Raw genomic sequence first — 57,671 nt, forward strand, 5'->3', positions numbered from 1 at the left:
CCCAGGGCATCGTAGGAAAAACACCGGCGACGGCCGTCGGGCAGGATCTCTTCGGTCAGTTGGCCCAGACGACTCCAGGTGAAGCGATGTTCGCCACCGTCCGGGTCATACGTCGCCAGCAGTTGCCCATGGGCGTCGTAGGCATATTCCGTGCGCCGGCCGTCCGGGTCGATGAGGACGATCACCTCGCCGCGGGCATTGCGCCGGTAGCTCCACACGGCCTTGCCGCGCGCACGGCTGTGCAGGAAACCGTTGCGGTATTCGTAGGACGTTGGCGCCTCGTCCGGGGGAAGCAGCGCCAGCAGCCGTCCGACGTCGTCGTAGCGGTATTCGGTCACGGCGCCCAGCGGGTCCTGCTCGGCGATCAGCCGGCCCTGTTCGTCGTAGGCCTTGAGGTGCTCACCGCCGTCGGGCTCGACCTTGCGCACCAGCCGCGCCCGGTCGTCGTGGACATACACCTCCTGGCTGCCATCCAGGTGCCGGACCGTGACGCTGCCGTCTTCGCCCCAGGTGTAGCGACTGTCCATCTGCGCAAACGAGGCCCAATGCCGTACGCAGCGGGACGCCGGCCCGAGGCCTTGCCACTCCCAGTAGAAGCTCGCCCCACCGGCCAGTTGCCGCTGGAGGATGACGTGCTGGTCGTCGTAGTCGTAGCGCTCGCTTTCACCGGCGGCATTGGTCGCTTCGATCAGTCGGAAACGTCCGTCGTAGCGGTAGGAAACCAGCGTCTGTTCGGTCCGCCAGGCTTCGTCGAGGGTGATGGCCGGGTGGAAGCTCTGGTAGTCGACGGCGATCAGGTGGCGCTGCTCGTAACGCAGGCGCAGGGAACGGCCGGCGCCGTTGTCCAGGCGGCAGATGTCGCCATGAATGTTGCGCTGGAGGGTCAGGCGGTTGTCGTAGCGGTCGCTGAGGCCGCACAGGTGGCCGTCGCGAAAGTGCAGGAATGCTGCGTTTTCGCCGGGCTGGGCGACGATCAGTTCGTCCGCCTCGGTGCCCAGGTAGATCGCCGCCCGGGCCAGGCTGTTGTGGATCGCCGGACGCTGGGCGCTGGGCAGTGGAAAGGTCGTGCGGCGGTTTTCCTGGTCGACCCACGTGACCTGCTCGCCGCCGAGTTCCAAGCGATGGGCCAGGGCATGGCTCCAGCCGCGCCCGAGGCCGACGTCCAGGTCAGCGGCGCTGGTGCGGTACAAACGGGTGAAGACAAACGGCAAGCGGCCATCGAGGGTGCCGTCGTCGAGGGTCAGCAGCTCTTCGCCAGTGACCATCGACACCGGGCAGCCGCTGGTCTGGGTCTGGGACGCGGTGTCGGCGGGGTCGCCGTTGGGGTTTTTCGACTGGGCGGGGGCGTCGTCGTGATGTTCGTATTTACTCAGTCGCGTAGATGCCTGGGATTTTTCCCGCACGATCGGAGCCGGGTTGCTGACCGACAGCGGCGCGGAATCCCCAGTGGCGATCTGTAACGGTCTGACAGGCGCCGGCCCCACCGACGGTCCTTGACCGGCGATTACTACTGGCTTCAGTACATCGGCATGTTTGTTGAGGCTGTCGCCGCCAAGTTGGCCCAAACGCTGACTCGATGCCTGCAACCACTCGCGGGCGCGTTCCGAGCGGACATGGCGCAACACTTTGCCGCTCATACGAAGCCCAACGCCCAGCCCACCGGTCACACGCGCCAAGAGGAAGTTGATCAAAATCGAGGCGCGCATTTCCCCCAGGAGTTCGGCCAGGTACTGCGGCGGCAGCATCCGCAGCCAACCGATGAACGCCGCGGTGTAGACGAAGAGCAAGGGCTCGTCGCTGAGGATCATCAGGCCTTTGGCAATTGCCTCCGATGAGGCTTTCAGCAGTTGCTCAAGCTCAGTCTCGGTGAGGTATTCCAGCAGTTTTTCACTGTTGGCCTGTAGATCCGCCAACAGATCGAAGACCTGTTTTACGTCGTCCCATAGCCCAAACAGGGCGTTTTCAAAGCCACGTAGCTGGGCGTCCTGCAATGCGTTGAAGCGCTTTACAAAACCGCTCTCGGAAGACGCCTTCCACAACGGTTGAAACTCATTCCATTCCGCTTTCAGCCAACCTTCGAGCTCGACGATCTCGCGCTGGTAGGACGCGTACAGCGCCTTGACATGATCGGTCGTGATATTTGGAAAGAAACTGATGCGGTAACGCTGGCCGCGGTCGCATTCGGGTATTTCCAAAATGCCGCTGGGGCCAATGACATGAGGGATCGGATCGCCAAACGTTTCCTTCCCCAGCTCACCCTTGATGATCGGCTCCAACACCACTGGCGTGTCGCCGATCGGCACGAAACGCGAGGCCTGGAACATGTGCACCAGCGTCAGCGGGCCTTGTGCCGGACACCTCGCCACCACGGCGCTGATCTGCTTGCCATCGTCCTTCGCAGGTGCGAGCGACACCTCCTGGCCAACTTTAAACACCTGCTTAATGTCCAGCGTCCGACCGGTCCAGAATCTTTCCGCCCAACTGTCGTAGTCGCCCAGGCAGTGGCGAAAGTCCTGCAGTACTTCCTCGATGTCGGGCGAGTTCATGGCGGCCAAGACCAGCGAACCTATGGCGCCGGTTAATGACGGGATCTTGTCAGGGAACTTCATGCAGGCAGCTCGCGGCGCAGGAGTGGGCGCGAGACTCTGCCTGCGATGGCGAGAGAAATAAGTCAGGAAAAGAGGGAATGGATGTAGGGCGATTCGCTAAATTTAGACGCTTGGTGTGGAAAACCCGCCGATGACTATAAACACCGCGCCATCAGCCATTGCTCTTTCCCCCAAGCCTCAAAACGCTCCAGCACGTCCCAACCCAGCTTGGCGTAATAATCACGTTGGCTGTGGGTGTGCAGGAACAAGGTGATGATTCCAGCCTCTCGCGCATGACTACAGATGCCTTCGATCAACTGCGCCGCAAGCCCTCTGCGTCGAGCCTCTGGGGTGATGAATACACACGCCAGCCACGGGCCCAGCTCTGGCTGGTCAGGCAGGTCGTGGCTGGCCAGTGAAGCGCCGCCGAGCAACTGGTCGTGTTCCATGGCGATCAGGCACTTCCAGCGGCCATCGTGCTGCCCCGCAGCGAATTCCTGCTGCCAACTGGCGAGGGATTGCTGGGCGAATTCATAACTGAACTCCCGATGGAGCCACTCGGCCATCTGGTCGCTTTTATCCATGTGGTTAGTGAGCCAATCCATTTGCAGCATTTGAAACACTCCTTGTATTTAGTCAGCCGGCTGCTGACCCGCTTTGCTCGAAAGAAGACACCCGCGAGCAGGGTCCGTTAACCCGTTTATGATCCGAGAGTGTTACAGCGTCCGAATCAACGCTTCGGCGTGCAGACGAAACACAACATAAGCTTCATCAAAGCTCGGGCGGACATTGCCAAAAATCAGCGGCATGAGCTTCGCGTCATACTGGCTACGAATCTGCGCATCCAAACTCGCCTGATGGAGAGCGCACTGCATGACATTTCCCGGATCGTCAGCAAATGGAGGAAACTGCCGACCAAATTCGAGCGCATCAAACTCCACCAGACATTTGAAACCGAGAGCGGCTCGTTCGCCGACAGCGGGATCGCCACGGCTTATGCAGTAAACATCATAGATATGCCGCACCAATGTATCGTCCCATGGCTGGAGCATGGCTCCGGCTTGGTGTTGGGCATAGCGGCGAAGAAACGAAATAACTTTCTCCGCAAGCGTTTCCTCTACCGCTACGCAGGCAATATCGCCCAATCCCCCAGACCTTGCGGCGAGTCGATTGACCAGGTACTCCAGCGGCTGCTGAGTCACTTCAAACTGTGGGATTCGCGCAGTCAGCTCAAGACTTAGATAAGGGCGCAAACTGGTGTCGTGAGGGTATTGAGGGGCATATTGCCAACGACTGGCGAAGTATCGGTTTTCATTCCGAGCAACACGCGCATCCACGATCTCCTCAAAACCGAACTCGGCGAGGACATGACAAACCTGAACCTTCAGGTTGCTGAGATGCCGCTTCTGAGCCGAGGCGCTCAACGCATCAGGCTCATCCAACACGATCTTTAAGTCGACGTCCTCCGACATACGCTCGATCAGTTGGTAAGCCTTCGACAGGCTTGTGCCGCCGCAAAACACCAGGCGAACACCTGGAAACCGCATCCCCATCAAAGCTTGCAAAGCATCCGTCACGTGGACGTCTTTTTCCAGGATGCTAGCCGTAAGTAGTCCGACATCGACCTCAGCCAACACCGCATCGATCAACTCGACCTGTTCAGGCGTGATGATTTTCATAAACAACGTACCGACCACCGAAGCCGAGCTTGCGATTAATACGCCGTGAACCCGTGTCGAAAACGATGCCGGCGGGTAGCTGCAAGCTGTCGCTGGCGTTGTATTCACGCACTGCGCGTCCCGCCGTGATCTTCACGCCAAGCTTTTGCAGAACCAAAGGTGCCAGGACTTCAAGGGGGCGAACCGGTATCGGCTTGCCCGTAAGCACACTGGCCTTGGCTTTTGCGAAGACTCCCACGCCGAGCTTGACCAGTACGCCGTTGGCCACCAGATGGCGCAGCGCTCGGGATACCTGCGCGGGGCTGCCGAAGTCGGAAAACTCGGAGCGTAGAAACACATCGTCCTTTCGCAAGGCGATTGATCTTTTAAGCCGCTCTTCGATAACCATGGCTTACCTCCCGGCAGCACCTAACAAAAAATAATTCTCAACAGATTGTTTTATAAGGAGATTTAAATACAAATAGTGCTCAGAGCTCGCTCAGTATAAATCAGAGTCAAAACATCGGCCAATGCAGCCTTGAAACAGGATCGCATGCACAGCGCACAATTCATTTCAGGCACAAAACCTGTGGGAGCGAGCTTGCTCGCGAATGCGGTGGGTCAGCCGCCATTGATGTTGACTGAAACACCGCATTCGCGAGCAAGCCCGCTCCCACATTGGCTATTTCTTGCACAGGTCATTGGTTTTAGATGCCTACCCGCACTCATTCTCAAGAAATACCCGCCTGCAACCCCTCAACCTATCGTAATCTCGCACCTGTATAAGCCCAGCCCCGCAACCGGTCGAGATCTCACCCCGATGCCCTCCATCTACCAACTCAAGCCCGCCTTTCAAAACCTGCTGCGCCCCATGGTTCAACGCCTCTACAACAACGGTGTCACCGCCAACCAGGTCACGGTGCTCGCCGGCATCGTTTCGGTATTGGTCGGCGCGGTCATCGCCTGGTTTGCCAACCATCCGTGGATCTTCGTCCTGGTGCCGATCTGGATGTTCCTGCGCATGGCGTTGAATGCCGTGGACGGCATGTTGGCGCGGGAGTTTGGTCAGCAATCGCATCTGGGCGCCTACCTCAATGAGCTATGCGATATCATCGCCGACGCGGCCCTGATCCTGCCTTTTGCCCTGTTTGCCGATTCCAGTCTGTTGCTCGTGTTGTTGGTCACGCTGTTGGCGTTGTTCAGCGAATACGCCGGCGTGCTGGGGGCAATGGTGGGGGCTTCGCGGCGCTATGACGGGCCGATGGGCAAGAGTGATCGCGCCTTTGTGTTGGGCGTGTTGGCGACCGGCATTGCCCTGGGTTGGTTCGGGGCGCTCTGGGTCGATGGTGTGATGGCGGTGGTTGCCGCCCTGCTGGTTTATACCTTGGTCAATCGGGTCCGTCATGGCCTGGGCCAAGTGAAGGAAAACGCTCCCTCAGCATAAAGGAACTTGCAATGCGCGAAGCCCAGGAACTGACGTTCACTACCTTTGACGGCGTAGAGTTGTTCTACCGGCACTGGCCGGCTGTCGACACGGCGGCGGGTGAGCCCCGTCAAGCTGTGTTGTTGTTTCATCGTGGTCATGAACACTCCGGGCGCATTGCGCACCTGGTGGATGAACTGGACCTGCCCGGGTTCGACTTCTTTGCCTGGGACTCGCGCGGCCATGGCCAGTCGCCTGGCGAACGGGGCGACAGCCCGAGCTTTGCCACCAGTGCGCGGGATGTGCAGACCTTCTGCGATCACATCGGCGCGGCGCATCAGATCGACGAAGCGAACATCGCCGTGGTCGCACAAAGTGTCGGCGCGGTGATCGCGTCCACCTGGGTCCACGACTACGCGCCGCGCATTCGCTCGCTAGTGCTGGCCTCGCCGGCGTTCAAGGTCAAGCTCTACGTGCCATTCGCCCGTCCGGGCCTGGCGCTGATGCGCAAATTCCGTGGCAATTTCTTCGTCAACAGCTACGTCAAGGCGAAATTCCTCAGCCATGACCCGGAGCGCGTGGCGTCCTACGACAGCGATCCGTTGATCACCAAGGCCATTTCGGTGAACGTGCTGCTGGGCCTGTACGAAGCCGCCGACCGCGTGGTGGCCGATGCCCAGGCGATCCAGGTGCCGACGCAACTGTTGATCTCCGGCTCGGACTTTGTCGTGCACCGCAAACCCCAGGAGCAGTTCTTCGAGCGCCTGGGCAGCCTGCACAAAGAGAAGCACATCCTGCCGGGGTTCTTCCATGACACCCTCGGCGAGAAGAACCGCGCGCCGGCCGTTGCCAGTGCCCGCCGCTTCATCCTGCAGAACTTTGCCCGACCGCTGGACCGCCCTTCCCTGCTCGACGCTGATCGCCTGGGCGCGACCTGCGCCGAAGCCGAAACCCTGGCCACGCCGCTGCCGCACAACTCGCTGCGCGACCTCTACTGGCGCATGACCCGCGCCAGCATGCGCTTTGGCAGCAAGTTGTCGGCCGGGGTGAAGCTGGGCTTCGACACCGGGTTCGACTCCGGCAGTACCCTGGATTATGTCTACCGCAACCGCCCCACCGGCACCTCGGCGCTGGGCAAGATGATTGACCAGAACTACCTGAACTCCATCGGCTGGCGCGGCATTCGTCAGCGCAAGCTGAACGTCGAGGAGCTGCTGCGCCTGGCGATGGCCGAATTGCGTGCGCAAGACCGCGAGGTACGCATCGTCGACATCGCCGCCGGCCATGGCCGCTACATTCTCGAAGCGCTGCAAGGCGTCAGCCCGTTGCCCGAGTCGATCCTGCTGCGCGACTACAGCGACATCAACGTGCGCGACGGCAGTGCGCTGATCGTTGAAAAAGGCTTGGGCGACATCGCCCGATTCGTCAAAGGTGACGCCTTCGACCGCCAGGATCTGGCGGCGCTGGAGCCGAAACCCACCCTCGCCGTGGTGTCGGGTCTGTACGAGCTGTTTGCCGACAACCAACTGGTTGGTGGCTCCCTCGCGGGCCTGGCCGAAGCCGTGGAGCCTGGCGGTTTCCTGGTCTACACCGGCCAGCCGTGGCACCCGCAACTGGAACTGATCGCCCGCGCCCTCACCAGCCACCGCGCCGGTCAGGCCTGGGTGATGCGTCGGCGTACACAGGCGGAGATGGATCAATTGGTTGAGGCGGCGGGCTTCCGCAAGATCACCCTGCGGGTCGATGAATGGGGCATTTTCAGCGTTTCGCTGGCCCAGCGAGTGCAGTAATGAGCGCCGTCATCGCTCCAGCCCGCGAGCCCGCACTGCTGAAACCGGCGGTGCTGTGGCTGCTGTTGCTGGCGCCGCTGTTCTTCACCACTTACGGCTTCGCCACCTGGGTCACGTCCCAGCGTGACGACGTCGGCACGCTGGTGTTCGCCTGGGAAACCCACATGCCGTTCATGGCCTGGACCATCGTGCCGTACTGGTCGATTGATCTGCTGTACGGCCTGTCCTTGCTGTTGCCCACCAGCCGTGACGAACTCAAGCGCCACGCCTTGCGCCTGCTTACGGCGCAGGTGATTGCGGTCAGTTGCTTTTTGCTCTGGCCGTTGCGCTTCACCTTCCCCCGCCCGGAAATGGACGGGGTGTTTGGTTGGTTGTTCGAAGTGCTGGCGGGTTTCGACAAGCCGTTCAATCAGGCGCCGTCGCTGCACATCGCGTTGCTGGTGGTGCTGTGGGTCTGCTATCAGCGGCATCTGCAGGGCTTCTGGCGCTGGGTGATGCACGGTTGGTTCGCGTTGATCGGCGTGTCGGTGCTGACCACTTATCAACATCACTTCATTGACCTGCCCACGGGCGCGTTGGCCGGCTGGCTGTGTGTCTGGTTGTGGCCGCTGGACCGTCCGAGTCCGCTGCTGAGTGCGCGGCTGGCGACAGATCCTGCCCGCCGACGCTTGGCCTTGCGTTATGGCGTGGGCGCGGCGGCGCTGTTCATCCCGGCGTTTGCCTTGGGCGGCGCGTGGCTCTGGCTGATCTGGCCGGCGGTCGCGGTGCTCATGGTGGCGCTGAATTACCTGCTGTTCGGTGCCGACGGGTTCCAGAAGCGTGCCGACGGCCGCTTGAGTCCGGCGGCGCGCTGGTTGCTGGCACCTTACCTCGCGGCGGCGTGGATCAACTCCCGTTGCTGGACGCGCAAGCATCCGCAGCCGGACCAGGTGGCGGATAACGTCTGGCTGGGGCGCATCCCCACGCCGATGGAACTGAAGGACAGCGCGTTTACCGGGGTGCTCGACCTCTGCGCGGAACTGTCCATGGACAGCACGGGCGTTGCCTATCGTTCGTTGCCGGTGCTCGACCTGACCGCACCGACGACTGAGCAATGCCTGAACGCGGCACAGGCCATCGAAAGCCTGCGCCAGCACGGGCCGGTGCTGGTCTGCTGCGCCCTGGGTTATTCACGCAGCGCCACGGCGGTGGTTGCCTGGTTGTTGCACAGTGGACGGGCAGCGAACGTTGATGCGGCAATCGTGCAAATCCAGCGCGCTCGACCGCGTATCGTCTTGCATGCGGCGCACCGTCGAGCGCTGGAACAGTTATCCACAACGCCGGGAAATGACCATGATCACTGATATGGAACTCCACACCGTGGCAAGCCTGTTGCGCCGAGGGCATTCGCTGGACCAGTTTTCCACCGGGCTGACGCTGCTGGCAGCACTGGTAGGACTAGGCCAATGGCTGGTGGGCGTCATCGATCCGTGGTTGCTGCTGCTGAGTGCCACACTGATCGTCCTCGGCGTGCTGGAAAAATACTGGGCGCTGCGCGTGGCATTCGATGCCGATCTGTTTCAGCGCATGGCTGACAGCACCCAATCCCTGGCCGAACGCACCTACACCTTGGACCAAGCCCTCACCTCGCTGGGCCTGCAACCGGCCGAACGCGCCGGCCGTCTCTGGACCGAACGCCGGCACGGCGCGTTGTTGCTGCTGCGTCGGCAGTCGCGGTTGCTGGCCATACAAGTTGTCTTGGTGCTGGGCTTCATCCTGGCCAGTCCCTGGTTAGCTTCAGGTATGTAGGAAGTTTTTGTGGCGAGGGGATTTATCCCCGCTGGGCTGCGCAGCAGCCCCCAACCAGGCACCTCGGTGTGCCAAGAAGATTGAGTTAACTGCTTTAGGGCTGCTGCGCAGCCCAACGGGGATAAATCCCCTCGCCACAAAGGGTGTGCTCCCTCGCCACAGTTATGCTTATGTTTCTCAGGACAAGGAATCCTCATGTTCGAACCCGTGGTCGCCAACCTCATCACCTCCGCCGCCCGCATGGTCACGGGCGCTCGCAGCCTGTGGCTCGGCTGCGCGCCGACGCCGGTGCAGCGGATCTACTTCGCCAACCACAGCAGCCACGGTGACTTCGTGTTGCTTTGGGCCTCGCTGCCGCCGACGCTGCGCAAGCTCACTCGTCCGGTAGCGGGAGCCGACTATTGGCAAACCAGCCCGATGCGTCGCTACATCATCAACCGGGTGTTCAACGGCGTGCTGGTGGACCGTGAGCGCAAAGATCCTTCCAGCAGCCCATTGCAGCCGATGCTCGATGCGTTGGCAAACGGCGACTCGCTGATCATCTTTCCGGAAGGCACGCGCAATCCGGAGGAAGGCCTGTTGCCCTTCAAGAGCGGGATCTATCACTTGATGAAAAACCATCCCGAGGTCGAGGTGATTCCGGTGTGGATCGCCAACCTCAACCGCGTCATGCCCAAAGGCCGTGTCCTGCCGCTGCCGCTGTTGTGCACCACCAGTTTCGGCGCGCCGCTGTGCATCGAAGAAGGTGAAAGCAAAGAGCAATTTCTTGAACGCAGCCGCGCCGCGCTGCTGGCACTGGCCCCGGAGCACGTCTGACATGGATCGATATACCCTGATGTTGTTTGGCGGGATCGGCGCCATTCTGGTGCTGGCTTCGTTGATCGGTTTCATTCTCAGGCTGCGGACCAAAGGCGCGCCGAACTCCGTCATCGACAACCTCAACGCCCGGATCAATGCCTGGTGGATCATGGTGCTGGTGATCGGCATCGCGTTCTGGCTCGGCAACGCCGCGGTGATCCTGTTGTTCTACGCGGTGTCGTTCTACGCCCTGCGGGAATTCCTGACCCTGACACCGACCCGGCGCAGCGATTACCCAGCCCTGGTGGCCGCGTTCTACCTGGCGCTGCCGCTGCAATACCTGTTGATCTACTACGACTGGTACGGGCTGTTTTCGATCTTCATTCCGGTGTATGTGTTCCTGCTGCTGCCGATCCTGGCGTCCCTGGGCGGCGACAGCACGCACTTCCTGGAGCGCGCTTCCAAGGTTCAGTGGGGCTTGATGATCGCGGTGTTCTGCATCTCCTTCGTGCCCGCCCTGCTGACGCTGGACATCGCTGGCTTTGAAGGGCGCAACCTGTTGCTGATCGCGTACCTGGTGATCGTGGTGCAGCTCTCGGATGTGTTGCAGTACGTCTGCGGCAAGCTGTTCGGCAAACACAAGATCGCGCCGAACCTGTCGCCCTCGAAAACCGTGGAAGGGTTTGTCGGCGGCATTTTCCTGGCCTCGTTGATCGGTGGCGCGCTGTGGTGGATCACGCCATTCAATCCTTGGCAGTCGTTCCTCATCGCCTTGCTGATCAACCTGCTGGGGTTTGCTGGCGGCATCGTCATGTCAGCGATCAAGCGCGACCGCGGCGTCAAGGACTGGGGCCACATGATCGAAGGCCACGGCGGCATGCTCGACCGGTTGGATTCGGTGTGCTTCGCGGCGCCGATCTTCTTCCACCTGGTGCGGTACTGGTGGACCTAAGGAAAGTCTTCGGTGAAACCTAAACCTGTGGGAGCGGGCTTGCTCGCGAAGGCGGTGCATCAAGCGACATCAATATTGACTGTGCTGCCATCTTCGCGAGCAAGCCCGCTCCCACAGGGGTTCAGTGCTTAACCCAGAGAATCAGTCAAGGATCAGGTGCGGCAGGAACCGGCTGGAATCCTTGGTGATCAGGCTGTTGTCTTCCCGCACGCCGATGCCGGCGGCCTGGTCGCCGATGACCCAGGAGCCGATCAGGGTGTAGCTGTCGCCAAAGCGTGGCAGTGGCGCGAATTCCTGGAGGATGAACGGCGCGTCGGTGTAGGGGCCGTCTTCTTTTACGATCAGGCCATCAGCGGTTTGCAGCTCGATGTTGGCGCCTTCCCGGGAAAAGAACGGCTTGCGCACCCAGCCCTTGGGCACCGCTTTGCTGGTGTCGGTATCCAGGTGGGCCGCGAGCAGGTTCGGGTGGCCTTTGTTGAATTCCCACAGCAACGGCAGGATGCCTTTGTTCGAGATGATGGACTTCCAGGCCGGCTCGAAAAACTGCGTATCGCACTGGGCAATCGCTTCACCAAACGGCTCGTGGAAGATGAACTCCCAGGCGTGCAGCTTGAACAGGTGCGGAATCCAGCGCTCTTCCAGGTCAACAAAACGCCCGTCACTGTTGAGGCCGATGTCTTCGACATCGATGTGCCGCGATTCAATGCCGACTTTTTCCGCGATCAGGCGCAAGTAGTCCGTGGTGCCCTTGTCTTCCACCGAGCCTTTCATCGAGGCGAAATAAAACGGCTCTTTGAGCTGCAACTGGGCAAAGGCCTGGTGCAGCTTGGTGTCGATGCTGTTGAACTGGTCGGCATGCTTGGGCAGCAAACCGCGCTCGATGCATTGCTCCAGCCAGCCCCACTGGAACGCCGCCGCCTCGTAGAGGCTGGTCGGCGTGTCGTAGTTGAGCTCCAACAGCTTGGCGGGGCCCGTGCCGTTGTAGGAGAAATCCATGCGCCCATACAGGTGCGGGTGACCTTCCAGCCATGAAGTGCGCACCAGGTCGAAGAACGGCGCGGGAATGCTCAGGCGCTCCAGCAATTCTTCGCTCTGGACCACGCGGGCCACGAGGTCCATGCACATGTCATGGATCTCGGTAGTCGGGTCTTCCAGGTCGTCCTCGATCTGCTTGAGGGTGAACTGGTAGTACGCGCTTTCGTCCCAATAGGGTTCGTCGTCGATGGTGTGGAACAGAAAGCCGAGCTGCTCGGCGGTCTGTTTCCAGTCATGACGTTCTGCGCAATGGATCTTCTTCATGGCGCTGGTTCCTCAACCGCCGGAGCTGCTCGAACCGCCCCAACCGCTGCGGGCACTGGACTTGCTGCCGAAACCGCCACGAGACGTGGAGGACGCGACGGCCATCGCCTTGCTGCTCTTGATGGAGTCGGTGTAGCTGCCGTACCGCGCCTGGTTGGACCTGGTAAAGGTCGAGCCACTGGACACCCGCTGGCTGAGGGTCGAGGACCCGAAGCTGCCGCGATCATCGCGGTAGCGGTAGACCGGCTCGGAGTAATAGCTGCTGCGGTTGCTGCTCAACATGTTGCCGATCAGCATGCCGGTCAGCAGGTTGCCGAAGCCTGAACCACCGACGTTCGCTTCCGAAGCCGGCAACTTGGCCCGGGCGGCATCGACCTCGGACTGCGTGACTTCGCCATCGGCGTTCAGCTCGAAACCACCCAGCTTGGGAAGGAACTTGCCGGCCGAGTCCTGCTGGCACCAATCAGGCACGAAGTCGGCATCGCAATCGGCCTGGCTGTCGTACACCGGCGCGATGCGACGATGCTCGCTCATGGCGCTCATGTAGGCGTCGGCGCAAATGTCCACCGGCAGCTTTTCATCGACACATTGCTGGACGGACTGGAAGTTGTACTTTTTCTGCAACTTGTAGGTTTTTTCCGTTGGCCCACAGCCGGATATCGCCAGGGCGACCGACGCGGCCAGCGAAAGCTGGACGTACTTGCTTCGTTTCATCGGGATCTCCGTGGCGCAATCAGTTCGTGGAAGGCGTCATGCACGCGGCGTTCAACATGCCGACGCTGATGGCCACGGCGGCGATGTAGATACCGGCGGCGATTTCACCGTTCTTGATCCGCGCGGAAGCGCCCTTGAGCACCAGGCTGGTCACCAGGAACGCCAACAACTGGACGGCAGCGGCGATCACTGCCCAGACGACGAAATCCAGCAGGCTGATCGAGTAGGCAATCACGTTGCTGGCCGGGATAGCGAAACCAATGAGCGCACCGCTCAGGGCGATCGCCGCAGCCACGTTGCCCGAACGGATCAACTCGAACTCTTTGTGCGGCGTGACATGGATGTAGATGAACTGGAACAGCGCGAACAGCACGGCCGCACCGAGGATGTACAGGACGAAGCCGAACACGGCGGCCTTGTTCAGGGAAATGGAGAGCGCTTCAAGCATGGATTTCTTCCTTATTCAAAGAGTGTTCAGGTCAGTGGTGTACAGCGAAATACCCAGCGAAGTGCTCAGGCTGACGGTGCCTTCGGCGTCCTCTTCGACGGAGAACAGCAGGAATTCCCGGCGATCCGTCAGGCCAGTGTCGCGGGCGTACAGCATCGAACGGTGCTCGACGCTGTAGGACTCATCCGGGTTGCTCACGCGCTCGCTCATCCCCACCAACTCTGTCTGGCCCGCCTCGGTGCCCCATTCGCGGGTGTACTCGACGCCGTCGTGGGTGTAGGTCGGCAGGCCGATCAAGCTTTCAGGGCCGGCCAGGCGACGCAACTCCGCTTCGCTGTTGATCGTGACGTAGCTGAGGTAGTTGAACAGGATCACCGACTCGACCTGCCCGGCGATGTCGCCGCTGGTGTGCACTTGCAGCCAGTAGTCTTCGTCGTTCATGTAGCAGCGCGACAGCCAGTTCGACTGCCCGAGGTCGACGATGCCCAGGCTCCAGATCTGTTGGGAGCCGGGGATGACCACGGCGCTGTTGCCGTCGAGCAGCAACTTGAGCGTGGAATCGAACATGACCTGCTTGCCGGAAGCCAGGCCCAGCGGCCCGGTGACAGGCGAGTTATTGCTGGCTGTCGTGTTCGCGTTCGCGTTCGGGGCTTCAAGCCCCATCAACTGTTTAAACCACCCCATGGGAAATTTCCTTGAGACGCGTGGAGGCGATGTAGAAGAGTTCTCCGCCCACGACGCGGGTGGCGCCGGGCGGGTTGATCGACGGCTGGCGGGCGCCCTGGGCGCGGTAGCCGATCAGTGTAGCGTTGTGCTGCTCTTTCATCCGGGTATAGAGATCGCCGAACGTCGCTTCAAACGCCTCGGGCAGCTTCATCAGGTACTGGGTGGCGCCTTGGCCGACGCAGAGCAATTCATTGATGACCACGGACGAGCCCGGGTCCTGGGAGGCACGCACCAGCATTTCGATGGCCATGCTGGAGGTGCATTCCAGGCTCGGCGCATAAGCGCTGGCAAGGGCGGCGATTTCGCTGTCATTGAAGTGTGCGACCACGTGCCCGGCAGGCCCCAATTGATTGACCGCCAGCACGGTGGCCAGGGTCAGGTCGTCGGAATGGGTTCGCACCAGCACGCGTTCGGCGCCTGGCACGCCGGCACGCTGCAACAGCGCGACGGAGGACAGGCTGTCGCCCTTGATGAACGAGGTCTTGCCGGGCATGGGGTTTTCTTCGAGATCGCAATCGCAGATGACGATCAGGTTGTCATTGGACGTTTCGTCCTGCAGCAGCAATTCGATGACCCGCTCGCTGGAGGCGCCCTCCCAGCCGATGAGAACCGTGTGGCCGACTTTACCGGTGAAATCGCCTTTGCCCTTCATGCCTTTTCTCCATACATCGATGACACTGCTGGTGGTTTTGCCGATGACCGTCGTCAACAGGGCAATGCCCCCGAGCATGATCCAGGTCGCCACGAAAATTCGCCCGGCGGATGTCTGTGGCAACAGATCGCCATAGCCGACGGTGAGCGTGGTGGTGAGATAGAAGTAGATAAACGTGGCGGCGGCGATGAGGTGTTGCTCGCCCAGCAGCACCAGGCCGATCCAGGCCGTGGACAGGTGCAAGCCCACCGCAATGGCCAGGCCCGCCCAGCCGAACCGATGGAAGAAGGACGACGCGTACGTGCGCAACAAAAGGAAAATCGACATTTCGTCCCTGACTCCGTGGGGCTTCGTTCCTGGCGGGATCATCGCTCTGGCACCTGAGTGCTCGAGCGTAGTGGCCGGACAGCATTAAACCTGCTGTGCGGTTTTGATAAAAGTGCTTTGGTGACAATAAATCGGACGATTTTCTGGAAAGCAGGACTCAGACACAAAAAAACCGATGCCGAGCACAAAACCTGTGGCGAGGGGATTTATCCCCGCTGGGCTGCGCAGCGGCCCTAAAAGCTGACACCTCGGTGTGTCAGCTGGATGGAGCACGCAGCTTTGGGGCTGCGCAGCCCAGCGGGGATAAATCCCCTCGCCACAAGGTCTGTGCCTGGCCTGGCTTGCCTTGGCGGGTCTTCACCAAGGCAAGCCCCATCCGATCACTCAGCCGATTTTTTCTTCAAACGTTCCAGGATCGCATTGGCGCTGCCTTCGTTCGGCGTTATGCCGGCGTCGCGCAGCTTGCGCTCCAGGTCGGAGCCGGTCGAAGCGTCGGCCAGTTCGTCCTGGGCTTGCAGTTCAGCGGCACGTTGCTGTTGCTTGGCCTGCAGGCGGTTGAGCGTACCGACGGCGGTTTCCAGCTTGCCATTGGCGCCGCCGCTGGCGATCGAAGCACTGACCTGGGCCTTCTGTACGCTTTCGCGGGCCTTGGCCATGTCCACTTGCTGACGCAGGCTCTTGATCCGGCTTTCGGCCTTGGTGATGTCTTTGCGCATGTTGTCCGCGTAACCACCGAATTCGGTCGCGTGCTTCTGCTCGGCGTCCAGTTCGTTGGTCAGGGTCGAAATGGCTTCGGCCACTTCCAGCGCCAGGTCTTCGCGGTTGGCCTGGATCGCGGCCAGGGCCTTGGCTTCCAGGTCCTTGATCTTGGCGTTGTATTCGCCGACGCGATCAGTCGCCAGTTTGTGCTTGGCCATGATGGTGACCAGCTCACGCTTGGCGTTGGCCAGCGCGCTGTCGGCATCGCGGATTTCCTGGTCGAGGATGCGCAGGGCCTGTTGGTCGACGATCGATTCGCCGACTTCGTTGGCACCGCCACGCAGTGCGGTGAACAACTTGCTCCAGATGGACTGAGTCATTGGATGGTTCCTATTCGGCGAATTAAATGAAGAAGCGTTCGAAGGCTTCGCTGGCGCGCTGGACGTTGTCGACGAGGGTTTTGACCTCGGTGACGACGTTGGTCAGGCTGGAGCCTGCGCTCAACGCACCGAACATGTTGTAGACGACCTGTCCGTTGGGCATGGTCTCGATGCCGATGGACGACAGCGGGAACATCTCCCGGCTGCGCAGCACGGCGTCATTGAAGGCCGCGACGTCCTTGATCGACTCGACGTCCACCAGGACGGTATCGACGATGATCTGGTCGCCCACCACTGCGATGTAGATCGGCAAGCCACCGAAGTCATTCATTTCCAGCTTGATGCTGGACTCGGAGCCTTGAACGAGAGAGAGAGTGATGTCGTTCGCGACCACTTCGTCCAGGGCCTGAAGGGCGCTGTAGAGGCGATCGATGTTCCAGTTGTTACCTGCGCTCATGTAATCCTCCGACATGAATGAGCCAGCCAGAATCGGTTGGCGTAGCTGTTTCTCCATTTGCTTGAGCAGGCTTCGGTTTTCGGGAAGCACCCAAGTCTCGTGTTTCACATACCCGGCGGCACTCAGGCCCGCGCGCATCTGCTTCATGTAGAAGCTCGACGGTTTTTTCGCGGAGGGTTTGGCGCGCTCTCCCGTGCGGCTCGCTGAATCGGTTACAGACCCGTCTGGCGGATCTGATGGAGAGCTGGTTGACATGCTACTGACCCCACTGTGAAAAACTCACGCGTGATAAACACTACAGGTACTTTCGAAACCTCACAATAGCTCACGCGTGAGATTTTTTTAGCAACTGATCCCCCTGTGGGAGCGAGCTTGATCGCGATAGCGATCTACTAGACAGCTCGATGCCGAATGTGCCGCCGTCATCGCGAGCAAGCTCGACTCCCACAGGTTTTTTGAGCGTTCACAGATCAGGCGTCCACCATCGATCCTCTGTGGGAGCTGAGCTTGCTCGCGATGGCGGTGGGTCAGCTTGCATTGATGTTGGATGCAAGACCGTCATCGCGAGCAAGCTCAGCTCCCACAGGGGATCTCCACAGGCTGTAATATCAGTTGTGGCTGCGACGATGCCTTACGGATAGCTAAAGCTTTTGACCAATGTCAGTTCACCCACCGCCCGCATCGGCACCACGAAGGTTTCCATCTTCTCGTTCGGCGTGCCTTCTTCGGTGATCACGGTGACTTGTGCGGTGGTCAGGGCTTGTTGCGCTTGTTCTCCACCGCCCTCACCTTCCTCGCCGTCGTCCTGATAGCGATAACCGCCGCCGTAGTAGTTCACATACACCAGGTACTGGCCTTTGATCGGCGCGGGCATGGCGAAGATTTCCGGGCCGTAGCCGGTGGTAACGTCGACGTCGAGGGCGCCGCCGTTGGCGACGGCACGGTCGCCGTACCAGATGTGGGCGCCGTCGGGCGTGACCAGGTGCAGGTCCAGGTCGGTGCCGTCGCTGTCCCAGGTCAGCAACACCCGCAGCTTGGCCGGTGTCGCGCCGCCGCTGGTGTTGAGAAATTGCGTGCGGTGGCGCTGCTGGCCATCGGCGCTGCGCACTTCGACGCTGTTGCTGCCATTGGGGAACGAGAACGGCCGGTCGAAGCGACCTTCCTCATCCAGCTTCAGCGGCAGGCTGACGCCGTTGACGATCAGTTGGCCCGGCGCGTTGCTGTCCTTGGGGGCGCCTTTGATCTGGCCGGTGATACGGGCAGTGCTGGCCTGGCCCGGGGGCGTGTTGACCGACGAGGCTGGGTAGTTGACGGTTTGGCTGAAGCTTTCGCCTTCACCGCCCGGCGCACCGCTGCGCCAGCCGCCGATCGGAGTGTCGAGCTTGACAGTGTCGGCGGCCATGGCCGAGGGCAACGCGGTCAGGGCGCAGAGCAACAGCAAGACCTGTGGATAACGGAGTGTCATGGTCTATTCCAGCAAGAGGTGACGGGCAAGCCCTTCGATATAGGTTTCGTCCTGGCCGTTGGGATGAGCTTCGAAGGCCAGGTGCAGATATTCATGCGTCAGGTCGAGACGATCCTGCAGCGACAGCACGCCGCGCACATAGATGCGCTGGCGCTCGCGGTCGACATAAGGCCGGCCGAAAGCGACGCGGCAGACGGCGAAAGCGCTGATTTCGTTGTAGCCCACTTCACTTTCCAGCCGCTCACGCCAGCCTCGGCGCTGTTTCAGCAGCCAGTCCTGGGCGGCAGGCAGCGCTTCGCAGGATGCCACCGGGTTGTCCCAGCGGCTGAGGCTGGCACGCGGGTAGGCATGCAGCAGGATGGCGTCGTAGCGTTGGCCGGCGTTGGCTTGCTCCACCGCTTGTGCCCAGGACAGTTTGTCCGGGCCAGGCTGGTCGGAGTGGTAGGTGACATCGGTGCCGGCCAGGACCAGGTCGCTGGTCCAGGCGGCAATGGCGCGGGTTTCCGGCGCCGCCGGGCGTGGCGCGACACGCTGGCGATGGCTGCTGTCGTCGATGCTCAGGCAATCACCGTTGCGTTGGGCGTTCTGCAGCAAATAGGTGCGGATCGCCACGGCCAGTGCCTTGGCGGCTTCGGCAGGCTCGGCCTTGGCTTCGCGCTGCAAGACCCGGGCGACGTATTCCTCCCGGTCCAGGCGCGCCACCAGCTTGCCGGGCATCAGGAACAGCTCGCCATCGCTGTGGATGTCCAATTGATTGCCGTTGGTGAATTCGACGCGGTAGTCGCCGCGCAGTTGACCTGGCGTGGCAGGCCGGTCACCGGCCATCACCCGTTGCAACGGATAGCGCGCAAACAGGCCGACTTCCACGCAACGCCCGGTTTCCGCCGGCCAGCGCGATGGCAATGCCGCCGCCAAACCTTCGCCGTAGACCTTCAAGACCTGCTGGCTGGTGCCGCGGCCACCGGCCCACACCGGGGTGCCATCGGCCAGCCAACCGGCGAAACCGCCCTGTCGCGATGAAGGCCCCTGATCACCTAGCCAGCTCCAGGTCTTGACCCGCAGGCGACTGCCCAATTCGCCGACCAGTCGCCCGTCGGCCGCGCTGAGTGCCACATCCAGCAGCACCCGTCGGGCCTGCTCCTGGGCTGGCAGCGTGGCCAGGGCCTTGAGCAACTGCGCGACCGGCACTTGCGTCTGCGGTTGCAAGGTCGGCAGATCCAACAACCAGGCCGGCGCCTGACGGCCCTGCCAGTAATCACGCCAGTTCGAAGCCGACAACCCGAGCCGCTGCGGCTCGAAATACAAGCCGCAGGATTTCACCAAGGCCTGGTCGCGACCGATGCTCTGCCCGGCGTTGCAGCAATAGACCTCTTCCTTCGACTCGCCGCGGCACTCATAGACCGGTTCGCGAGCCTCGGTGTCCACCAGCCAGGCGTAGACAAACAGCTTCCACAGACTGCCCAGTGGGGCCTGCAAAGTGTCGGGCAATGGTTGGCGATCCAGCACCTGGGTCTGGCTCACTTGCAGCAATTGACCGTCGAAGGCCAGGCGCAACGGCTCGTCCTGCGCTGTTGCCAGCGCAGGAATCAAGCACAACAACCACCCAACCCACGGCCTGCACATGTCAGTTGACCGTCACCTGACCGAGCGCCGGTTTCTGTTCCCGCGCCTGGTGTTGCGGCGCGTAGACCTGAGTGAAGCGCACCGGCGGCAAGCTGAACTGACCCTTCTGGGAGAAGCGCACCAAGTGCCGCAGGCGCAGCTCGCCACTGAGGGCATCCACCGGCACCGCATACGCCATCTGGCCGGGCTCGAAGCGGGCTTTTTCCAGGGACGTCGGTTCGCTGTCGGCCTTGCCCATCAACTGGATACCCCAGGTGGTGCGCTCCACATCGGCGCCCGGCGGCAGCGGCACTTCGAGCATGCCGTAGCGCAGTGGCGTCGGGGCCTTGCTGTTGATGATCACTTCATCCAGGTAGAGGCTGTCGCTGGACAGCGGTTTGTTGCCCACGGCTTCGAGCTTGAAGGTGAAGGCCTCGTCGCCCGGCACCAGACGCGACAGGCGACGGGTGATGGACACGGCCATCGGCGCTACCGGCGGTTGCTGGCTCTGGAAGCTCAATGCCGCTTGCAGTGGACGCTCCTGGGCACCGGTCAGGGTCAGCATGGTGGGAAGCTGCGCGCCCTGCCACTGCCAATAGGTTTCACCGGTTGCGCCCTGCTTGGCTGCCCAACCTTCGCCCGGTGCCAGGGCCACGGCCGGCGCCGCCTGTTCGATACTGCCTTGCAACCAGGTCAGGGCCAGGGCCCGTTCCAAGGTGGACTGCTGCGGCAACACGCGCTCCAGCAATGCAGTGGCGCGGGCCTGATCAAAGCTCTGTAACGACAGCACCAGGGCCTCGACGAACGGCTGCGAGCTGAGTTCCAGTTGCTGTTGCGCCGCATCGGCCTGACGGCTGAAGGCCGCCGGCAACGGCACCTTCGCCTGTTTCGCCAGGGACGCGGTCAGGACACGGGCGCTGGCCAAGCCAAGGGCCGAATCCGGGGCGCTCATGACCAGGCTGTCTTCGCCACTGTCCAGCACGCTCTCGGTACTGTCTTCACTGGCTTTGGCCAGGTCATCCATCAGGCCGCTGAGCAAGGTGTTCACCGGCAGTTGCATCTGCTTGGCGAACGACAGGATCAGCGCTCGTTGCAGCAGCGGCGTATTACCGGCCTGCTTGGCGTAGACCTCCAGCACCCGCTGCCAGTGCTCCGGCGGCAGGCTCAGGTCCAGGGCCTTGCTGGCGTGCCAGTCGGCGTAATAGGCATAGGCGGTGAGGAAGGCATCCGGCTCACCGTCCTGGCCCCACCAGGTGAAGCTCGCCGACGGTCCGGCCATCTGCACCAGGCGCAAGCGGCTGTTTTGCATGATCAACCGCAAGCGGTCGCGGATCTGCGGGTTCGACGCCAGGGTCGGATAGGCAATGCTCAACGGCAACAGACGGCTAGCGGTCTGCTCGACGCCACCGTACGGATAGCTCAGCAGGTCATCCAGAGCCGAACGGAACAACGCTTGCGGGCTGTCGTCCAGACGCAGGCGAATATCGCTGGCGTCAGCCGGCAGGGTCAGCGGGGTATCGCCGCTCGCCACATCCAGGCGTTGGCTCTGGGTGACTTGCCAACCGTTGCCGCTGGCGTTCAAGTGCATCGCCAGAGCGTCCTGGGTTTCGCCATTCAATTGCAACTGCACGGTCAAGTCGCCACTGCTCAGTTCCAGGACCGGCAGCGCCACGTAGTTGATGCCGTTTTTCAGCTCCGCCACCACGCGCTGTTCAGCACCGGCGTAACGGATCAGCAGCTCGGCCTTCAGTGGTTTTTCAGACTGGCTGAAGGCGAACAGGCCCAGTTGCGGCTTGTCGCCCACGCGGAAACGGGTCGGGCCGCTCCACTTCAGGTACAGCGGTTTTTCCGAGGCGATGAACTGCTTCTTCTGGCCCACTTGGCCGTCGTCGGCAATCGCCTTGGCCGTGATGCGCCAGCGGGTCAGCGAGTCCGGCATCTTGAAGGTGAAACGGGCCTTGCCGTTGGCGTCGGTGACCAGCTCCGGTTGCCACGCAGCGGTGTCGACGTCTTCACGACGCGGCCGCTCCAACACCTTGACCCCGCGTTCGCTGCGGTTGGCCTTGCCCGGCGCGCCAGGGCTGCCTGGCAGCGCCACGTCGTAGCTGATGAATGACAGGCTGGCACTGGTGCGCACGTTGTTGCGACGCGGGTGATAGAAGAACTGATCGATGGTCGGCGCCACTTCCGGTTGCAGGGCATAGACCATTTCGTCCACCACGCTGACCGTCAGGTGCGCCGGGACCGCCTTGCCGGCGAACTGGGTACTCAGGTCCACGGTCACCGTGTCGCCAGGGCGATAAGTGGCTTTATCCGTGACGACAGCAACGTCGATCTGCGGCGTGACCACTTTGATGCCAGCGTTCTGGAAGCTGTACTGGCCGCCCTTGGTGTACAGCACCGAGAAGGTCAGGTTGGGCGCAAAGCTATCCTTCACGGCAATGCGCGCGCGGTATTGGGTGTCGCTGAGTTTTTCCATCTTCAGCCAGTCGCCGCCCTTGGACAGCAGCGCCGTGGCCTCGACTTTGTCCCGCTCAAGCGACAGCAGCGCATCGCTGACCGGTTCCGGGAAGGTGATCAGCGCCAGCGCTTCGTCACCGGTCTTGTATTCAGGCTTGTCGAAGACGATCTCGACAGTGCCCGGCACGGCCTTGATGCCTTCACCGGTTACCGCGTGGGTGGCGGCGCCAATGACCCGGCCATGGTCGTCCTTGAGCGTCAGGTTGTAGGTGCCAGGGCGCTCGAAGGTCAGGCTGAAGCCCTTGTCCTTGGCCGCCAGCTTGCCTTCGCCGATGCTCTGGTCTTCCAGGCGCACCCAGGCATAGCTGCCCGGCGTCACAGCCTTGGCTTGCTCGTTGCCGCCTTCGTTGGCGTAGCTGAACGACACCTTCTGGCCGGCGGCGCTGAACCGCTGGGGAGCGCTCAGGCGGAAATTCGCCGCGCCACGGTCGATGAGGATTTCCTTGGTGGTCTTGACCCGATACGCCGCGCCATCGCTGGCGAACACGGTGAGCGTGTAGCGGCTCGGCTTGTCGGCGGCCGGCAAGTCGAGGGTCGCGTTGCCCTTGGCATCGGTGGTCACTTCGCTGCTGGTCAGCTCGACCGGGAATTGCCCCAGGTATTGCAGCTCGTTATCGACCATCGACAGTTGTTGGGCGCGCAAGCTCAGGCTCACCTTGGCATTCACCACAGGCTTGCCGTCCGGGTAGAGCAGCACGAGGTTGCCCTTGACCGGCTCGCCAGTGCGGTAATCCTGCTTGGCCAGGTTCAGGGCGATCTCGAAGTGCGGCTTGATGTATTCGGCTACGCGAAAGGCGCTGCTGTAGAGCTGGTCCTTGTAGCTGAAGCGCAACTCATAACCGCCGGCCACTGCGTTTTCCGGCAGCTGGAAACGGCCTTGGGTGCCGGCTTTGGAGTCCAGCTTCAGGGCCAGGGTTTGCAGCGCGGTGCCGGTGGCGTCCAGCACGCTGACATTGACGTCGGCGGCAGTCGGTTGCACCGAATCACGGGCGTTCTTGAACTCACGACCAACGATTTTCAGCGATACCCAATCCCCTGGCCGGTACAGCGGCCGGTCGGTGAAGGCATAGAGCTTGGTGTCGTAGATTTCGCTGTCGTAGTAGAAGTTTTCCGAGACGAATACCCCGCCCTCCTCGTCTTCACCGATGACGAACGAACGCTCCGGGCTGACGTGCTTGAGGCGCAGCAGGCCGTCTTCATCGGTGGCACCGCTGCTCATCACGCCCAGGCCGTCGGTCCACAGTACGTTGACCTTGGGCACCGAACGCCCTTCATGCTTGCGTGCGGCCCAGACCAGCAGTTCATCGCCGGCAATCTTGCTCACGGCCACGGTGTTGGAGACGAAGACCATGGTGGTTGCGCGGTATTTGCCGATCAGCGCTTCCACCAGGTACAGGCCGGGCTTCAACTGGCCCAGCGGTACATAGACGTTGCCCGGCGCGACGTTGACAAACTGGCTGGACGAGCCGGCCAGGTTGACGCCCGCAGGCGGCTGGATCGGCTTGGCCTGCCACAGCGGATAACGGAACTGACTGACCACCGGCAAGCCCGGGATCAAGGCGAATTGCGCTGGAGCGTCGTACGGTGTCGGCGCGACCAGGGCGTTGCCGATCTTCAGTTCCGGCACTTCTTCAGTGACTTGCTGGCGCGACTCGTAGGAGAACGCCCGCTGCATCACTCGACGGGACTTGCGGTACCAGTTGTCCCACAGGTACGCGAGGGTGTTCGACAGGCCTTCGCCCTTGAACTGGCCGTCGCTGACCACGCGGTGCAGGTTCTTCTGGCGCTTGAGGAAATCCAGCGGCTTGTCGATGCGATAGACGCGGATATCGGCGCCGCCGTAAGGCTCCATGCGAAACCGGCGGTAGTCGCGGCCCGGCGCTTCGAGGCGGACCATGGCCTGCTCGTCGCTGGCAAAGCTGCTGTCGGCCAGCAGGAAGAAGCTTTCACCGGACACCGGCGTGTAACCGCTGGGCTCCACCGTGTCTTCGGCATTCACGACAGGTGCCAGCAACAGGGCAAACAGCAGGGGCAATTTTGAACACAAGCGCAGCATGCGGGCACCGGTCATTGGGAGAGAAAGTTGAGTCGATAGACGCCGATGAAGTTGGGGTTGGCTGCGTCGGGTATCCATCGGGTGTCCTTCCAGTTCATGAGTTGTTGCAGGCTTGCGGAGCGCATGCCGTTGTCGGTAGGGGTTGTGGTGCCGGTGTGATAGGCGATGTAGCGGCCCATCCAGATCATCAGGTGCTGGTCGTCGCCCTGATCGAAGAACATCAGGTCGCCGGGGCGGGCCTGGGTGACATCCCGGCCCACCAGGCGGCTGTTGAACTGGATCAGCTTGATGGCGTTGACGTAAGGCCCGACCTTGCCGCCGCCCTGTTGCCACTGCTGGGCGAGGCGCCGTTGCGCATCGCTCAGTGGCAGTTCCGGCGGCAGGTAGCGATTGGACAGGCCATTGCTGTGCAGCCATTTTTCATCGTGGACCTTGAGCGCTTCGTTGGCGGCGAAGCGCACCAGACCGGCGCAATCCTGCTGATACCAGCGCGGGCTCGGGCCTTTGGTCAGCTGTTCCTGGGCGATGCGCACGAACCAGGCGCGGAAAACCTGGGATTGCTGCGCATCCAGCGAAGGCGCCTCGACGGCAAGCGCAGGCCCGCCGAGGAGCAATGCCAGCAGCAGCGTCAACGCGGGGTTGCGGATCAGTGCTGTCACAGCGCTTTCCATTCCAGCGGCAGCCACTGCCAGTGGCCGTCCGGCTCGCTGCCTTCAGGCAAGGTCAGGGCGTATTTGCCGTAGCCGCCGAGGGTGCGCAGTTTCGGGATCAGGTAGGTTTGCGCGGCGTTGTAGAACACCGGCTCCATGTCCTGGGGCAAGCTGTCGAGGGTTTCGCGCTGCATCAGTTGCGCCATGGAGTCCGGGCCGAAGTAGACCGGCATCAGCAGGTCCTTGGGCACCACGTCGGCCATGGGTGGGAAGCGTTTGTCGAGGGTGCCCAGGGCCTTGTCCACGAGTTTGTCATCGAGGGAGAACAGCAAGGTCGAACCGTGGCGCGCCAGGCTGACCCGCAGGAACGCCTTGCCGGTAATCGCGTCGGGTTGCTCTGCTTCCTTGGCCAGGTAAGGGCCGAAATTGGAGCTGACCTGACGCAGCCACTGGTGCGTCGAGCCTTGCTGCTTCTCGACCACCGGGAATGCATGCTCGGCAACGTTGTTTTCATAGGCGCCGACCATCGAACCGAACAGGTTGCCCAGGTCGGCATCAAGCTTGCCGTCGTCTTCATTCAGGCTCGCCACCAACAGCGGCGTGTACAGGCGCGAATCGGCGTACCAGCACAGGCCCGCCGCGCCGGCCACATGGTCGACCATGGCCTGGGCGGCTTTTTCGTCGGCGCCGAGTTTTACCAGCAACGGTTTCTGTTGCTCGGCGGCCAGGGGCAAGGCCACGCAGGCACTGGCGCCCATGGGCATGGCTTGCCAGATCGGCTTGAAGTCGAAGTCCGGCTGGTTTTCCAGCTCGTCCATCGCCAGGAAGCTGTGCCAGCCCTTGTCGTCCATGTCGAAACGCAAGCCGGCGAAGTTCGGGATGAAACGCTGGTAGCCCATGGCGAGCACGCTGGCGTTGACCGAGATGCGTTGCTTGACCTCAGGCGCCTTGGGCTGCAGGCCGAAGGCTTCCGGGAACAGTTTTTCACCGGCCAGCAGTGCTTCGAGAGCCTGGGTCGAGACCATGCCGGGTTCATCGGTAGGACCATTGCCTTTGTCGTAGAGCTTGGTCGGGTTGGACAGCACCACCAGCTTGTCGCCATGGGAGGCGAAGACCAGGGATTTGCTGGCGTTGTAGCTGAGCTGGTAGAGCGCAACGTCGTCACCGCCGACCTTCAGGTCGCTGAGCTTGCTCAGTTGCGTGTCATCCAGGGCGACTTTCGCCAACGGTTCCAGCACCTTGGCCAGGCCACCGCGGTCCATCACCAACAGGAAGTCCTTGAGGCGACCGTCCGCACCGCGCCACAGCGCGACATCGGCCGGCTGGTCGAAAAGCGTTTCGATCAGGCTGTCCTGCAGTTTGAGGTCATGCTCGTAGATGATCCGGCGCAGGCTGCCGATCAGCCCGAGACGGTCGGCATGGGCCTCGTAATAGAAGACGAAGTCCTCGGTGAGCGTGGCCTTGAGGAACGGCACCGCCAACAGGTCCTTGGGCAACTGGCTCAGGGAATGGGCCTCGAGCAAGCCGTCGGGACGGCTCACGCCGAGCTTTTCCAACGCCAACTCCATGGGCGGCGCCTTGGGCTTGTTGATGAACCAGCCCAGCCCGGCGGCCACACCGGCGACCAGGCACAGCCCGATCAGTATCGCCGGCCAGCGGCGCACAGGTTTGGCGACAGGTGTCGGCGTGGTCGGGGAAGCAGTGTTGTCGCTCATATTCACAAGGGCCTGTTCATCCGTGGAGCGGATACTTAGTAGTTGAAAGTCTTGACCAGCAACAGATCGCCAATGGCGCGCAGAGGCACGACAAAGGTCTCGCGTTTTTCATCGACGGTGTTTTCGTTGAGCACCAGGTTGATCTGCGAGGTGATCACCTCGTTCTGGTTACTGGTCTCATCGAAGTTGTAGCCACCGCTGCCGTAGTTACCCCAATAGTTCACGTAGACCAGGTAGGTGCCGTGCATCGGCGCGGTCATGGTGAACATTTCAGGGCCGGGGCCATCGACGCCATCCGGGTCGAGACCACCGCCGTTGCTCAGCGCCGGTTGGCCGAAGAACGCATGTTGGCCGTCGGGTGTGACGATATGCAGATCGAGTTCGGCCTTCGGATCGTCCCAGCCCAGCACCACGCGGATCTGCGCCGGGGTGCGCAGGTTGTTGGCTTCATAAAATTGCACGCGCTTGAGGGACTGGCCTTCGGAGCTGCGCACCTCGACGCTGTTGGAGCCGGCGCCGAACGCATACGGCCGGGCGAAACGCCCCTCGTCGTCGGTATAGAGATTCAGTGGATTGCCGTTGACCGCCAGGCTGTGGGGCTGGCGAGCCGTGCCCATGGCCTTGAGTCGGCCCTCGATCATCGTACGATTGCGCTGCACGCCCCGGTCGATGGGCGGTGTGGGATAGGCGACTTGCGGATTTTCGGTGCGATCGAGCAAGCCGCTGTAGCGCCAACCGCCCACCGGCTCCGACATCTCGGCAGAAGGCTGCGCCGACGCCAACGGCGCGCCGAGCAACACGATCAATAAAGAAAGAAAACGCACGTATGCCTCCTGCCATGCACGACGCAACCCGGCGCTAATCCTCAGCGCGCTTGTCATTATTCAGGTTTCGTCTGAAGGCCCCGTCGCAAGGGGGCCGTAGATGGCGCGAAGAGTATCGATTTGACGGTTTTTTCACAATCGGGGAACGCGCGATTCTGTGTGGGAAATCACGTACTGAGGGGGGCGTGAGCCGAATAGAGGGCTTATTCGGCTCACAAGATGAGCCGAATAGCGCTATTATTCGGCTCATTCATCTTTGGACAGGCGCATGACACCCCATTGGATCTGGCAACAGCCCGACTGGCCCGACTTCCGCTGGCAAGCTGAAGCATTGGCACCCCTGCTACGCGAATGCGTGCAGACACAAGGTCAATTGCTCGGCATGACGGGCGCGGTCACGGCTTCGCTCAGCGCCCAGAACGAACTGGATGCCTTGCTGCAAAACATCGTGACCTCTTCGGCTATCGAAGGAGAACAATTGAATGTCGGCTCGGTGCGCTCGTCCCTCGCTCGCCGCCTGGGCCTCGAGCACGTCGACGACACGCCGGTCAGCCAACGCAGCGAAGGCTTGGCGAACCTGTTGCTGGACGCGACCCGGCACTTCAACCAGCCCCTGACGGTCGAACGCTTGCTGGAATGGCACGAGTGGTTGTTTCCTGATCAAACAAGCGACCTTGCCTATCGACAGATCCGCGTAGGCGCGCTGCGCGGGGACGAACCGATGCAAGTGGTTTCGGGCAGGCTGGACCGACCTATCGTTCACTTCGAGGCGCCGCCTCGCCAGGGCCTTGAACAGCAATTGCAAACGTTCGTCGACTGGTTCGAAGCCAGTCGCCATCAGGCCAGCCTCGATCCGCTACTGCGTGCCGGCATTGCTCATTTCTGGTTTGTTACCCTGCATCCATTCGACGATGGCAATGGTCGCCTGACCCGCACCCTGACCGATTTGGCATTGGCCCAGGGTGAGGCTCAGGCGATCCGTTTCTACGCCATGTCCGTGAGCATCCTGGACGACCGCGCCGGTTATTACCGAATCCTGGAAAACAGCCAGAAAGCCACGCTGGATATCACCGGCTGGCTGACTTGGTTCCTGCAGACACTGTTGCGCAGCCTGCATAAAGCGATGACACAGATCGAAAGCGTGCTGGGCAAGACCCGGTTCTGGCAGGCCCATCGCGCTTCGGCACTCACACCTGAACAGACCAAAGTGCTGAACCGGTTGCTCGATGGCGGCGAAAAAGGCTTCGGGCAGGGGATCAGCGCCGCTCAATATCAAGCCGTGGCCAAGGTCTCCAAGGCAACAGCAACGCGACACCTGGCGGAACTGCTGGAGAAAGGTTGCCTGGAGCGGATGCCCGGCGGCGGGCGCAGCACCCGTTACCGAATCAACTATCCCGCTGATTGAGATCATTTGTGGCGAGGGGATTTATCCCCGCTGGGTTGCGAAGCGACCCCAAAGCTGAGGGCTCAATCCAGCTGACACTCCGAGGTGTCAGCTTTTAGGGCTGCTTCGCAACCCAGCGGGGATAAATCCCCTCGCCACAGGTTCCGACATCCTTGCTGATCGGGGTGACGCCCGGCGGTCCTGATTTGCCCGAACCCCCCATGTCTGCTAGTGTCGCGCCGGTTTAACAGTCAACCGGAATAGCCGCCATGGCCCGCAAAAAAGCTGCACTGGATTTCGAACAATCTCTGGCCGACCTGCAAACGCTGGTCGAACGACTGGAGAACGGCGAATTGTCGCTGGAAGACTCGCTGACCGCCTTCGAGCAAGGTATCGGCTTGACTCGCGACTGCCAGGCGGCACTGGCCCAGGCCGAGCAGAAGGTGCAATTGCTGCTCGAGCGTGACGGTGAGCTGACCGAAGAACCTTTCGACGCGGAACAGCCTGAATGATCGGCGCCTATCAGGCCAGCAGCCAGGCCCGGGTCAATGCTGCATTGGATAGCTTGTTCAGCGCCCCGAGCCCGGAGCTGGCGCGCCTGTACGAAGCCATGCGCTACAGCGTGATGAACGGCGGCAAGCGTGTTCGGCCGTTATTGGCCTACGCCGCGTGCGAAGCCTTGGGCGGCGCGGCCGAACAGGCCAACGGCGCGGCCTGTGCGGTGGAGTTGATCCACGCGTATTCGCTGGTGCACGACGATTTGCCGGCCATGGACGACGACGACCTGCGTCGCGGCCAGCCCACCACCCACAAGCAATTCGACGAAGCCTGCGCGATCCTGGCCGGCGACGGTTTGCAGAGCCTGGCTTTCAGCGCCCTGCTGGATCCGGCCCTGAGCGATTGCCCGGCGCAGGTTCGCCTGGACATGGTCAGTGCCCTGGCGCTGGCGGCAGGCCCAGCCGGAATGGTCGGCGGCCAGGCCATCGACTTGGGCTCAGTGGGCCTGAAGCTGGACCAGAGCGCCCTGGAATACATGCACCGACACAAGACCGGCGCCTTGATCGAAGCCAGCGTACAGCTCGGCGCCCTGGCCAGCGGCCGGGCCACGCCCGCCCAGCTGCAAGCCTTGCAGACCTACGCCCGGGCCATCGGCCTGGCGTTCCAGGTGCAGGACGACATCCTCGACGTCGAAAGCGATACCCAGACCCTGGGCAAGCGCCAGGGCGCCGACATCGCCCGCGACAAGCCGACCTACCCGGCCCTGCTCGGCCTCGACGCCGCCAAGGCCTATGCCCTGGAGTTGCGCGACCAGGCCCTGGCCGCGCTGCGACCCTTTGACGCGGCGGCCGAGCCGTTGCGCGACTTGGCGCGTTATATCGTCGAACGACGCAGCTGAGACAGGGTCAACCCATTCATAAGTGCGTATCGGCCAAGTTCCGGCCTACGCGTGGGCAGCTTGCGATGCATAAGGTAAACTGCCGCCTCTTTCTATACCTATAACGATTCGCCTGATGCCCACGACGTTTCAAGAGATTCCCCGCAAGCGCCCGACCACGCCCCTGCTGGACCGCGCCAACACGCCGGACGGCCTGCGTCGCCTGGGTGAAGCCGAGCTGGAAACCCTGGCCGATGAGTTGCGCCTGGAGCTGCTCTACACGGTCGGCCAGACCGGTGGGCACTTCGGCGCGGGCCTGGGCGTCATCGAGCTGACGATCGCGTTGCATTACGTGTTCGACACCCCGGACGACCGGCTGGTGTGGGACGTCGGGCACCAGGCCTACCCGCACAAGATCCTCACCGGTCGTCGCGAGCGCATGGGCACGCTGCGTCAGAAGGACGGTATCGCCGCCTTCCCGCGCCGCGCCGAGAGCGAATACGACACCTTTGGCGTCGGTCACTCCAGCACCTCCATCAGCGCCGCCCTGGGCATGGCGATTGCCGCCCGCCTGCAAAACAGCGAGCGCAAGGCCATTGCCGTGATCGGCGACGGCGCACTGACGGCGGGCATGGCCTTCGAGGCGCTGAACCACGCGCCGGAAGTCGACGCCAACATGCTGGTGATCCTCAACGACAACGACATGTCGATTTCGCGCAACGTTGGCGGTTTGTCCAACTACCTGGCGAAGATCCTCTCCAGCCGCACCTACGCCAGCATGCGCGAAGGCAGCAAGAAAGTGCTGTCGCGCCTGCCCGGCGCCTGGGAAATCGCCCGCCGTACCGAAGAATACGCCAAGGGCATGCTGGTCCCCGGCACGCTGTTCGAAGAACTGGGCTGGAACTACATCGGCCCCATCGACGGCCATGACCTGCCCACGCTGATCGCCACCCTGCGCAACATGCGCGACCTCAAGGGCCCGCAGTTCCTGCACGTGGTCACCAAGAAAGGCAAAGGCTTCGCCCCCGCGGAAGTCGACCCGATCGGCTACCACGCCATCACCAAGCTCGAACCCCTGGACGCTCCGGCGGCCACGCCGAAAAAGGCCGGCGGACCGAAGTACTCCGGCGTCTTCGGCCAATGGCTGTGCGACATGGCCGCCGCCGACCCGCGCCTGGTGGGCATCACCCCGGCGATGAAGGAAGGCTCGGACCTGGTGGCCTTCAGCGAACGCTACCCGCAGCGCTATTTCGACGTGGCGATTGCCGAGCAGCACGCCGTGACCCTCGCTGCCGGCATGGCCTGTGAAGGCGCCAAGCCGGTGGTGGCGATCTATTCGACGTTCCTGCAACGGGCCTACGACCAACTGATTCATGACGTCGCCGTACAGAACCTCGACGTGCTGTTCGCCATCGACCGCGCCGGCCTGGTGGGCGAAGACGGCCCGACCCACGCCGGCAGCTTCGACCTGTCGTTCCTGCGCTGCATCCCCGGCATGCTGGTGATGACCCCGAGCGATGAAAACGAGCTGCGCAAAATGCTTACCACCGGCCACCTGTTCAATGGCCCGGCGGCAGTGCGTTACCCACGTGGCACCGGCCCGAACGCGCCGATCTCGACCGACCTCGAGCCCATCGAGATCGGCAAGGGTGTGATCCGCCGCCAGGGCAAGCAAACCGCCCTGCTGGTGTTCGGCGTGCAACTGGCCGAAGCCCTGAAAGTCGCCGAGACGCTGGACGCCACCGTGGTGGACATGCGCTTCGTCAAACCCCTGGACGAAGCCCTGGTGCGCGAGATGGCCGACAGCCATGACCTACTGGTCACCCTTGAGGAAAACGCCATCATGGGCGGCGCCGGCGCGGCGGTCAGCGAATTCCTGGCCCGGGAAAACATCCTCAAGTCCGTGCTGCACCTGGGCTTGCCGGACCTCTATGTCGAACACGCCAAGCCGGCGCAGATGCTGGCCGAGTGCGGGCTGGATGAGGCAGGGATCGAAGCGGCGGTGCGCCAGCGGTTGCAGTTGTTGGGCCACTGATTTTTCAAACACCGCAGAACCCTTGTGGGAGCGGGCTTGCTCGCGAAGGCGGTGTATCAGTCAATATCAACGTTGACTGATACACCGCCTTCGCGAGCAAGCCCGCTCCCACAGGGTCCAGCATCCATCCGTTGATCTTGTGACAGGCACAAAAAAACCGGCCGAAGCCGGTTTTTTTGTACCCGCTGAATCAGAACGAAGCGTTCTGCAGGCCATCCAGGTAGCGCTCGGTGTCCAGGGCTGCCATGCAGCCGGCACCGGCCGAGGTGATCGCCTGGCGGTAGACGTGGTCGGCCACGTCGCCGGCCGCGAAGATACCTTCGATGCTGGTGGCAGTGGCGTTGCCGTCGCGGCCGCCCTTGACCACCAGGTAGCCGTCCTTGAGTTCCAGCTGGCCTTCGAACAGCGAGGTGTTCGGGGTGTGGCCGATGGCGATGAAGACGCCGTCAACCTTGATCTCGTCGAAGCTGCCGTCGTTGTTCTTCAGGCGGGCACCGGTCACGCCCATGTTGTCGCCCAGTACTTCGTCCAGGGTCGCGTTGAGCTTGAGGATGATCTTGCCTTCGGCGACGCGGGCATTGAGCTTGTCGATCAGGATCTTCTCGGCGCGGAAAGTCTCGCGACGGTGGATCAGGGTGACCGTGCTGGCGATGTTGGCCAGGTACAGCGCTTCTTCAACGGCGGTGTTACCACCACCGACCACTGCCACAGGCTTGTTGCGGTAGAAGAAACCATCGCAGGTGGCGCAGGCGGAAACACCTTTGCCCATGAAGGCTTCTTCCGACGGCAGGCCCAGGTAACGAGCGCTGGCGCCGGTAGCGATGATCAGGGCATCGCAGGTGTAGGTCGCGCTGTCGCCGGTCAGGGTGTAGGGCTTGGCGGCGAAATCCACGGCATTGATGTGGTCGAAAACGATCTCGGTCTCGAAACGCTCGGCGTGTTCCTTCATGCGCTCCATCAAGGCCGGGCCGGTCAGGCCGTGGACGTCGCCCGGCCAGTTGTCGACTTCGGTGGTGGTGGTCAATTGACCGCCGGCCTGCATGCCGGTGATCAGCAGCGGCTTGAGGTTGGCACGGGCCGCATAAACCGCAGCGCTGTAACCGGCAGGGCCGGAACCGAGAATAATCACTCGCGAATGACGCACTTCAGACATGACCTGCTCCTGTTGACCGGACCTTGCGGGCCGGAACGCCGGGTGAGCGGCGCGAATAAAAAAGGACCGTTGACGCACTTGGGGAAGGCTTGGGTTCGACAGTCCTGGAAAAGAATGGGTGCAGCGTATCGAGGGAGCGAAGATTAAGGAAATACGGTTTAACAATCCAGCTCATAGGTGAGCTCTATCCCCAGCGGTCCTTTCAATAGGCGCCTTCGCCTGAAGAAACGTTGTTACACGCCATGTCGCCGCTTTCCCGGGCGGGGCAAAGCCGGTAAGGTCGGCGCGTTCACCTTCGCTCGGAGTCACCTATGCCCGCCCCCGTCCTGTCCGGCCCGCAATATTTGCGAGAAGGCCTCAAGCTGGTCTTGAGCCCGGGCCTGCGCCTCTTCGTACTCTTGCCCCTGGCGATCAACCTGGTGCTGTTTGTCGGATTGATCTACCTGGCCGGCCATCAGTTCAGCCTGTGGGTCGATACGCTGATGCCGTCGCTGCCAGACTGGCTGAGTTTCCTCAGCTATGTGCTCTGGCCACTGTTCGTGGTGCTCGTCGTGCTGATGGTGTTTTTCTCCTTCACGATGCTCGCCAACGTCATCGCCGCACCGTTCAACGGTTTTCTCGCGGAAAAAGTCGAAGTGGTCATCCGCGGCACCGACGACTTCCCGGCCTTCAGTTGGGCCGAATTGATCGCCATGATCCCGCGGACTCTCAGCCGGGAAGCGCGCAAGCTCGGCTATTTCCTGCCCCGCGCCCTGGGGCTGTTCGTGCTGTCGTTCATCCCGGTGGTCAACCTGGTGGCGGCACCGCTGTGGCTGCTGTTCGGCGTGTGGATGATGGCGATCCAGTACATCGACTACCCGGCGGACAACCACAAGCTGGGCTGGAACGAGATGCTCGCCTGGCTGCGGGAAAAACGCTGGCAGAGCCTGGGCTTTGGCGGCAGCGTGTACCTGGTGTTGCTGATCCCGGTGGTGAATATCCTGATGATGCCGGCAGCGGTGGCCGGGGCGACGTTGTTCTGGGTCCGTGAGCAAGGCGCCGAGACCGCTTTGGCGCGGCAGGGCTGAGCCCGTCACAAATCCATCATCCTGGCGTCACAATGACGAAATGGCCCCGGTCGACACTGGGGTCATGACCACACCCCTGCACATTACCCTGATCACCGAAACCTTCCCGCCGGAAATCAATGGCGTGGCCAATACCCTGGGCCGCCTGTACGACGGCCTGCGCGCCCGCGGGCATCAGGTCGAGCTGATACGGCCGCGCCAGGTCGACGACCAACACCTGGCCAGTGACGAGCAGTTGCTGCTGTGCCGGGGCTGGCCGTTGCCGGGCTATCCGGGTTTGCAGTGGGGCCAGGCGTCCATGCACAAACTGCTCAGGCGCTGGAAACGCCATCGTCCGGACGTGCTGTACATCGCCACCGAAGGGCCACTGGGTTTGTCGGCACTGCGCGCGGCACGGCGCCTGGGCATCTCGGTGGTCAGTGGTTTCCACACCAATTTCCAGCAATACACCCAGCAGTACGGCCTCGGGCTGTTGAGTCGCGTGCTCACCCATTACCTGCGCTGGTTTCACAACCGCTCCAACCTGACCCTGGTGCCCAGCGTCAGTCAGCGCCTGGAACTGGAGCGACGACATTTCGAGCGCGTGGCGCTGCTGTCGCGCGGCGTGGACAGCCAACTGTTTCATCCGGTCAAGCGCTCGGCGAGCCTGCGTGAGGCGTGGGGCCTGGGCGACGATGACATCGCCGTGATCCACGTCGGACGCCTGGCTCCGGAGAAAAACCTCGGGCTGCTCAAGCGCAGTTTCGCCACGCTGTGCAGCGCTTTCCCAGGGCGACGGATGAAACTGGTGGTGATCGGCGACGGCCCGCAGCGGTCCGCGCTGGAACAGGAACTGCCCGAAGCGATCTTTTGTGGCTCGCAACGCGGCGAGGCGCTGGCCAGCCATTATGCGTCCGGGGATGTGTTTGTCTTTCCGAGCCTGACCGAAACCTTCGGCAATGTGGTGTTGGAAGCGCTGGCGTCCGGGCTGGGTGTGGTGGCCTACGATCAGGCTGCGGCGGCGCAACATATTCGCCACGGCTATAACGGCGTGCTGGCGATGCCGGGGGATGAAGAGGCGTTTTGCGATGCGGCCCGTTGGCTGCTGGAGAAGCGCGAGACTTTGCGTTGCGTACGGCTTAATGCGCGCCAGCATGCCAGTCGCCAGGGCTGGGCGTCGGTGATCGAGCAATTCGAGGCGCAGTTGCGCGGGGTTTGCCAGGTCGAATCGTCGCTGCCCCAGGCCGTGTCGCAACGCTGAAAAGCATCGCGGGCAAGCCTTGCTCCCACAGAGTTATCAGTCGTTCACGCAAAATGTGTTCGCTGAAGATCAATGTGGGAGCAAGGCTTGCCCGCGATGAGGCCCTACAAGGCGCCGCTTAAACCAGGGTCATCAACGCCTCACGACTGAACGGCAAGATCTCCTGCTCCCGACCTTCGCGAACTTTCTGCGCCCAGTCCGGATCCACCAGCAGCGCACGCCCCACCGCCACCAGGTCGAACTCATCGTTGTTCAAGCGCTCCAGCAGTTTCTCCAGGCTGGCCGGTTGCGCGATTTTGTCGGTGTTGACCATGAACTGCAGGAACTCGCCATCCAGGCCGACGCTGCCGACGGTGATGGTCGGCTTGCCGGTGAGCTTGCGGGTCCAGCCGGCCAGGTTCAGCTCGGAGCCTTCGAACTCCGGCTCCCAGAAGCGCCGTGTCGAACAGTGAAAAATATCCACGCCCGCGTCAGACAACGGCTTGAGGAATTCGCCCAGGGCTTCAGGGCTCTGCACCAGGCGCGCGGTGTAGTCCTGCTGCTTCCATTGGGAGAAGCGGAAAATGATCGGGAAGCCCTCTCCCACCGCCGCGCGCACGGCACGGATCAATTCGATCGCAAAGCGCGAGCGGTTGGCCAGGCTGCCGCCATATCCGTCGGTGCGCTGGTTGCTGCCTTCCCAGAAGAACTGGTCCACCAGGTAGCCGTGGGCACCGTGGATTTCCACCCCGTCCATGCCGATACTTTGCGCGTCTTTTGCCGCCTGGGCGAACGCGGCGATGACGTCGTCAATGTCCGCCTGGGTCATACCGTGGACCACCACCTGACCGTCCTTGAGCTTTTCGGTCGGGCCATAGCCCGGCACGCTGGCGTCCGGCTCGGTGCCGATGCGTCGCACACTGCCCACATGCCACAGTTGTGGAACAATCTTGCCGCCTTCGGCATGCACCGCATCAACCACTTTCTTCCAGCCGGCCAGCGCGGCGTCGCCATAGAAATGCGGCACGTTCGGGTAGCCGTTGGAGGCCTTGTGCCCCACCGTCGTGCCCTCGGTGATGATCAGGCCGACCCCGGCCGCCGCGCGGCGACGGTAATACTCGATGACCTTGGCATTGGGCACGCCGCCCGGCGAAAAGGAACGGGTCATCGGCGCCATCACCACCCGGGTCGGCAACTCGAGCGCGCCGAGGTGGAAAGGTTTGAACAGGGCTTTTGCAGGCATGGGGCACTCCACGGGACGAAGTCACAGGTCGGATATGACGACGATAATATGGAGCATGGTAAGCGCTGGGTAGCACTATTGATTGGAGTGATTAAGGATCAAAAGATCGCGACTGTCTGGAAGCTAATGCCAAGGCGAGTGCAAAACCTGTGGCGAGGGGATTTATCCCCGCTGGGTTGCGCAGCAACCCCATCAGCTGCGACCGAGTCTTTTCTGACACACCGAGTTAGCAGGTTTTGGGGGCTGCTTCGCAACCCAGCGGGGATAAATCCCCTCGCCACAGGGTTCAGTGCCGGGCTTTCAGCCCAGCGCTTTTTCGATCGCCTGGATCACGGCAGGATCATCCGGCGCCGTGCGCGGTGAGAAACGCGCCAGTACCCGACCGTCCTTGCCGAGCAGGAATTTTTCGAAGTTCCAGGTAATGTCCCCGGGAAACTCGGCCCCCTCGCCCGCCAGCAGGCGGTACAACTGATGACGATCGTGACCGTTCACGTCCAGCTTGCTGGACAGCGGGAATGTCACGCCATAGTTGAGGCTGCAGAAGTCCTGGATTTCCTGCTCGGTCCCCGGCTCTTGCCCGGCGAACTGATTGCAGGGCAGGCCCAGCACGCTGAAACCCTTGGCCTTGTATTGCTGATAGAGGTTTTCCAGCGCCGCGTATTGAGGCGTCAGGCCACATTTGGAGGCGACGTTGACCACCAGCACGACTTGCCCCTTGAACGGCGCCAGAGCAAGCTCCTGACCATCCAGGGCTTTCAATTTAAGGTCGTGAAAAGCACTCATGACGAACTCCAGGTTTGCGGATCTTTTCGAAACAGCCATGGGTGATGCTAACAGCAACCGACTAAAAAGGCGCCGTATGGCGCCTTTCCAGTTCACTGGTTACTTGAGCGTAGCGCAGAAATCAGTGGTGATGGCCGCCTTCGCCATGGACGTGACCATGGGCGATTTCTTCCTGGCTGGCGTCACGGATGTCGACGATCTTGACTTGGAAGTTCAAGCGCTGACCGGCCAACGGGTGGTTGCCGTCAACGGTGACGTCATCGCCTTCCAGGTCGCGGATGGTGACGATCTGCATCTGGCCATCGGGCGCCGAGGCGTGGAACTGCATGCCCACTTCCAGCTCATCCACGCCTTCGAACATGCTGCGGCTCAAGGTGCTGACCAGCTCAGCGGAGTATTCACCATAAGCGTCTTCCGGCTCAACGGCCACTTTCAGCTCGTCACCGACGGCTTTGCCCTCCAGGGCCTTTTCCAGACCCGGAATGATATTACCTGCGCCTTGCAGGTAGACCAGCGGAGCGCCGCCGGCAGAGCTGTCGATGACCTCACCAGCGTCATTGGTCAGGGTATAGTCGATGGAGACAGCCTTATTGGCGGCGATCAGCATGGGGCGAGACCTTTTGCATAAGAATGAAGAACGGACAAGTCTAAACAAGGATTTGCCCGAAAGCGAACGGAACCCGGACAAACGGGCTAGCTCGAACAGACCGACGGTCACCGGTTTCCATCAGGACGAGGACGGGCACTGGGTGGCCGAGCTGTCCTGTGGCCACACTCAGCATCTGCGTCACCAGCCACCGTGGCAGTCCCGGGCCTGGGTGCTGGACCCCGGGCAACGTATTGAAAAAATAGGTCAGCCCTTTGATTGCGGCTGGTGCGCTCAAGGCCCGGTTAGCGATAACCTTGGCGACTGAATCGTGGGTAGACGGCCAGATATAGGCCGCGCCATTCCCCCTTAGAGAATTCGCATGCAAACTTTTTTTATCGCGCCCACCGATTTTGGTGTGGGCCTGACCTCCATCAGCCTCGGGCTGGTGCGTACCCTTGAACGCGCCGGGCTGAAAGTCGGCTTTTTCAAACCCATTGCCCAGCCGCATCCCGGCGACACCGGGCCGGAACGCTCCACCGAGCTGGTGGCCCGCACCCATGGCCTCAAGCCGCCGCAGCCACTGGGCCTGGCGCACGTCGAGCGCATGCTCGGCGACGGCCAGCTCGATGAGCTGTTGGAAGAAATCATTACGCTGTACCAGCAGGCAGCCATCGGCAAGGACGTGCTGGTCGTCGAAGGCATGGTCCCGACCCGCAACGCCAGCTACGCCGCCCGGGTCAACCTGCACCTGGCCAAGAGCCTGGACGCCGAGGTCATCCTGGTGTCGGCGCCGGAAAACGAAGTGCTGACCGAACTGTCTGGCCGGGTAGAGTTGCAGGCGCAGTTGTTTGGCGGGCCGAAGGACCCGAAAGTTCTCGGGGTGATCCTGAACAAGGTCCGCACCGACGAAAGCATGGAGGCGTTTTCCGCACGGCTCAAGGAGCACTCGCCCTTGCTGCGCAGCGGCGATTTCCGCCTGCTCGGTTGCATCCCGTTTCGCCCCGAACTCAATGCCCCGCGCACCCGCGACGTGGCCGACCTGATGGGCGCGCAGGTGCTCAACGCCGGAGACTACGAAACCCGGCGCATGAGCAACATCATCATTTGCGCCCGCACCATGCGCAACACCGTGGAGCTGCTCAAGCCTGGCGTGCTGGTGGTGACCCCCGGCGATCGCGACGACATCATCCTGGCCGTGAGCCTGGCAGCGATCAACGGCGTGCCGCTGGCCGGCCTGCTGCTGACCAGTGACACCCTGCCCGACCCGCGCATCATGGATTTGTGTCGCGGCGCCTTACAGGCGGGGTTGCCGGTGCTGTCGGTGAGCACCGGCTCCTATGACACTGCCAACCTGCTCAACGGTTTGAACAAGGAAATCCCCATCGATGACCGCGAACGTGCGGAGATCATCACCGATTTTGTCGCCAGTCACCTGGACGCCAGATGGCTGCACCAGCGCTGCGGCACGCCACGGGAAATGCGCCTGTCGCCAGCGGTGTTCCGCTATCAGTTGATCCAACGCGCCCAGGCCGCCAACAAACGCATCGTGCTGCCCGAAGGCAGCGAACCGTTGACCGTCCAGGCTGCCGCCATTTGCCAGGCCCGGGGCATTGCCCGCTGCGTGTTGCTGGCCAAGCCGGCCGACGTCGAGGCAGTAGCCCGCGCCCAAGGTATCGAACTACCGCCGGGGCTGGAGATTCTCGACCCGGATTCGATTCGCGAGCGTTACGTCGAACCCATGGTGAGTTTGCGCAAGAGCAAGAGCCTGAACGCGCCGATGGCCGAGCAGCAACTGGAAGACACCGTGGTCATCGGCACCATGATGCTGGCCCTGGATGAAGTGGACGGGCTGGTATCCGGCGTTATCCATTCCACCGCCAACACCATCCGCCCGGCGTTGCAACTGATCAAGACCGCGCCAGGATGCTCGCTGGTGTCCTCGGTGTTTTTCATGCTGTTTCCCGAAGAAGTGCTGGTCTACGGCGACTGCGTGATGAACCCACACCCCAGCGCTGCGGAGCTGGCGGAAATCGCCCTGCAAAGCGCCGACTCGGCCGCCGCGTTCGGCATCACGCCGCGGGTGGCGATGCTCAGCTACTCCAGCGGCGAGTCGGCCAGTGGCGAAGAAGTGGAAAAAGTTCGCGAAGCCACCCTGCTTGCCCACGAGGCCCAGCACGGCCTGTTGATCGATGGTCCGTTGCAGTACGACGCCGCCGCCAACGAAACCGTGGCACGGCAATTGGCGCCCAACAGCCAGGTGGCCGGCCGGGCGACGGTGTTCATCTTCCCGGACCTCAACACCGGCAACACCACCCACAAGGCCGTGCAGCGCAGCGCCGATTGCGTCAGCCTCGGGCCGATGCTGCAAGGCTTGCGCAAACCGGTGAATGACTTGCCGCGCGGCGCCCAGGTCGACGACATCGTGTACACCATCGCCCTGACCGCGATCCAAGCCGCCAACCGACCTTTGGACATTTAAATGCTGGACTTTTTGCCTGCTCCTTTGCGCGGCGTCATTGCCTCGCTGCTGTTGGCGCTGAACACCATCGCCTGCTGCACGCCACTGTTCATCGTGGCGATCTTCAAGCTGTTGCTGCCCTTCCCCGCCGCCCAGCGCTTCACCAACTGGCTGATGGGCCACATCCACGAAGCCTGGATCAGCAACAACAAGGCCTGGATGAGCCTGCTGCGTCGTACCCGCTGGCACCTCAGCGGCCTGGAGGGCCTGGACTACCAGCATTCGTACCTGATCACCAGCAACCACCAGAGCTGGGTCGACATCATGGTGTTGCAGTACGTGCTGAACCGACGCATCCGGCCGCTGAAGTTCTTCCTCAAGCAGGAACTGATCTGGGTGCCGGTGATCGGCCTGGCCTGGTGGGCGCTGGGCTTCCCGTTCATGAAACGCTACTCCAAGGCTTACCTGGAGAAGCATCCGGAAAAGAAAGGCAAGGACCTGGAAACCACCCGCAAGACCTGCGCGAAGTTTCGCGACAACCCTGTGGGCATTTTCAACTTCGTCGAAGGCACGCGCTTCACCGACAGCAAGCACGCCCAGCAGCAGTCACCGTTTCGCTACCTGCTCAAGCCCAAGGCCGGCGGCATCGCGTTTGTACTGGATGCCATGGGTGAGCAACTGGAGTCGATCATCAACGTGACCATTCATTATCCGTGCGGTCGTCCGGGGTATTGGGATTTGCTCTGCGGCAACGTTGGAGAGGTGGTGGTGCATTTCCAGGAACTGAAGATCCCACCGCAGTTCATTGGCAAGAACTACGACCAGGACGGCGTGTATCGCCTGGAGTTCCAGGGCTGGATCAACCAGTTGTGGCAGGACAAGGATGCGTTGCTGGCGCAGATGCATCGGGAGTATCCAAACCCCCACTAACTTCCCCTGTGGGAGCGGGCTGTGTGGGAGCAAGGTTTGCTCGCGATCCAGGCGCTGCGGTCCTCAAGAGACCGCGGCGTTTTCATCGCGGGCAAGCCTTGCTCCCACACAGCCCGCTCCCACAGTTGACCGAATTGTTCTCTGGAAATGAAAAAGCCCGCGGATGATCGCTCATCTGCGGGCTTTTAGTTACAGCGGCGGACCTTAGATCGCCCCACGCTTGCGCAGCAGATCCAGCACCTGCTTGACGCTCTCTTCCAGGGTCAGCGCCTGGGTGTCGATCACCAGGTCGGCATCCAGCGGCACGTCATACGGGAAGGATTCGCCCGGGATGTTGTCGCCAGCGGCGGCATACAGCCCTTGCGGATCACGCTGGGCACACACCGTTGGCGAGGCCTGGACGTAGACCGTCAGCAGACGCTCCTTGCCGATCAGCGCCTTGGCCTGTTCGCGGCCTTCGGCATCCGGGGCGACAAACGCGGCGAGGGTCAGCAGGCCGGCTTCGTTGAACTGACGGGCGACGTGAGCCGCCCGGCGCCAGTTCTCGGTACGCCCGGCGCGATCCTGTGGCAAGCCCTTGTTCAGGTCATGGCGCAGGTTCTGGCCATCGAGGACAAAGACCGCACGGCCCGAGTCGAACAACTTGCGCTCGACCGCATAGGCCAGCGTGCTTTTGCCAGCGCCCGACAGGCCACTGAACAAGACCGTGGCCGGCTGCTGGCCGAAGCGCTGGGCGCGTTCTTCCACCGACACATGGGCCAGCTTGCCATGGTGCGTGCTGCTGCCGTGAGCCAGCGGCTGGGCGACGATCATGCCGGCACCGACCGTGCCGTTGGTCAGGCGATCGATGACGATGAACGCGCCAGTGGTGCGGTTGCTCTCGTAACCGTCCAGAGCGATCGGCGCGTCCAGGGCGATCTTCACCTGGCCGATTTCGTTGAGCTGCAACGCGCTGGCCGGACCTTCTTCAAGGGTGTTCACATCGACCTTGTTGACGATGCTGGCAATCGAGCCCGGCACGTAGCTGGTGGCGCGCTTGATGTCATATTTCTTGCCCGGCAGCATCGGCTCTTCGGCCATCCACACCAGCATCGCTTCGAAGCTGTCGGTGACCGGCGGCACGTTGTCGGCATGCACCAGCAAGTCGCCGCGGGAGATGTCGATTTCGTCTTCCATGGTCAGCGTTACCGCCTGGCCAGGACCTGCATGCTCCAACTCGCCCTCGAAGGTGACGATGGATTTCACGCGGCTGCTCTTGCCCGACGGCAGCACCACCACTTCGTCGCCCTTGTGCACGATGCCGCTGGCGAGGGTGCCGGCGAAGCCGCGGAAGTTCAGGTTCGGACGGTTGACGTACTGCACTGGGAAACGCAGGTCGGTGAAGTTACGGTCGCCCGCCACTTCCACGGTCTCGAGGATTTCCATCAGCGACTGGCCGGTGTACCACGGCGAACGCTCGGACTTGTTCACCACGTTGTCGCCCTTGAGGGCAGACATCGGCACGAAGTGCATGGTGGTGGGCTTCATCTTCAAGCCTTCGGCGAACTTCAGGTAGTCGGCCTTGATCGACTCGAACACGCCCTGGTCGAAGTCCTTGAGGTCCATCTTGTTGATGGCCACGACGATGTGCTTGATGCCCAGCAACGAGGCAATGAAGCTGTGACGACGGGTCTGGGTCTGCACGCCGTAGCGGGCGTCCACCAGGATGATCGCCAGGTCACAGGTGGACGCACCGGTGGCCATGTTGCGGGTGTACTGCTCATGGCCTGGGGTATCGGCGATGATGAATTTACGCTTGGCGGTGGAGAAATAGCGGTAGGCGACATCGATGGTGATGCCTTGCTCGCGCTCGGCCTGCAGGCCGTCGACCAGCAACGCCAGGTCGATATCGTCACCGGTGGTGCCGACTTTCTTCGAATCGCGGGTGATGGCTTCCAGGTGATCTTCGTAGATCATCTTGGAGTCGTGCAGCAGGCGCCCGATCAGGGTGCTCTTGCCGTCGTCGACGTTACCGCAGGTCAAAAAGCGCAGCAGCTCTTTACGCTCGTGCTGGCCCAGGTAGGCGAGGATGTCCTCGCTGATCAAATCAGATTGATGCGACATGACAGCCCCTTAGAAATAACCTTGACGTTTTTTATCTTCCATCGAGCCTGCGCCATCGTGGTCGATGACCCGGCCCTGGCGCTCGGAAGTTCGCGTCAGGAGCATTTCCTGGATGATGTCCGTCAGGCTTTCGGCCTCGGACTCCACCGCGCCCGTCAACGGGTAGCAGCCAAGGGTACGGAAACGCACTTTCTTCTTGACGATACGGGCTTTGTCTTCGTCGGACAGGTGCTCGAGGATACGCTCGTCGTCAATCATGATCAGCGTGCCGTTCTTCTCGATCACTTCACGCTCGGCAGCAAAGTACAGCGGCACGATCGGGATGCCTTCAAGGTAGATGTACTGCCAGATGTCCAGCTCGGTCCAGTTCGACAGCGGGAATACCCGGATCGACTCGCCTTTGTTGACCTTGCCGTTGTAGACGTTCCACAACTCCGGGCGCTGGTTCTTCGGGTCCCAGCGGTGCTTGCTGTCGCGGAACGAGTACACGCGCTCCTTGGCGCGGGATTTCTCTTCATCGCGACGGGCACCGCCGAACGCGGCGTCGAAACCATATTTGTCCAAGGCCTGCTTGAGGCCTTCGGTCTTCATGATGTCGGTGTGCTTGGCACTGCCGTGGGTAAATGGGTTGATGCCCTGCGCCACGCCGTCCGGGTTCACATGGGTGATCAAATCCAGGCCCAGTTCCTCGACCATGCGGTCGCGGAACTTGTACATTTCCTGGAATTTCCAGCGGGTGTCGACGTGCATCACCGGAAACGGCAGCTTGCCGGGGAAGAACGCCTTGCGTGCCAGGTGCAGCATCACGGCGGAGTCTTTACCGATGGAGTACAGCATCACCGGGTTATCGAACTCGGCGGCCACCTCGCGGATGATGTGGATGCTTTCCGCCTCCAGCTGTTTCAGATGCGTCAGTTTGTCGACCATGGCTACTCACGAAAACTTTCTTATGAACGGCCAGCGGGCCGTGTTCGAGCGGGGAATCCTAGCACAGCGACCTCTTCTAATCAGGGCGCCAACTAGATCGAAACAGCATATGGATATGCCCAGTGGTTCGGGCATTGCAGTGGGCCCTGTGGGAGACAGTGAACCCTGTAGGAGACAGTGAACCCTTGTGGGAGACAGTGAACCCTTGTGGGAGACAGTGAACCCTGTGGGAGACAGTGAACCCTGTGGGAGCAAAGCTTGCTCGCGATGACGTCGGCACATGCAACGCCGCTATCGCGAGCAAGCTTTGCTCCCACAGGCTTTGCTCCCACAGGCTCGCTCCCACAGGGAATACAAACAGGGGTTATAAACAGTCAGATGGGATTCGGGCAATCGATGAAGATGTGCTCCAGGGCGAAGCGTCGCGCCAGATAATCACCCAACGCCTGTACGCCATAGCGTTCGGTCGCATGATGCCCGGCGGCGACGAAGCTGATGCCATTTTCCCGCGCACTGTGGAACGTCTGCTCCGACGCCTCGCCGCTGAGGTACAGGTCGACGCCAGCCAACACCGCCTGATCGATATAGCCCTGGCCACCACCGGTGCACCAGCCGACCCGGCGGATCATCTGCTCGCCTTCGATCAACAACGGCTCTCGCCCCATGACTTCCTGGACCTTGCGCGCGAAATCCCGCGCCGTCATCGGTTCGGACAGGGAGCCGACCAGGCCGACGATCTTGGGGTTGTCCGGATCCAGCGGTCCCTCGACAGTGATGTCCAACTGGCGGGCCAGTTGCACGTTGTTGCCCACCTCCGGGTGCAGGTCCAAGGGCAAGTGGTAGGCCAGCAGGCTGATGTCATGTTTGAGCAACGTCTTGAGGCGACGCTGTTTCATGCCGGTGATGCAAGGGTTTTCGCCCTTCCAGAAGTAACCGTGATGCACCAGCACCAGGTCGGCCTCGGCCTCGACGGCAGCATCAAGCAACGCCTGGCTGGCGGTGACGCCACTGACAATGCGCATCACCTGGGGCGCACCTTCGACCTGCAGGCCGTTGGGGCAATAATCGGCAATCCGGCTGCTGGCCAGGTAACGGTCCGCTTCTTCGACCAGGGTGTTCAGGGCTACGGCCATGAAAAGACTCCTAAATATCCCGTTCAGAGGCGCGCGCGGCCTCGTATAATGCGCGACATTATGGGCGGTCTCATACCGCCTGCAACCTTTGTAGGACGTGCTTAATGCTCAAGGCGCTGCGTTTTTCCGGCTGGCCGCTGTTGGCCGGCGTGCTTGTCGCTCTACTGATTATCCAGCGCTACCCGGAATGGGTGGGCTTGCCGAGCCTCGACGTCAACTTGCAGCAGGCGCCGCAAACCAAGGCGGTGCAACAGGGGCCGGTGTCCTATGCCGACGCCGTGACCACCGCCGCGCCAGCCGTAGTGAACCTGTACACCACCAAGGTCATCAACAAACCCAGCCATCCGTTGTTCGAAGACCCGCAATTCCGGCGCTTCTTCGGCGACAACTCGCCCAAGCAGAAGCGCATGGAGTCGAGCCTGGGGTCGGGCGTGATCATGAGCCCGGAAGGTTATATTTTGACCAACAACCACGTCACCAGCGGTGCCGACCAGATCGTGGTGGCGCTCAAGGACGGTCGTGAAACCCTGGCCCGGGTAATCGGCAGCGACCCGGAAACCGACCTCGCGGTGCTGAAGATCGACCTCAAGAACCTGCCGGCCATCACCATCGGCCGCTCCGACAGCATCCGCATCGGCGACGTGACCCTGGCCATCGGCAACCCGTTCGGCGTTGGCCAGACCGTGACCATGGGCATCATCAGCGCCACCGGGCGCAATCAGTTGGGCCTGAACAACTACGAGGATTTCATCCAGACCGACGCCGCGATCAACCCCGGCAACTCCGGCGGCGCGCTGGTGGATGCCAACGGCAACCTCACCGGGATCAACACGGCGATCTTCTCCAAGTCCGGCGGCAGCCAGGGCATCGGTTTCGCCATTCCGGTGAAGCTGGCGATGGAGGTGATGAAGTCGATCATCGAACACGGCCAGGTGATTCGCGGCTGGCTGGGCATTGAAGTCCAGCCGCTGACCCAGGAACTGGCGGAGTCCTTCGGCTTGTCCGGGCGGCCCGGCATCGTGGTGGCGGGGATTTTCCGCGACGGCCCGGCACAGAAGGCCGGCCTGCAACTGGGCGATGTGATCCTGAGCATCGATGGCGAGCCGGCCGGCGATGGCCGCCGCTCGATGAACCAGGTGGCGCGGATCAAGCCCACCGACAAGGTGACGATCCAGGTCATGCGCAACGGCAAGGAGCTCAAGCTCACCGCTGAAATCGGCCTGCGCCCACCGCCGGCGCCGGTGGTGCTCAAGGAAGAGCAGTAAGCCGCTTCAAGCCTTCCACCCCCCTGTGGCTAGGGAGCTTGCTCCCTCGCCACAAAAAAATCCGCCCACATTTAGCAAATCAGGAATAGCATAAATTCTCATCGGTAGTGTTATATTGTTTCAATACTAAAAATTGGAACACCCTAACATGTCATCCCTGAAACGGATTTCCGCTGCCAGTCTCGCCTTGGGCCTGCTGGGCGATCCGGCCTACGCCGAAGAGAGCCAGCCCCTGGAGCTGGACGCCATCACCGTGACGTCCGACTACGAATCCCCCACCGGACCTGTCACAGGTTATCGCGCCACGCGCTCGGCCAGCGCCACCAAAACCGACACCGCCCTGCGCGACATCCCGCAATCGATCAGCGTGATTCCCGCCAGCGTGCTCAAGGACCTGGGCAGCACCAACGTCGAACGGGCATTGGAATACGCCGGCGGTGTATCGAAGCAGAACAACTTCGGTGGCCTGACGCTCTACGAATACAGCGTGCGCGGCTTCACGACGTCGGAGTTCTATAAGGACGGCTTCAGCGCCAACCGCGGTTATCCGAGCACGCCGGACACGGCGAACATCGAACGGATCGAAGTGCTCAAGGGGCCGGCCGCCAGCCTGTATGGACGGGGCGATCCCGGCGGTACGGTGAACATAGTCACCAAGAAACCCCAGCCCGAAGCCTTCACCACCTTGCAAACCAGCGCCGGCAGCTGGGATCGCTACCGCACCGCGCTGGACGTCAACACGCCACTGGACACCGAGGGCAACCTGTTGTCGCGGGTCAACCTGGCGATCGAGGACAACCACAGCTTTCGCGATCACGTCGACAGCCAGCGCGTCTTCGTCGCGCCTTCCATCAGTTGGCAATTGAACCCTGACACCCGGTTACTGGTGGAAAGCGAAATCGTGCGCCACAGCTCGACGTTCGACCGTGGCATTGTCGCCCCGAACAACCGCTGGAGCGGCGTTTCCCGCTCGACCTTTTTGGGCGAGCCCAACGACGGCGACATCGACAATCACAACAACATGCTCCAGGCCGCCCTCGAACATCAGCTCAACGACACCTGGCAACTGCGCCTGGCCAGCCATTACAAGCAGGGTGAACTCTGGGGCTTCGCCTCCGAGGCGCAGCCGTTGAACGCCGATGGACGCACGGTGAACCGCCGCTACCGCGAGCGCGACAACAGTTGGCACGACAGCATCACCCAGTTGGAATTGCGCGGCCTGTTCGACCTCGGCCCGTGGCAGCACGAACTGCTGATCGGCAGCGAATACGAGGACTACCGCAAGAACGAGCGCGTCACCAGGATCACGGGCGGCACCTACCCCATCGACATCTATCAGCCGATCTACGGCCAGCCCAAACCCAATGGTGATCGTACCGGCACGGATTTTTTCGAGCGTGTGCAAAGCCGCGCATTGAACCTGCAGGACCAGATCGTCTTCACCGACAAGCTGCGGGGCATGCTCGGCGTACGTTATGAGCATTTCGAGCAGAGCATCGACGATCACACCACCGGGGTCTCCAGCAGCCAGCGTCATGACGCGTTCACGCAACGGGCTGGCCTGTTGTATCAGTTGACGCCCGAGGTCGGCCTGTTCGCCAACGCCTCTACATCGTTCAAACCCAACAACGGCCTGGATGCCGACAGCAAAACCTTCGATCCCGAGGAAGGGGTTGGCTATGAAGTGGGGATCAAGAGCGAGTTGTTCGACGACCGCCTGAGCACCACCCTGGCGGCGTTCCATATAGAGAAGGAAAACGTCCTGGCGCAAATCGCCGGGACTGATTTCTACAGTGCCATGGGTAAGGCCCGCAGCCAGGGCATCGACCTGCAATTCACCGGGCAGGTGACCGACACCGTGCGCGTAATCGGCGCCTTCGCCTACATCGACGCAGAAGTGACCAAGGGTGACGAGCAAATCCCCACCGGCAGCCGAATCCTCGGCGTCGCCAAACACAGCGGTAGCCTGCTGGGGGTCTACGAGTTCCAGGACGGCCACCTGCGCGGTTCGGATGTCGGCGCGGCGTTCACTTACGTCGGTGATCGCTCGGGCGAAGCCGGCAAGGATTTCGAACTGCCGGCCTATCACACCGTGGACCTGTTGGCCCATTACAAGGCCAGCGATGACGTCACCGTGGGCCTGAACCTGAACAACGTCTTCGACGAGAAATACTACGAACGCTCCTACAGCAATTACTGGGTTACCCCCGGCGATCCGCGCAACTTCACTGTCAGCCTCACCCTCGATCTATAAAGGAAGTCAGCATGAAATACCCCAAGACCTTCGCCCTGCTCGGCCTGCTCCTGGCCACACAGGCCTCGGCCCATGGTCTGTGGACCGAACAGCGTCGCGGCAACATCGAAGTGATCTACGGTCACGGCGCCGAAGACAATGCCTTCAAGGCGCAGAAAGTCAGCGGCGCCTGGGCCTATGACCTGGGCGGCAAGATGATCCCGGTCACCGTAGAGCGCCTGCCGGATCACGCCCGCCTGCAACCGCTCAAGCCGCCCGCGGTGCTGGCCGTGGCGCTGGACAACGGCATGTGGTCCCAGACAGCCGACAAGAAGTGGATCAACGAAGGCCGCAGCAAAGTGCCCGGGGCGATCGAGTCGACCCACACGTTCAAGTACAGCCTGGCGATCTATGAGCCGGGAGCGAAACTGCCGACGCTGGCACCGATCAAGTTCGTGATCCTGCCGGAAGTCGACCCGCTGACCGTTGGCCCGGGCCAGTCATTGCCGGTACGGGTGCTGCTGGACGGCAAACCGGCGGCCGGTGTGAAACTGGTGGGCGACTACCGCAGCGCGCCGAACACCGTATCGACTGAAACCGACGCAGAAGGCCGGGCCAAGGTGCTGGTGCGCAACGAAGGCTTGAATGTGATCGCGGCGCAGATGGAAATTGCCCTCAAGGACAACAAGGACGTGGCCACCCGCGGCGTGTTCACCTCGTTGACCTTCCTCGGTGAGCCGCATCACGAGTAACCCCGCAGGGGATAGGCGGTGAACACATTTTTTGTGAACGCCCGCAGCCTATTGTGGGAGCGGGCTTGCTCGCGAAAGCGGTGGGTCAGCTTGCATGAATGTTGGATGTCATGCCCCTTTCGCGAGCAAGCCCGCTCCCACAGGGGGTATGTGTTGGCAGGGAGATTTATGAAGCGATTGCTCAGGGCAGATAAAGCCGGAACACCCCACCACCCAACACACCGCCATTGGCAATCTCGGTGCGCCCGCTCACCCCGCCGCGCTGATGCAGCCCGGCGATCCGCGCGGCGAAGTACAGGCCCAGCCCGGTGCTGCCGCTGCTGTGGTTGATACCCTGCACATACTCGGCCTGACGCTCGATCATCTCTGGCGGGTAACCTTCACCGTCGTCGTTGATGGTCAGCACCAATTGCCCGGCCTCATCGCTGACACTGATCAGCAGCGCCTGGCGCGCATGGCGAATGGCGTTGTTGATGCAATTGTCGAGCACCGACGCCACCAGCTCACGGTCGAAAAAGCCCAAGGGGCTGAGCGGATCGACGTCATAGGTGACCATGATCCCGCGACTGCGGAACACATCCTGATGGCCGGCCAGTTGCGCCTCGATGAAGTCATCCAGCTCATGGTAGGCCGGGTGCAGCGGCAATTGGTTGACGCCGAGCTTGTACAGCCCCAGCAACTGCACCATGAGGCCATTGAGATGGGCGAACTCGAACTCGATGACGCCCTGCTCCGAGGTTTGCCGCTCGGATTCGGGCAAGCGTTCGAGCCATTGCCCATGCGCCTGCATGAGCAAGGTCAGGGAGTTTTTCATGTCGTGCACGGTCGACGCGATCACCGTGGAAAAATCGAGGGCCTGTTCGCTGTCACTCATCGCCAAATGCCTTGCTTCGCAGTTTTTGATAACGCGCAAAACGCGCATCGGTGTCGGGCATCATGCCCACCAGTTTCAGGCAGGCGCGGCACTCCTGCAGCAGTTCCGACTCCACACTGGTGTCGGTGCCATGCAGCAGCGATTGCGCCATGTTCAGGGCAATACTGATGTTCTTCGGTTGCATCTTCAGCGCGCGGCGGAACAGCTCCCGCGCCTCCGGCAACGCGCCGGTCTTGTAGACCCGCACGCCTTCGCGGTTCAACTCGGCGGCGGCATTGCCCTGGTTGAGGATGTTCGGGTCGTCGGTCAGCTTGGCGATGCCTTGCATCACCGTCGGGTCATCACCGTAGATTTCCGCGCAGTTCTTGAGCATCGACTCGCCGGCGCTGGTCTGGCCAAGCATTTGCAATTGCTTGGCCACCAGCAACGCAGCCTCGGCGCTCATGAACTGCTCCATGCCATCGAGGCGCTGCAAAGCCTGTTCGGTGAGCTTCTCGGCGGTTTCGGCATCGTTGAGCAACAGGCTGGTGGCCTTCATCAGCCGCGCCCGAACCTGCAACCCCGGGTCGTTGAGGTTCTCCTTCGCCACGGCGCTGAGAGTCGTGTTGATCTCCAGCCGGGTGCGGGTGTCGAGGCCTTTTTCGCTGCCCTTGCTGATCAACGCATGGGCCAGGCCGAGGTTGCTTTCCGGGTCCTTGAAGCGCGACTGCGCGCCCTGCCCGACCGCCTGGCGATAGGCCCGGGAAGCCGTGTCATAGTCTTCGTTGGTCATCGCCAGCTTGCCCAACAACGATTGGCGGCGCACCGCCAGCGGCGACAGGCGCACCGCCTCTTCCAGCACGTGCTGCGCCTGTTTGGTGTCACCTTCGGCCACCAGCACGTCGGCCATGCCGTCGTACAACGCCGGCATCATTGGAAAGACTTTCAGGGCCTTTTCATAAACGGCCTTGGCCTGCCCCACCTGACCACGCTTGAACATCAACTTGCCCAGCCCCACGTAAGCCCACGGCAACGGGCGATCCGCGATGATCGAGTTGTACAGTCGTTCAAGGGCCTCGTTCTGATTCAGGTCGCGCAACGCATCAGCCCGATAACGCAGGCACAACGGCCCGTAGCGCGGGTCCTGCTTGCACAAGGCGATGCAGGCATTGAGCACTTCCATCGGCTTGCCACGATCGAGGGCCTGCAGGATTGGCTTGAGCAGGGTCTTGCGCTGCTCGAGCCGCTCCAGCCGCTGGGCCAGGCCGGAGCGGTTGAACGGTTTGGTCAGGTACGCATCAGGCTCATGCTCCAAGGCACTGAGCACCATCGCCTGGCTGGTCTCAGCGGTCACCATGAGGAAAACACTTTCATGGCTGATCAACTTTTCGACCATCAGGTCTTCAAGCACCTGCTGGCCATTCTTGCGCCCATCGCCCAGGTGATAATCCTGCAAGATGAAGTCATAGCGTTTCTGCGAGCACATGCGCAGCGCCACTTCACCGGTGTCGGCGGTGTCCACGTCCTTGACGCCCAGCTCACGCAGCATGGAGCGGATCGAACTGCGAAAATCCGAGAAATCATCGACGATCAGAAAACTTTTTTGGTGGTACGCCAGCATCGAGGATGTCCAGGCAAGTAAGAAAATAACCCAATGGCATAACAACGAAACGCCGTGTCACAGCCCCGAAGCGCGCAGATGATAGCCACCAACCAGCAACGTTCAAGGGATTTCAGCAACCGCTTGGCCTGGCTGAGTCGTGACGCACATTGCGAGCCGAAACGCAGAAGACAACCGGGCTCATCGGGTTATCGGCAGGCGATGGCGTTCCGTTAAGGGGAAACGCGTGGCAGAAACCGAGTGCGAAGGATCAGCTAAACACAGAACCCGTGGCGAGGTTGTTGATCGTTCGGGAGATGGGGACGCGAGCAGGAAAAGTCAGCGGCAATTTCGCTAACCCATTGTTTATAATGGTGTCCCAGGGCAGGTTCGAACTGCCAACCTTCCCCTTAGGAGGGGGATGCTCTATCCAATTGAGCTACTGAGACACGAGTCGACCACGAGAGACGCGGTGCGCAGGACGGCGTGCATGTTAACGACCTGCCCTGCGTTTGTCATGTCGCCCATGGCTTTTTAAGTGTAGGCAAATAGTACTCCCTGTAAGGCTGACAGATCCTGGACGCCGAGCTTGGGCCGCCATTCATCTGTCCTGGCTCACTTATCCTAGTAAATCGGCCATTTGCCACTATCCTGTACAAGACAGGGACGGCACAGGTTTTTGTCCATTTCCGTTATCCGCCAGACGGTATGGCACATAGACACAATCCGACGGTCACAGATGCGAACCTGTTGTTTTTTACCAACCAGTCCGCATTTTTTGATGAAGGGTACTGGCAGAACGCCTTTACCCGGATCAGAATTTGTCACAGAATTGGCGCCAATGATCTGGCAATTTTGAGGCATGATGCGGGCCTCTTAACAATTCAGGTTGAACATTTGGCAATGGAGCTTGTCCTATCGACATCCTGCGGCCAATCCCGAGAACCGCTCCCCTGAACTAACCGGTTAAATATATGCGCCCATTGAAACAGGCAATTTATTCCAGCCGTACGGCTGACAAGTTCGTCGTACGTCTGCCAGACGGAATGCGGGAACGCATTGCCGAAGTGGCTCGCAATCATCACCGCAGCATGAACTCTGAAATCATCGCGCGTCTTGAGCAAAGCCTTATTCAGGAAGGCGCGTTGGGTGAAGAGTTGAGCATGCGCCTGGACAGCCCGGAGCTGTCATTGCATGAGCGCGAACTGCTTCAACGCTTCCGACAACTCTCCCATCGCCAGCAGAACGCCCTCGTTTCGCTGATTGCCCATGACGCAGAAATGGCCGCAGACGCGACCTGATAGCCCCCAAATACTCAAGCCAGCCTCGTGCTGGCTTTTTTTTGCCTGGCGTTTGGCCCAAACCTGCATTTCAAGCGCTCATCAGAGCCATCGAATCAGCACCACTGCCGATCCATGGCAGTGATGCTAAATTGATTCGCTAAAAGCATGGGCCCGGAGGCCTGCATGACAGGTCACGCATTCAAGATCCAAAGAATCCCAGGACTGGGCGTGGAAATCGTCGAAGCCGATTCAGATCGAACATTTGTCCGGCATATGCACGAACATTTTGGCATTGGCTTGCTTGTGCGCGGGGCGCAACGTTCAGCCAGCGGCCGAGGCCAGGTAGAAGCGACGGCTGGCGACCTTATATCGGTCAATCCTGCCGAAGTGCATGACGGCGCGCCCATTGGAAACGGAACGCGTCGTTGGCAAATGCTGTATTTCGACCCGCCGCTGATTGCGCAGGCATTCAAGGATATGGCGAACGATGGGGGCAGCTGTGCTCAGGAATTCGCTTACCCGGTGCTGCAAAGCCCGCGTGCGGCAGCATTGTTCCGCACTTTGTACCAAGCCGTCGCTCAAGCCGAGGAGTTTGGCGATCACCTGAAGATCGAAGAAACGCTCGCGCTTTTGCTCGAACATTTGCTGGATCGCTCCATGCCGATAGCGTCTTTGCCGGAGGTCGCGGCAAACCGTGCGAAAGCCTTGATCGACGACGATCCACAGTCGCCCATGTCGCTTGCCCTGCTCGCCAGGGAGGCCGATTTAAGCCGCTTTCAACTGGTACGCGCCTTCACCCGCCTGACCGGTTTGACACCCCACGCCTATCTGCTGCAACGACGCATCCACCGAACACGACAACTGATCGCTGCAGGCATGCCGCTGGCCGATGCGTCCCTGGCCAGCGGTTTCGCCGATCAGAGCCATATGACCCGATGCTTCGTGCGCAGTTTTGGATTTTCACCGGGCATGTACGCCCGGCAAGGACACCCGTAGCGACCTGCAATTTCGTTCAAGACGCTCCTCCTCACCGCTGGCAGGCTGGAGACTTCATAACTGCCAAGGTCGGCGTCGCATGAACCTCGATTTTTTTATCACTTCCCTGATCGTGGCGGCTTCGCCTGGCACTGGCGTGGTCTATACGGTTGCAGCTGGCCTGGCCCGGGGCTGGCGCGCGAGTGTGGTAGCCGCATTGAGTTGCACCCTGGGGATCGTGCCGCACATGCTGGCAGCCATCACGGGCCTCGCTGCACTGCTGCACACCAGCCCATTGGCCTTCGAGATCACCAAGTACCTGGGCGTCGCTTACCTATTGTGGATGGCATGGAGCACGCTCCAGAGCCATGGGGCATTGCATATTGATCCGCACAAGACTCCGCGCTCGAATGGCGCGGTGATTTTTTCGGGCATCTTGCTCAACCTGCTGAATCCAAAGCTGTCGATTTTTTTCCTGGCCTTTCTACCGCCATTTCTCGCGCCAGGAGAAACGGATGCCATGTGGCGCATGCTGCAACTGAGCTTCATCTTCATGGCGATCACCTTTGCTATCTTCGTCATCTATGGCGTGTTCTGCGCATCGATGCGCCACCATGTTCTGGAGCGTCCATCCGTGTTGCAGTGGATACGCCGACTATTCTCGGCAGCTTTTTTGTTACTGGCGGCGCGATTGGCGTTGATGCAGTGATGCGTGGGGGGTGACGGCGGCTCACTTTTGAAAAGCCCGGAAGCCGGCCCAGTCAAAAGTAAGCAAAACGCTCATGCCCCACCACTCGGTGCCTCGCTTAGGCTCGGCATGCCCTCACTCCGGCATTGCTCCGTGGGCCCGCCGCGAAGGGCCATCCATGGCCCAGCGCGGCTACCTCGGCATCCATGCCGAGGTGCCCACTGCGCAATGCCTACGTTCGGCCAGCGTGGTTAACGGGGCGCCGAGATCAACGTCCGCCCCGAGGCGGCCTTATAGCCGACCTGGCTTAGGGTGATCGCGTTTCTCCTGTGGGAGCGGGCTTGCTCGCGAAAGCGGTGGTGCAGCTCCATAGAGGCTGGACCTGCCTGCTGCTCTTACCTTGAGTTCTTGACGCCCCGCAAATCAAAAGAAGCCCCGAAAAAAAACGGCGCTTCCCATTTCTGAAAGAAGCGCCGTTTTTCTATGTGGACAATATTACGCCAAACAGGCGGGTTTCTCGATGAGCGACTCAGAGCAGGAAAATCGTCGCCAACCCCAGGAAAATGAAGAACCCGCCACTGTCAGTCACGGCCGTGATCATCACACTGGCGCCCATGGCAGGGTCACGGCCCATGCGGGCCAGGGTCATGGGGATCAGGACCCCCATCAATGCCGCCAACAACAGATTGAGCGTCATCGCGGCCGTCATGACCACCCCCAACGACCAGCTGCCATAGAGCAGATAAGCCACCACGCCAATTACACCACCCCAAATCACGCCGTTGATCAGGGACACAGCCAGTTCCTTGCGCATCAATCGCGATGTGTTGCCGGTGCTGACCTGGTCCAGCGCCATGGCACGGACGATCATGGTGATGGTCTGGTTGCCGGAGTTGCCACCGATGCCGGCGACGATGGGCATCAGCGCCGCAAGCGCCACCAGTTTTTCGATGGAGCCTTCGAACAGGCCGATGACCCGGGAAGCGACAAACGCCGTGATCAGGTTGATCGCCAGCCAGGCCCAGCGGTTACGCAGGGATTTCCAGACCGAGGCGAAGATGTCTTCTTCTTCGCGCAGACCGGCCATGTTGAGGACTTCGCTTTCGCTTTCCTCACGAATCAAGTCGACCATTTCATCGATGGTCAGACGGCCGATCAGCTTGCCGTTCTTGTCGACCACCGGCGCCGAAATCAAGTCATAACGTTCGAACGCCTGGGCCGCATCATAGGCGTCTTCGTCCGGGTGAAAGCTCACCGGATCGCTGGCCATGACCTCGGCCACCTGTTTTTCCGGGTCGTTGACGAGCAGGCGCTTGATGGGCAGCACGCCCTTGAGCACGCCGTCGTAGTCGACCACGAAAAGCTTGTCGGTATGCCCCGGCAGTTCCTTGAGGCGACGCAGGTAGCGCAAGACCACTTCAAGGCTGACGTCCTCGCGGATCGTCACCATCTCGAAGTCCATCAGCGCACCGACCTGCTCCTCGTCGTAGGACAACGCCGAACGCACACGCTCACGCTGCTGGCCGTCGAGGGCTTCCATCAGTTCATGGACAACGTCCCGCGGCAGTTCGGGCGCAAGGTCGGCGAGTTCGTCGGCGTCCATTTCCTTGGCCGCCGCCAGCAACTCATGATCATCCATGTCGGCGATCAGGGTTTCGCGAACCGAGTCCGACACTTCGAGCAGGATGTCACCGTCGCGATCAGCCTTGACCAACTGCCAGACCGTCAGACGTTCTTCCAGTGGCAGGGCTTCAAGAATGTAGGCGACGTCGGCGGAGTGCAGATCATCGAGCTTGCGTTGCAGCTCGACGAGATTCTGCCGGTGGACCAGGTTCTCGACCCGGTCATGATGCGGACCTTCCTGGCGATGCGTCAGGTCTTCGACGACCCGCTGGCGATGCAGCAGCTCAATAACTTGAGCGAGGCGATCCTGAAGGCTTTCCTGCGTTTTTTTTACTTCTACTTGGGTCATAGGCGAACTCCACTCCCAGCAGTGGAGCACGCCGGAAGGATCAATCAGTCAATTCATGATTGGCAAAACTAAATATTGAGTAACTACTGGGTAAGTCCATGGAGATATTCCAAAGCCCCG

Annotated in this window: 48 protein-coding genes and 1 tRNA gene; 21 read left to right on the forward strand and 28 right to left on the reverse strand. The window is 61.5% G+C overall.

Annotated features, from left to right (window positions below):
* From CFII68_RS04370 to CFII68_RS04355, 4 genes are all read right to left on the reverse strand, one after another.
* Positions 1–2,609 (reverse strand): DUF6531 domain-containing protein (locus tag CFII68_RS04370; protein WP_018612549.1); only part of this gene is annotated, 2,609 nt, incomplete at its 3' end.
* A 134-nt stretch (positions 2,610–2,743) separates the two neighbouring features.
* Entirely contained in the window at positions 2,744–3,202 is a 459-nt protein-coding gene (locus CFII68_RS04365) for a GNAT family N-acetyltransferase (protein WP_018612551.1), read from the reverse strand.
* Positions 3,203–3,304: 102 nt separating this feature from the next.
* Positions 3,305–4,267, reverse strand: coding sequence for a nucleotidyl transferase AbiEii/AbiGii toxin family protein (locus tag CFII68_RS04360; protein ID WP_018612553.1), 963 nt, complete (start codon positions 4,265–4,267; stop codon positions 3,305–3,307).
* The gene (locus tag CFII68_RS04355) at positions 4,248–4,655 is read right to left on the reverse strand and encodes a DUF6088 family protein (RefSeq protein ID WP_003205962.1); all 408 of its coding nucleotides are present in this window, start codon (positions 4,653–4,655) and stop codon (positions 4,248–4,250) included. The genes CFII68_RS04360 and CFII68_RS04355 overlap by 20 nt, the downstream gene beginning before the upstream one ends.
* Positions 4,656–5,066: 411 nt before the next feature.
* Here CFII68_RS04355 and CFII68_RS04350 point away from each other — a divergent pair, with 411 nt between their 5' ends.
* From CFII68_RS04350 to CFII68_RS04325, 6 genes are all read left to right on the forward strand, one after another.
* On the forward strand, positions 5,067–5,690 hold the full coding sequence (locus CFII68_RS04350) for a CDP-alcohol phosphatidyltransferase family protein (protein WP_018612557.1): 624 nt from the start codon (positions 5,067–5,069) through the stop codon (positions 5,688–5,690).
* An 11-nt stretch (positions 5,691–5,701) separates the two neighbouring features.
* Complete coding sequence (locus tag CFII68_RS04345) at positions 5,702–7,459, forward strand: bifunctional alpha/beta hydrolase/class I SAM-dependent methyltransferase (protein WP_018612559.1); 1,758 nt, start codon at positions 5,702–5,704, stop codon at positions 7,457–7,459.
* Complete coding sequence (locus tag CFII68_RS04340; protein ID WP_018612561.1) at positions 7,459–8,802, forward strand: phosphatase PAP2/dual specificity phosphatase family protein; 1,344 nt, start codon at positions 7,459–7,461, stop codon at positions 8,800–8,802. Before CFII68_RS04345 ends, CFII68_RS04340 begins: the two co-directional genes overlap by 1 nt.
* Positions 8,792–9,247: a hypothetical protein gene (locus CFII68_RS04335; RefSeq protein ID WP_018612563.1), complete on the forward strand. Its 456-nt coding sequence runs from the start codon at positions 8,792–8,794 to the stop codon at positions 9,245–9,247. Before CFII68_RS04340 ends, CFII68_RS04335 begins: the two co-directional genes overlap by 11 nt.
* Before the next feature lie 195 nt (positions 9,248–9,442).
* A complete protein-coding gene (locus CFII68_RS04330; protein ID WP_018612566.1) occupies positions 9,443–10,063 on the forward strand; it encodes a 1-acyl-sn-glycerol-3-phosphate acyltransferase in 621 nt (206 codons plus the stop codon).
* 1 nt (position 10,064) lies between these two features.
* A complete protein-coding gene (locus CFII68_RS04325; protein ID WP_003205974.1) occupies positions 10,065–10,997 on the forward strand; it encodes a phosphatidate cytidylyltransferase in 933 nt (310 codons plus the stop codon).
* Between the two features lie 141 nt (positions 10,998–11,138).
* Here CFII68_RS04325 and CFII68_RS04320 read toward each other — a convergent pair whose 3' ends face one another.
* The 13 genes from CFII68_RS04320 to CFII68_RS04260 all read right to left on the reverse strand — a co-directional run bounded on the left by CFII68_RS04320 (position 11,139) and on the right by CFII68_RS04260 (position 27,531).
* Entirely contained in the window at positions 11,139–12,296 is a 1,158-nt protein-coding gene (locus CFII68_RS04320; RefSeq protein ID WP_018612569.1) for a glutathionylspermidine synthase family protein, read from the reverse strand.
* 12 nt (positions 12,297–12,308) lie between these two features.
* Positions 12,309–13,010, reverse strand: a complete 702-nt coding sequence (locus CFII68_RS04315; protein ID WP_018612571.1) for a DUF1190 domain-containing protein — start codon at positions 13,008–13,010, stop codon at positions 12,309–12,311.
* 19 nt (positions 13,011–13,029) lie between these two features.
* On the reverse strand, positions 13,030–13,458 hold the full coding sequence (locus CFII68_RS04310; RefSeq protein ID WP_018612572.1) for a DUF350 domain-containing protein: 429 nt from the start codon (positions 13,456–13,458) through the stop codon (positions 13,030–13,032).
* A gap of 15 nt (positions 13,459–13,473) precedes the next feature.
* Positions 13,474–14,142: a DUF2491 family protein gene (locus CFII68_RS04305; protein WP_018612573.1), complete on the reverse strand. Its 669-nt coding sequence runs from the start codon at positions 14,140–14,142 to the stop codon at positions 13,474–13,476.
* The gene (locus tag CFII68_RS04300) at positions 14,129–15,163 is read right to left on the reverse strand and encodes an ion channel (protein ID WP_018612574.1); all 1,035 of its coding nucleotides are present in this window, start codon (positions 15,161–15,163) and stop codon (positions 14,129–14,131) included. The genes CFII68_RS04305 and CFII68_RS04300 overlap by 14 nt, the downstream gene beginning before the upstream one ends.
* Before the next feature lie 380 nt (positions 15,164–15,543).
* Positions 15,544–16,242, reverse strand: a complete 699-nt coding sequence (locus tag CFII68_RS04295) for a PspA/IM30 family protein (RefSeq protein WP_018612575.1) — start codon at positions 16,240–16,242, stop codon at positions 15,544–15,546.
* A gap of 22 nt (positions 16,243–16,264) precedes the next feature.
* Positions 16,265–16,846 carry a YjfI family protein gene (locus tag CFII68_RS04290; protein ID WP_018612576.1) on the reverse strand — a complete coding sequence of 194 codons (582 nt, stop codon included), beginning with the start codon at positions 16,844–16,846 and terminating at the stop codon, positions 16,265–16,267.
* Positions 16,847–17,330: 484 nt separating this feature from the next.
* Positions 17,331–18,164, reverse strand: coding sequence for a YfaP family protein (locus tag CFII68_RS04285; protein WP_018612577.1), 834 nt, complete (start codon positions 18,162–18,164; stop codon positions 17,331–17,333).
* A 3-nt stretch (positions 18,165–18,167) separates the two neighbouring features.
* Positions 18,168–19,787: a DUF2300 domain-containing protein gene (locus CFII68_RS04280; RefSeq protein WP_033062877.1), complete on the reverse strand. Its 1,620-nt coding sequence runs from the start codon at positions 19,785–19,787 to the stop codon at positions 18,168–18,170.
* A 1-nt stretch (position 19,788) separates the two neighbouring features.
* Positions 19,789–24,357 (reverse strand): alpha-2-macroglobulin, encoded by a 4,569-nt coding sequence (locus CFII68_RS04275; RefSeq protein WP_018612587.1) that lies wholly within the window; start codon positions 24,355–24,357, stop codon positions 19,789–19,791.
* Positions 24,354–25,013 (reverse strand): DUF1175 domain-containing protein, encoded by a 660-nt coding sequence (locus CFII68_RS04270; RefSeq protein WP_033062878.1) that lies wholly within the window; start codon positions 25,011–25,013, stop codon positions 24,354–24,356. Before CFII68_RS04270 ends, CFII68_RS04275 begins: the two co-directional genes overlap by 4 nt.
* On the reverse strand, positions 24,998–26,707 hold the full coding sequence (locus CFII68_RS04265; RefSeq protein ID WP_018612591.1) for a DUF2138 domain-containing protein: 1,710 nt from the start codon (positions 26,705–26,707) through the stop codon (positions 24,998–25,000). The genes CFII68_RS04270 and CFII68_RS04265 overlap by 16 nt, the downstream gene beginning before the upstream one ends.
* A 35-nt stretch (positions 26,708–26,742) precedes the next feature.
* Positions 26,743–27,531, reverse strand: coding sequence for a YfaP family protein (locus CFII68_RS04260; protein ID WP_018612593.1), 789 nt, complete (start codon positions 27,529–27,531; stop codon positions 26,743–26,745).
* Between the two features lie 268 nt (positions 27,532–27,799).
* On the opposite strand from CFII68_RS04260, the gene CFII68_RS04255 reads away from it, so the two are divergent.
* The 4 genes from CFII68_RS04255 to dxs all read left to right on the forward strand — a co-directional run bounded on the left by CFII68_RS04255 (position 27,800) and on the right by dxs (position 32,325).
* On the forward strand, positions 27,800–28,936 hold the full coding sequence (locus CFII68_RS04255; protein WP_018612595.1) for a Fic family protein: 1,137 nt from the start codon (positions 27,800–27,802) through the stop codon (positions 28,934–28,936).
* A gap of 248 nt (positions 28,937–29,184) precedes the next feature.
* Positions 29,185–29,427, forward strand: coding sequence for an exodeoxyribonuclease VII small subunit (locus CFII68_RS04250; RefSeq protein ID WP_003185917.1), 243 nt, complete (start codon positions 29,185–29,187; stop codon positions 29,425–29,427).
* Positions 29,424–30,311 carry a (2E,6E)-farnesyl diphosphate synthase gene (gene ispA, locus CFII68_RS04245; protein WP_018612597.1) on the forward strand — a complete coding sequence of 296 codons (888 nt, stop codon included), beginning with the start codon at positions 29,424–29,426 and terminating at the stop codon, positions 30,309–30,311. The genes CFII68_RS04250 and ispA overlap by 4 nt, the downstream gene beginning before the upstream one ends.
* Positions 30,312–30,426: 115 nt before the next feature.
* A complete protein-coding gene (dxs, locus tag CFII68_RS04240; protein ID WP_018612598.1) occupies positions 30,427–32,325 on the forward strand; it encodes a 1-deoxy-D-xylulose-5-phosphate synthase in 1,899 nt (632 codons plus the stop codon).
* Between the two features lie 190 nt (positions 32,326–32,515).
* On the opposite strand, the gene trxB is transcribed toward dxs, so the two are convergent.
* Positions 32,516–33,478 carry a thioredoxin-disulfide reductase gene (gene trxB / locus CFII68_RS04235; protein WP_018612600.1) on the reverse strand — a complete coding sequence of 321 codons (963 nt, stop codon included), beginning with the start codon at positions 33,476–33,478 and terminating at the stop codon, positions 32,516–32,518.
* Positions 33,479–33,789: 311 nt separating this feature from the next.
* Here trxB and cysZ point away from each other — a divergent pair, with 311 nt between their 5' ends.
* Together cysZ and CFII68_RS04225 are read left to right on the forward strand one after the other, a co-directional pair.
* Positions 33,790–34,545: a sulfate transporter CysZ gene (cysZ, locus tag CFII68_RS04230; protein ID WP_018612601.1), complete on the forward strand. Its 756-nt coding sequence runs from the start codon at positions 33,790–33,792 to the stop codon at positions 34,543–34,545.
* A gap of 40 nt (positions 34,546–34,585) precedes the next feature.
* On the forward strand, positions 34,586–35,785 hold the full coding sequence (locus CFII68_RS04225) for a glycosyltransferase family 1 protein (RefSeq protein WP_018612603.1): 1,200 nt from the start codon (positions 34,586–34,588) through the stop codon (positions 35,783–35,785).
* A 118-nt stretch (positions 35,786–35,903) separates the two neighbouring features.
* Here CFII68_RS04225 and CFII68_RS04220 read toward each other — a convergent pair whose 3' ends face one another.
* From CFII68_RS04220 to CFII68_RS04210, 3 genes are all read right to left on the reverse strand, one after another.
* Positions 35,904–37,007: an NADH:flavin oxidoreductase gene (locus tag CFII68_RS04220; protein ID WP_018612605.1), complete on the reverse strand. Its 1,104-nt coding sequence runs from the start codon at positions 37,005–37,007 to the stop codon at positions 35,904–35,906.
* Positions 37,008–37,307: 300 nt separating this feature from the next.
* Positions 37,308–37,790: a glutathione peroxidase gene (locus tag CFII68_RS04215; RefSeq protein WP_018612606.1), complete on the reverse strand. Its 483-nt coding sequence runs from the start codon at positions 37,788–37,790 to the stop codon at positions 37,308–37,310.
* Between the two features lie 121 nt (positions 37,791–37,911).
* Positions 37,912–38,397 (reverse strand): peptidylprolyl isomerase, encoded by a 486-nt coding sequence (locus CFII68_RS04210; RefSeq protein WP_018612607.1) that lies wholly within the window; start codon positions 38,395–38,397, stop codon positions 37,912–37,914.
* Between CFII68_RS04210 and CFII68_RS04205 the strand changes: the two genes are divergently transcribed.
* Genes CFII68_RS04205 through CFII68_RS04195 form a run of 3 tightly spaced genes read left to right on the forward strand, consistent with a single transcriptional unit; the run spans position 38,366 to position 41,767 of the window.
* A complete protein-coding gene (locus tag CFII68_RS04205) occupies positions 38,366–38,704 on the forward strand; it encodes a DUF3565 domain-containing protein (protein ID WP_018612608.1) in 339 nt (112 codons plus the stop codon). The genes CFII68_RS04210 and CFII68_RS04205 overlap by 32 nt on opposite strands.
* 54 nt (positions 38,705–38,758) lie before the next feature.
* Positions 38,759–40,858 carry a phosphate acetyltransferase gene (pta, locus tag CFII68_RS04200; protein WP_014340158.1) on the forward strand — a complete coding sequence of 700 codons (2,100 nt, stop codon included), beginning with the start codon at positions 38,759–38,761 and terminating at the stop codon, positions 40,856–40,858.
* Entirely contained in the window at positions 40,859–41,767 is a 909-nt protein-coding gene (locus CFII68_RS04195; RefSeq protein ID WP_018612610.1) for an acyltransferase, read from the forward strand.
* 204 nt (positions 41,768–41,971) lie between these two features.
* On the opposite strand, the gene cysN is transcribed toward CFII68_RS04195, so the two are convergent.
* From cysN to CFII68_RS04180, 3 genes are all read right to left on the reverse strand, one after another.
* Positions 41,972–43,870 (reverse strand): sulfate adenylyltransferase subunit CysN, encoded by a 1,899-nt coding sequence (gene cysN, locus CFII68_RS04190; RefSeq protein ID WP_018612612.1) that lies wholly within the window; start codon positions 43,868–43,870, stop codon positions 41,972–41,974.
* 9 nt (positions 43,871–43,879) lie between these two features.
* A complete protein-coding gene (cysD, locus tag CFII68_RS04185) occupies positions 43,880–44,797 on the reverse strand; it encodes a sulfate adenylyltransferase subunit CysD (protein WP_003178041.1) in 918 nt (305 codons plus the stop codon).
* 374 nt (positions 44,798–45,171) lie between these two features.
* On the reverse strand, positions 45,172–45,930 hold the full coding sequence (locus CFII68_RS04180; protein WP_018612615.1) for a Nif3-like dinuclear metal center hexameric protein: 759 nt from the start codon (positions 45,928–45,930) through the stop codon (positions 45,172–45,174).
* A gap of 104 nt (positions 45,931–46,034) precedes the next feature.
* On the opposite strand from CFII68_RS04180, the gene algW reads away from it, so the two are divergent.
* From algW to CFII68_RS04165, 3 genes are all read left to right on the forward strand, one after another.
* Entirely contained in the window at positions 46,035–47,195 is a 1,161-nt protein-coding gene (algW, locus tag CFII68_RS04175; RefSeq protein WP_014340162.1) for a Do family serine endopeptidase AlgW, read from the forward strand.
* Positions 47,196–47,343: 148 nt separating this feature from the next.
* The gene (locus CFII68_RS04170; protein ID WP_018612617.1) at positions 47,344–49,449 is read left to right on the forward strand and encodes a TonB-dependent siderophore receptor; all 2,106 of its coding nucleotides are present in this window, start codon (positions 47,344–47,346) and stop codon (positions 49,447–49,449) included.
* Between the two features lie 11 nt (positions 49,450–49,460).
* Complete coding sequence (locus tag CFII68_RS04165; RefSeq protein WP_018612619.1) at positions 49,461–50,180, forward strand: DUF4198 domain-containing protein; 720 nt, start codon at positions 49,461–49,463, stop codon at positions 50,178–50,180.
* Between the two features lie 181 nt (positions 50,181–50,361).
* Here CFII68_RS04165 and CFII68_RS04160 read toward each other — a convergent pair whose 3' ends face one another.
* From CFII68_RS04160 to CFII68_RS04150, 3 genes are all read right to left on the reverse strand, one after another.
* Positions 50,362–51,054, reverse strand: coding sequence for a sensor histidine kinase KdpD (locus CFII68_RS04160; RefSeq protein ID WP_018612621.1), 693 nt, complete (start codon positions 51,052–51,054; stop codon positions 50,362–50,364).
* A complete protein-coding gene (locus CFII68_RS04155) occupies positions 51,047–52,654 on the reverse strand; it encodes a tetratricopeptide repeat-containing response regulator (RefSeq protein WP_018612623.1) in 1,608 nt (535 codons plus the stop codon). Before CFII68_RS04155 ends, CFII68_RS04160 begins: the two co-directional genes overlap by 8 nt.
* Before the next feature lie 351 nt (positions 52,655–53,005).
* Positions 53,006–53,082: transfer RNA gene (locus CFII68_RS04150), tRNA-Arg, on the reverse strand.
* A gap of 525 nt (positions 53,083–53,607) precedes the next feature.
* Here CFII68_RS04150 and CFII68_RS04145 point away from each other — a divergent pair.
* The 3 genes from CFII68_RS04145 (at position 53,608) to CFII68_RS04140 (ending at position 55,600) form a co-directional block, all read left to right on the forward strand.
* Positions 53,608–53,934, forward strand: a complete 327-nt coding sequence (locus CFII68_RS04145) for an Arc family DNA-binding protein (RefSeq protein ID WP_003204761.1) — start codon at positions 53,608–53,610, stop codon at positions 53,932–53,934.
* Positions 53,935–54,144: 210 nt separating this feature from the next.
* Complete coding sequence (locus tag CFII68_RS0126210) at positions 54,145–54,912, forward strand: AraC family transcriptional regulator (RefSeq protein WP_256211749.1); 768 nt, start codon at positions 54,145–54,147, stop codon at positions 54,910–54,912.
* Positions 54,913–54,991: 79 nt separating this feature from the next.
* Positions 54,992–55,600 carry a LysE family translocator gene (locus CFII68_RS04140; RefSeq protein ID WP_018612644.1) on the forward strand — a complete coding sequence of 203 codons (609 nt, stop codon included), beginning with the start codon at positions 54,992–54,994 and terminating at the stop codon, positions 55,598–55,600.
* A 508-nt stretch (positions 55,601–56,108) separates the two neighbouring features.
* Here the strand turns inward: CFII68_RS04140 and mgtE are convergent.
* Positions 56,109–57,551 carry a magnesium transporter gene (gene mgtE, locus CFII68_RS04135; RefSeq protein WP_018612646.1) on the reverse strand — a complete coding sequence of 481 codons (1,443 nt, stop codon included), beginning with the start codon at positions 57,549–57,551 and terminating at the stop codon, positions 56,109–56,111.
* Positions 57,552–57,671 lie beyond the last annotated feature (120 nt).

This window comes from Pseudomonas sp. CFII68 (assembly GCF_000416195.1).
Classification (GTDB): domain Bacteria; phylum Pseudomonadota; class Gammaproteobacteria; order Pseudomonadales; family Pseudomonadaceae; genus Aquipseudomonas; species Aquipseudomonas kilonensis.

Coding starts and splice junctions, on each gene's coding strand:
- CFII68_RS04365 (WP_018612551.1), bottom strand. CDS start 3,202: ATGCTGCAAATGGATTGGCTCACTAACCACATGGATAAAAGCGACCAG.
- CFII68_RS04360 (WP_018612553.1), bottom strand. CDS start 4,267: ATGAAAATCATCACGCCTGAACAGGTCGAGTTGATCGATGCGGTGTTG.
- CFII68_RS04355 (WP_003205962.1), bottom strand. CDS start 4,655: ATGGTTATCGAAGAGCGGCTTAAAAGATCAATCGCCTTGCGAAAGGAC.
- CFII68_RS04350 (WP_018612557.1), top strand. CDS start 5,067: ATGCCCTCCATCTACCAACTCAAGCCCGCCTTTCAAAACCTGCTGCGC.
- CFII68_RS04345 (WP_018612559.1), top strand. CDS start 5,702: ATGCGCGAAGCCCAGGAACTGACGTTCACTACCTTTGACGGCGTAGAG.
- CFII68_RS04340 (WP_018612561.1), top strand. CDS start 7,459: ATGAGCGCCGTCATCGCTCCAGCCCGCGAGCCCGCACTGCTGAAACCG.
- CFII68_RS04335 (WP_018612563.1), top strand. CDS start 8,792: ATGATCACTGATATGGAACTCCACACCGTGGCAAGCCTGTTGCGCCGA.
- CFII68_RS04330 (WP_018612566.1), top strand. CDS start 9,443: ATGTTCGAACCCGTGGTCGCCAACCTCATCACCTCCGCCGCCCGCATG.
- CFII68_RS04325 (WP_003205974.1), top strand. CDS start 10,065: ATGGATCGATATACCCTGATGTTGTTTGGCGGGATCGGCGCCATTCTG.
- CFII68_RS04320 (WP_018612569.1), bottom strand. CDS start 12,296: ATGAAGAAGATCCATTGCGCAGAACGTCATGACTGGAAACAGACCGCC.
- CFII68_RS04315 (WP_018612571.1), bottom strand. CDS start 13,010: ATGAAACGAAGCAAGTACGTCCAGCTTTCGCTGGCCGCGTCGGTCGCC.
- CFII68_RS04310 (WP_018612572.1), bottom strand. CDS start 13,458: ATGCTTGAAGCGCTCTCCATTTCCCTGAACAAGGCCGCCGTGTTCGGC.
- CFII68_RS04305 (WP_018612573.1), bottom strand. CDS start 14,142: ATGGGGTGGTTTAAACAGTTGATGGGGCTTGAAGCCCCGAACGCGAAC.
- CFII68_RS04300 (WP_018612574.1), bottom strand. CDS start 15,163: ATGTCGATTTTCCTTTTGTTGCGCACGTACGCGTCGTCCTTCTTCCAT.
- CFII68_RS04295 (WP_018612575.1), bottom strand. CDS start 16,242: ATGACTCAGTCCATCTGGAGCAAGTTGTTCACCGCACTGCGTGGCGGT.
- CFII68_RS04290 (WP_018612576.1), bottom strand. CDS start 16,846: ATGAAGCAGATGCGCGCGGGCCTGAGTGCCGCCGGGTATGTGAAACAC.
- CFII68_RS04285 (WP_018612577.1), bottom strand. CDS start 18,164: ATGACACTCCGTTATCCACAGGTCTTGCTGTTGCTCTGCGCCCTGACC.
- CFII68_RS04280 (WP_033062877.1), bottom strand. CDS start 19,787: ATGTGCAGGCCGTGGGTTGGGTGGTTGTTGTGCTTGATTCCTGCGCTG.
- CFII68_RS04275 (WP_018612587.1), bottom strand. CDS start 24,357: ATGACCGGTGCCCGCATGCTGCGCTTGTGTTCAAAATTGCCCCTGCTG.
- CFII68_RS04270 (WP_033062878.1), bottom strand. CDS start 25,013: ATGGAAAGCGCTGTGACAGCACTGATCCGCAACCCCGCGTTGACGCTG.
- CFII68_RS04265 (WP_018612591.1), bottom strand. CDS start 26,707: ATGAGCGACAACACTGCTTCCCCGACCACGCCGACACCTGTCGCCAAA.
- CFII68_RS04255 (WP_018612595.1), top strand. CDS start 27,800: ATGACACCCCATTGGATCTGGCAACAGCCCGACTGGCCCGACTTCCGC.
- CFII68_RS04250 (WP_003185917.1), top strand. CDS start 29,185: ATGGCCCGCAAAAAAGCTGCACTGGATTTCGAACAATCTCTGGCCGAC.
- ispA (WP_018612597.1), top strand. CDS start 29,424: ATGATCGGCGCCTATCAGGCCAGCAGCCAGGCCCGGGTCAATGCTGCA.
- dxs (WP_018612598.1), top strand. CDS start 30,427: ATGCCCACGACGTTTCAAGAGATTCCCCGCAAGCGCCCGACCACGCCC.
- trxB (WP_018612600.1), bottom strand. CDS start 33,478: ATGTCTGAAGTGCGTCATTCGCGAGTGATTATTCTCGGTTCCGGCCCT.
- cysZ (WP_018612601.1), top strand. CDS start 33,790: ATGCCCGCCCCCGTCCTGTCCGGCCCGCAATATTTGCGAGAAGGCCTC.
- CFII68_RS04225 (WP_018612603.1), top strand. CDS start 34,586: ATGGCCCCGGTCGACACTGGGGTCATGACCACACCCCTGCACATTACC.
- CFII68_RS04220 (WP_018612605.1), bottom strand. CDS start 37,007: ATGCCTGCAAAAGCCCTGTTCAAACCTTTCCACCTCGGCGCGCTCGAG.
- CFII68_RS04215 (WP_018612606.1), bottom strand. CDS start 37,790: ATGAGTGCTTTTCACGACCTTAAATTGAAAGCCCTGGATGGTCAGGAG.
- CFII68_RS04205 (WP_018612608.1), top strand. CDS start 38,366: ATGGAGACAGCCTTATTGGCGGCGATCAGCATGGGGCGAGACCTTTTG.
- CFII68_RS04210 (WP_018612607.1), bottom strand. CDS start 38,397: ATGCTGATCGCCGCCAATAAGGCTGTCTCCATCGACTATACCCTGACC.
- pta (WP_014340158.1), top strand. CDS start 38,759: ATGCAAACTTTTTTTATCGCGCCCACCGATTTTGGTGTGGGCCTGACC.
- CFII68_RS04195 (WP_018612610.1), top strand. CDS start 40,859: ATGCTGGACTTTTTGCCTGCTCCTTTGCGCGGCGTCATTGCCTCGCTG.
- cysN (WP_018612612.1), bottom strand. CDS start 43,870: ATGTCGCATCAATCTGATTTGATCAGCGAGGACATCCTCGCCTACCTG.
- cysD (WP_003178041.1), bottom strand. CDS start 44,797: ATGGTCGACAAACTGACGCATCTGAAACAGCTGGAGGCGGAAAGCATC.
- CFII68_RS04180 (WP_018612615.1), bottom strand. CDS start 45,930: ATGGCCGTAGCCCTGAACACCCTGGTCGAAGAAGCGGACCGTTACCTG.
- algW (WP_014340162.1), top strand. CDS start 46,035: ATGCTCAAGGCGCTGCGTTTTTCCGGCTGGCCGCTGTTGGCCGGCGTG.
- CFII68_RS04170 (WP_018612617.1), top strand. CDS start 47,344: ATGTCATCCCTGAAACGGATTTCCGCTGCCAGTCTCGCCTTGGGCCTG.
- CFII68_RS04165 (WP_018612619.1), top strand. CDS start 49,461: ATGAAATACCCCAAGACCTTCGCCCTGCTCGGCCTGCTCCTGGCCACA.
- CFII68_RS04160 (WP_018612621.1), bottom strand. CDS start 51,054: ATGAGTGACAGCGAACAGGCCCTCGATTTTTCCACGGTGATCGCGTCG.
- CFII68_RS04155 (WP_018612623.1), bottom strand. CDS start 52,654: ATGCTGGCGTACCACCAAAAAAGTTTTCTGATCGTCGATGATTTCTCG.
- CFII68_RS04145 (WP_003204761.1), top strand. CDS start 53,608: ATGCGCCCATTGAAACAGGCAATTTATTCCAGCCGTACGGCTGACAAG.
- CFII68_RS04140 (WP_018612644.1), top strand. CDS start 54,992: ATGAACCTCGATTTTTTTATCACTTCCCTGATCGTGGCGGCTTCGCCT.
- mgtE (WP_018612646.1), bottom strand. CDS start 57,551: ATGACCCAAGTAGAAGTAAAAAAAACGCAGGAAAGCCTTCAGGATCGC.